General features: G+C 67.1%; 50 protein-coding genes and 6 pseudogenes (1 of these 56 only partly in view). 28 read left to right on the forward strand and 28 right to left on the reverse strand.

Translation table 11 applies throughout. The features are described 5' to 3' along the window. The first annotated feature begins 388 nt into the window (after positions 1-388). Positions 389-589 carry a hypothetical protein gene (locus OIE74_RS04215; protein ID WP_329378547.1) on the forward strand — a complete coding sequence of 67 codons (201 nt, stop codon included), beginning with the start codon at positions 389-391 and terminating at the stop codon, positions 587-589. 696 nt (positions 590-1,285) lie between these two features. Here OIE74_RS04215 and OIE74_RS04220 read toward each other — a convergent pair. From OIE74_RS04220 to OIE74_RS04245, 6 genes are all read right to left on the reverse strand, one after another. After that, positions 1,286-2,281, reverse strand: a complete 996-nt coding sequence (locus OIE74_RS04220) for a LacI family DNA-binding transcriptional regulator (RefSeq protein ID WP_329378549.1) — start codon at positions 2,279-2,281, stop codon at positions 1,286-1,288. 101 nt (positions 2,282-2,382) lie between these two features. Further along, positions 2,383-3,492: a glycoside hydrolase family 172 protein gene (locus OIE74_RS04225; protein WP_329378551.1), complete on the reverse strand. Its 1,110-nt coding sequence runs from the start codon at positions 3,490-3,492 to the stop codon at positions 2,383-2,385. A 51-nt stretch (positions 3,493-3,543) separates the two neighbouring features. Further along, positions 3,544-4,449, reverse strand: coding sequence for a carbohydrate ABC transporter permease (locus OIE74_RS04230; protein WP_329378553.1), 906 nt, complete (start codon positions 4,447-4,449; stop codon positions 3,544-3,546). Continuing rightward, entirely contained in the window at positions 4,446-5,396 is a 951-nt protein-coding gene (locus tag OIE74_RS04235; RefSeq protein WP_329378555.1) for a carbohydrate ABC transporter permease, read from the reverse strand. The genes OIE74_RS04230 and OIE74_RS04235 overlap by 4 nt, the downstream gene beginning before the upstream one ends. A gap of 8 nt (positions 5,397-5,404) precedes the next feature. Then, complete coding sequence (locus OIE74_RS04240) at positions 5,405-6,754, reverse strand: ABC transporter substrate-binding protein (protein ID WP_329378557.1); 1,350 nt, start codon at positions 6,752-6,754, stop codon at positions 5,405-5,407. Further along, positions 6,751-8,232 (reverse strand): GH32 C-terminal domain-containing protein, encoded by a 1,482-nt coding sequence (locus OIE74_RS04245; protein ID WP_329378559.1) that lies wholly within the window; start codon positions 8,230-8,232, stop codon positions 6,751-6,753. Before OIE74_RS04245 ends, OIE74_RS04240 begins: the two co-directional genes overlap by 4 nt. Positions 8,233-8,372: 140 nt before the next feature. Here OIE74_RS04245 and OIE74_RS04250 point away from each other — a divergent pair, with 140 nt between their 5' ends. The 7 genes from OIE74_RS04250 (at position 8,373) to OIE74_RS04280 (ending at position 17,868) form a co-directional block, all read left to right on the forward strand. Then, positions 8,373-9,404, forward strand: coding sequence for a carbohydrate kinase family protein (locus tag OIE74_RS04250; protein WP_329378561.1), 1,032 nt, complete (start codon positions 8,373-8,375; stop codon positions 9,402-9,404). A gap of 107 nt (positions 9,405-9,511) precedes the next feature. Next, a complete protein-coding gene (locus OIE74_RS04255; RefSeq protein ID WP_329378563.1) occupies positions 9,512-10,537 on the forward strand; it encodes a LacI family DNA-binding transcriptional regulator in 1,026 nt (341 codons plus the stop codon). Positions 10,538-10,631: 94 nt separating this feature from the next. Further along, positions 10,632-11,936, forward strand: a complete 1,305-nt coding sequence (locus OIE74_RS04260) for an ABC transporter substrate-binding protein (protein ID WP_329378566.1) — start codon at positions 10,632-10,634, stop codon at positions 11,934-11,936. After that, positions 11,933-12,883 (forward strand): carbohydrate ABC transporter permease, encoded by a 951-nt coding sequence (locus OIE74_RS04265; protein ID WP_329378568.1) that lies wholly within the window; start codon positions 11,933-11,935, stop codon positions 12,881-12,883. The genes OIE74_RS04260 and OIE74_RS04265 overlap by 4 nt, the downstream gene beginning before the upstream one ends. After that, positions 12,876-13,769 (forward strand): carbohydrate ABC transporter permease, encoded by an 894-nt coding sequence (locus tag OIE74_RS04270; protein ID WP_329378570.1) that lies wholly within the window; start codon positions 12,876-12,878, stop codon positions 13,767-13,769. The genes OIE74_RS04265 and OIE74_RS04270 overlap by 8 nt, the downstream gene beginning before the upstream one ends. A 95-nt stretch (positions 13,770-13,864) precedes the next feature. Then, the gene (locus tag OIE74_RS04275; protein WP_329378571.1) at positions 13,865-16,390 is read left to right on the forward strand and encodes a GH116 family glycosyl-hydrolase; all 2,526 of its coding nucleotides are present in this window, start codon (positions 13,865-13,867) and stop codon (positions 16,388-16,390) included. After that, on the forward strand, positions 16,387-17,868 hold the full coding sequence (locus OIE74_RS04280; RefSeq protein ID WP_329378573.1) for a glycoside hydrolase family 32 protein: 1,482 nt from the start codon (positions 16,387-16,389) through the stop codon (positions 17,866-17,868). The genes OIE74_RS04275 and OIE74_RS04280 overlap by 4 nt, the downstream gene beginning before the upstream one ends. 336 nt (positions 17,869-18,204) lie before the next feature. Here the strand turns inward: OIE74_RS04280 and OIE74_RS04285 are convergent, their stop codons facing one another. The 4 genes from OIE74_RS04285 to OIE74_RS04300 all read right to left on the reverse strand — a co-directional run bounded on the left by OIE74_RS04285 (position 18,205) and on the right by OIE74_RS04300 (position 20,853). Further along, entirely contained in the window at positions 18,205-18,648 is a 444-nt protein-coding gene (locus tag OIE74_RS04285; RefSeq protein ID WP_329378575.1) for an aminoglycoside phosphotransferase family protein, read from the reverse strand. Between the two features lie 160 nt (positions 18,649-18,808). Then, positions 18,809-19,036: a hypothetical protein gene (locus OIE74_RS04290; RefSeq protein WP_329378577.1), complete on the reverse strand. Its 228-nt coding sequence runs from the start codon at positions 19,034-19,036 to the stop codon at positions 18,809-18,811. A gap of 118 nt (positions 19,037-19,154) precedes the next feature. Beyond that, positions 19,155-19,718, reverse strand: coding sequence for a TIGR03086 family metal-binding protein (locus tag OIE74_RS04295; protein ID WP_329378579.1), 564 nt, complete (start codon positions 19,716-19,718; stop codon positions 19,155-19,157). A 286-nt stretch (positions 19,719-20,004) separates the two neighbouring features. Then, positions 20,005-20,853 carry a LysR family transcriptional regulator gene (locus tag OIE74_RS04300; RefSeq protein ID WP_329378581.1) on the reverse strand — a complete coding sequence of 283 codons (849 nt, stop codon included), beginning with the start codon at positions 20,851-20,853 and terminating at the stop codon, positions 20,005-20,007. Positions 20,854-20,959: 106 nt separating this feature from the next. Here OIE74_RS04300 and OIE74_RS04305 point away from each other — a divergent pair, with 106 nt between their 5' ends. From OIE74_RS04305 to OIE74_RS04315, 3 genes are all read left to right on the forward strand, one after another. After that, the gene (locus OIE74_RS04305; RefSeq protein WP_329378583.1) at positions 20,960-21,691 is read left to right on the forward strand and encodes an SDR family oxidoreductase; all 732 of its coding nucleotides are present in this window, start codon (positions 20,960-20,962) and stop codon (positions 21,689-21,691) included. A 171-nt stretch (positions 21,692-21,862) separates the two neighbouring features. Beyond that, positions 21,863-22,462, forward strand: coding sequence for an NADPH-dependent F420 reductase (locus OIE74_RS04310; RefSeq protein WP_329378585.1), 600 nt, complete (start codon positions 21,863-21,865; stop codon positions 22,460-22,462). Between the two features lie 410 nt (positions 22,463-22,872). Further along, positions 22,873-23,268 carry a hypothetical protein gene (locus OIE74_RS04315; protein ID WP_329378587.1) on the forward strand — a complete coding sequence of 132 codons (396 nt, stop codon included), beginning with the start codon at positions 22,873-22,875 and terminating at the stop codon, positions 23,266-23,268. 7 nt (positions 23,269-23,275) lie between these two features. On the opposite strand, the gene OIE74_RS04320 is transcribed toward OIE74_RS04315, so the two are convergent. The 3 genes and pseudogenes from OIE74_RS04320 to OIE74_RS04330 form a co-directional block, all read right to left on the reverse strand. Beyond that, positions 23,276-23,431, reverse strand: coding sequence for a hypothetical protein (locus OIE74_RS04320; protein ID WP_329378588.1), 156 nt, complete (start codon positions 23,429-23,431; stop codon positions 23,276-23,278). Between the two features lie 149 nt (positions 23,432-23,580). Continuing rightward, positions 23,581-24,317 (reverse strand): annotated as a pseudogene (locus OIE74_RS04325) (aldo/keto reductase); the annotation flags it as partial. A gap of 61 nt (positions 24,318-24,378) precedes the next feature. Then, positions 24,379-25,014, reverse strand: a complete 636-nt coding sequence (locus OIE74_RS04330; RefSeq protein WP_329378590.1) for a TetR/AcrR family transcriptional regulator — start codon at positions 25,012-25,014, stop codon at positions 24,379-24,381. 147 nt (positions 25,015-25,161) lie between these two features. On the opposite strand from OIE74_RS04330, the gene OIE74_RS04335 reads away from it, so the two are divergent. Beyond that, positions 25,162-26,133 (forward strand): alpha/beta hydrolase family protein, encoded by a 972-nt coding sequence (locus tag OIE74_RS04335; RefSeq protein ID WP_443076019.1) that lies wholly within the window; start codon positions 25,162-25,164, stop codon positions 26,131-26,133. A 228-nt stretch (positions 26,134-26,361) separates the two neighbouring features. Here OIE74_RS04335 and OIE74_RS04340 read toward each other — a convergent pair. From OIE74_RS04340 to OIE74_RS04350, 3 genes and pseudogenes are all read right to left on the reverse strand, one after another. Next, positions 26,362-26,650, reverse strand: a pseudogene (locus OIE74_RS04340) (RacP protein); the annotation flags it as partial. A gap of 2 nt (positions 26,651-26,652) precedes the next feature. Continuing rightward, positions 26,653-27,093, reverse strand: a pseudogene (locus OIE74_RS04345) (DUF6192 family protein); the annotation flags it as partial. 395 nt (positions 27,094-27,488) lie between these two features. Continuing rightward, positions 27,489-28,445, reverse strand: coding sequence for a MarR family transcriptional regulator (locus tag OIE74_RS04350; RefSeq protein WP_329378594.1), 957 nt, complete (start codon positions 28,443-28,445; stop codon positions 27,489-27,491). A 269-nt stretch (positions 28,446-28,714) separates the two neighbouring features. Here OIE74_RS04350 and OIE74_RS04355 point away from each other — a divergent pair, with 269 nt between their 5' ends. The 4 genes from OIE74_RS04355 to OIE74_RS04370 are packed head-to-tail and all read left to right on the forward strand — an operon-like array spanning position 28,715 to position 34,395. Further along, positions 28,715-29,710 (forward strand): sugar ABC transporter substrate-binding protein, encoded by a 996-nt coding sequence (locus tag OIE74_RS04355; protein ID WP_329378596.1) that lies wholly within the window; start codon positions 28,715-28,717, stop codon positions 29,708-29,710. A 31-nt stretch (positions 29,711-29,741) separates the two neighbouring features. Next, positions 29,742-31,220, forward strand: a complete 1,479-nt coding sequence (locus OIE74_RS04360; protein ID WP_329378598.1) for a sugar ABC transporter ATP-binding protein — start codon at positions 29,742-29,744, stop codon at positions 31,218-31,220. Between the two features lie 29 nt (positions 31,221-31,249). After that, positions 31,250-32,257: an ABC transporter permease gene (locus tag OIE74_RS04365; RefSeq protein WP_329378600.1), complete on the forward strand. Its 1,008-nt coding sequence runs from the start codon at positions 31,250-31,252 to the stop codon at positions 32,255-32,257. Positions 32,258-32,274: 17 nt separating this feature from the next. Further along, positions 32,275-34,395, forward strand: a complete 2,121-nt coding sequence (locus OIE74_RS04370) for a N,N-dimethylformamidase beta subunit family domain-containing protein (RefSeq protein WP_329378601.1) — start codon at positions 32,275-32,277, stop codon at positions 34,393-34,395. Here the strand turns inward: OIE74_RS04370 and OIE74_RS04375 are convergent. Further along, complete coding sequence (locus tag OIE74_RS04375) at positions 34,370-35,023, reverse strand: hypothetical protein (protein ID WP_329392585.1); 654 nt, start codon at positions 35,021-35,023, stop codon at positions 34,370-34,372. The genes OIE74_RS04370 and OIE74_RS04375 overlap by 26 nt on opposite strands. On the opposite strand from OIE74_RS04375, the pseudogene OIE74_RS04380 reads away from it, so the two are divergent. Then, a pseudogene (locus tag OIE74_RS04380) lies at positions 34,962-35,177 on the forward strand (tyrosine-type recombinase/integrase); the annotation flags it as partial. The gene OIE74_RS04375 and the pseudogene OIE74_RS04380 overlap by 62 nt on opposite strands. Positions 35,178-36,869: 1,692 nt before the next feature. On the opposite strand, the pseudogene OIE74_RS04385 reads toward OIE74_RS04380, so the two are convergent. Together OIE74_RS04385 and OIE74_RS04390 are read right to left on the reverse strand one after the other, a co-directional pair. After that, positions 36,870-37,114: pseudogene (locus tag OIE74_RS04385) on the reverse strand (IS481 family transposase); the annotation flags it as partial. A gap of 76 nt (positions 37,115-37,190) precedes the next feature. After that, entirely contained in the window at positions 37,191-37,598 is a 408-nt protein-coding gene (locus tag OIE74_RS04390; protein ID WP_329378604.1) for a winged helix-turn-helix transcriptional regulator, read from the reverse strand. 282 nt (positions 37,599-37,880) lie between these two features. Here OIE74_RS04390 and OIE74_RS04395 point away from each other — a divergent pair, with 282 nt between their 5' ends. Next, the gene (locus OIE74_RS04395) at positions 37,881-38,618 is read left to right on the forward strand and encodes an MBL fold metallo-hydrolase (RefSeq protein WP_329378606.1); all 738 of its coding nucleotides are present in this window, start codon (positions 37,881-37,883) and stop codon (positions 38,616-38,618) included. 50 nt (positions 38,619-38,668) lie between these two features. On the opposite strand, the gene OIE74_RS04400 is transcribed toward OIE74_RS04395, so the two are convergent. Then, a protein-coding gene (locus tag OIE74_RS04400; protein ID WP_443076338.1) for an IS5 family transposase occupies positions 38,669-39,543 on the reverse strand; the annotation gives its coding sequence in 2 pieces (ribosomal slippage) (positions 38,669-39,162 and positions 39,162-39,543; 876 coding nt in all). Positions 39,544-39,654: 111 nt separating this feature from the next. Between OIE74_RS04400 and OIE74_RS38550 the strand changes: the two genes are divergently transcribed. Beyond that, positions 39,655-40,674 carry a serine hydrolase gene (locus tag OIE74_RS38550; protein WP_443076020.1) on the forward strand — a complete coding sequence of 340 codons (1,020 nt, stop codon included), beginning with the start codon at positions 39,655-39,657 and terminating at the stop codon, positions 40,672-40,674. 37 nt (positions 40,675-40,711) lie between these two features. Here the strand turns inward: OIE74_RS38550 and OIE74_RS38555 are convergent, their stop codons facing one another. The 5 genes from OIE74_RS38555 to OIE74_RS04425 form a co-directional block, all read right to left on the reverse strand. Then, a complete protein-coding gene (locus OIE74_RS38555) occupies positions 40,712-40,966 on the reverse strand; it encodes an integrase core domain-containing protein (protein ID WP_443076021.1) in 255 nt (84 codons plus the stop codon). Further along, a complete protein-coding gene (locus tag OIE74_RS38560; RefSeq protein ID WP_443076022.1) occupies positions 40,848-41,108 on the reverse strand; it encodes a hypothetical protein in 261 nt (86 codons plus the stop codon). The genes OIE74_RS38555 and OIE74_RS38560 overlap by 119 nt, the downstream gene beginning before the upstream one ends. A 26-nt stretch (positions 41,109-41,134) precedes the next feature. Further along, positions 41,135-41,305: a hypothetical protein gene (locus OIE74_RS04415; RefSeq protein ID WP_329378608.1), complete on the reverse strand. Its 171-nt coding sequence runs from the start codon at positions 41,303-41,305 to the stop codon at positions 41,135-41,137. A 141-nt stretch (positions 41,306-41,446) separates the two neighbouring features. Then, entirely contained in the window at positions 41,447-41,614 is a 168-nt protein-coding gene (locus OIE74_RS04420) for a transposase (protein ID WP_329378610.1), read from the reverse strand. Positions 41,615-41,813: 199 nt separating this feature from the next. Beyond that, the gene (locus OIE74_RS04425; RefSeq protein ID WP_329378612.1) at positions 41,814-42,308 is read right to left on the reverse strand and encodes an Lrp/AsnC family transcriptional regulator; all 495 of its coding nucleotides are present in this window, start codon (positions 42,306-42,308) and stop codon (positions 41,814-41,816) included. Between the two features lie 168 nt (positions 42,309-42,476). On the opposite strand from OIE74_RS04425, the gene OIE74_RS04430 reads away from it, so the two are divergent. Further along, entirely contained in the window at positions 42,477-45,902 is a 3,426-nt protein-coding gene (locus tag OIE74_RS04430; RefSeq protein ID WP_329378614.1) for an indolepyruvate ferredoxin oxidoreductase family protein, read from the forward strand. A gap of 124 nt (positions 45,903-46,026) precedes the next feature. After that, entirely contained in the window at positions 46,027-46,647 is a 621-nt protein-coding gene (locus OIE74_RS04435; protein ID WP_329392160.1) for a cysteine hydrolase family protein, read from the forward strand. Here the strand turns inward: OIE74_RS04435 and OIE74_RS38565 are convergent. The 3 genes and pseudogenes from OIE74_RS38565 to OIE74_RS04445 form a co-directional block, all read right to left on the reverse strand. Further along, positions 46,634-47,047, reverse strand: a pseudogene (locus tag OIE74_RS38565) (ISAzo13 family transposase); the annotation flags it as partial. The gene OIE74_RS04435 and the pseudogene OIE74_RS38565 overlap by 14 nt on opposite strands. 10 nt (positions 47,048-47,057) lie before the next feature. Next, entirely contained in the window at positions 47,058-47,822 is a 765-nt protein-coding gene (locus tag OIE74_RS04440; RefSeq protein WP_329378616.1) for a GntR family transcriptional regulator, read from the reverse strand. A gap of 51 nt (positions 47,823-47,873) precedes the next feature. Further along, entirely contained in the window at positions 47,874-48,680 is an 807-nt protein-coding gene (locus tag OIE74_RS04445) for an alpha/beta fold hydrolase (RefSeq protein WP_329378618.1), read from the reverse strand. A 152-nt stretch (positions 48,681-48,832) separates the two neighbouring features. Between OIE74_RS04445 and OIE74_RS04450 the strand changes: the two genes are divergently transcribed. From OIE74_RS04450 to OIE74_RS04480, 7 genes are all read left to right on the forward strand, one after another. Then, positions 48,833-50,398 carry an ABC transporter substrate-binding protein gene (locus OIE74_RS04450; RefSeq protein WP_329378620.1) on the forward strand — a complete coding sequence of 522 codons (1,566 nt, stop codon included), beginning with the start codon at positions 48,833-48,835 and terminating at the stop codon, positions 50,396-50,398. Further along, positions 50,395-51,345 (forward strand): ABC transporter permease, encoded by a 951-nt coding sequence (locus OIE74_RS04455; protein WP_329378622.1) that lies wholly within the window; start codon positions 50,395-50,397, stop codon positions 51,343-51,345. Before OIE74_RS04450 ends, OIE74_RS04455 begins: the two co-directional genes overlap by 4 nt. A 248-nt stretch (positions 51,346-51,593) precedes the next feature. Then, positions 51,594-53,135 carry a dipeptide/oligopeptide/nickel ABC transporter permease/ATP-binding protein gene (locus tag OIE74_RS04460; protein ID WP_329378624.1) on the forward strand — a complete coding sequence of 514 codons (1,542 nt, stop codon included), beginning with the start codon at positions 51,594-51,596 and terminating at the stop codon, positions 53,133-53,135. Then, entirely contained in the window at positions 53,132-53,908 is a 777-nt protein-coding gene (locus OIE74_RS04465) for an ABC transporter ATP-binding protein (protein ID WP_329378625.1), read from the forward strand. The genes OIE74_RS04460 and OIE74_RS04465 overlap by 4 nt, the downstream gene beginning before the upstream one ends. Continuing rightward, on the forward strand, positions 53,905-55,044 hold the full coding sequence (locus OIE74_RS04470; protein WP_329378627.1) for a pyridoxal phosphate-dependent aminotransferase: 1,140 nt from the start codon (positions 53,905-53,907) through the stop codon (positions 55,042-55,044). The genes OIE74_RS04465 and OIE74_RS04470 overlap by 4 nt, the downstream gene beginning before the upstream one ends. 120 nt (positions 55,045-55,164) lie before the next feature. Continuing rightward, positions 55,165-57,291 carry a hydantoinase/oxoprolinase family protein gene (locus tag OIE74_RS04475; protein ID WP_329378628.1) on the forward strand — a complete coding sequence of 709 codons (2,127 nt, stop codon included), beginning with the start codon at positions 55,165-55,167 and terminating at the stop codon, positions 57,289-57,291. Further along, positions 57,288-57,671, forward strand: partial view of a hydantoinase B/oxoprolinase family protein gene (locus OIE74_RS04480; RefSeq protein WP_329378629.1) — the beginning only. 1,368 nt of this gene lie beyond the right edge of the window; 384 of the gene's 1,752 nt are visible here — the first part of the coding sequence; the start codon lies at positions 57,288-57,290; the stop codon falls past the right edge of the window. Before OIE74_RS04475 ends, OIE74_RS04480 begins: the two co-directional genes overlap by 4 nt.

The raw sequence follows: 57,671 nt of genomic DNA on the forward strand, positions 1-57,671 counted from the left end.
TCTGCCAGGCCAGCAGGCAGGTCTTCTCTCCGGGGGGCGGGCGATCCGGAACGCAGAACGGCCACGAACCCGGCACGGACGGCCTGTTCGGACCGGTTCTGCGGCGGGTTCGTGGCGATGGGCGGCGGCCCGGGTAGCAACGGCTGACGCTGCGGAAGGCCTTGAAGTCGGTGCCCCCGCCGCCGAGGAACGTGTCCAACCCGACTGGATGCCGGTGGCTGCGGTGACCGAACAGCCTCGCCCCGGCCTCTACAACAAGCCGCTCGAACTGATGCGGGCTGCGCACCTCGACGACTACACCGCCTTCGAGCAGAAAGTGACCGCCGACCCCGCCCTGTGACGGATCCCCGTCCGCGTCCCCCCATCAACGACGACTCAAGGACGCACGATGTCGGCCTTTCCCCCGCCCCTCCCCCAGCTCGGCGAGCTCCGCATCGACAGTGTCGAGGAGTTCTGCGCGCCCGTCCTGCCGGCCCACGACTTCCTGACCGACCTGCCCGCCGACGCGATCGACAGACAGCGCACGTGGCTCACTCCGCGGGTCTTCGACGACGACACGGGCCTCCTGGCCATGTCGGACCGCACCTGAGTCGTCCGGACCTCGCGCGCGACCATCTTTGTGGACAGCGTCCTGCCCTGCGTCGAGGCAGGTGTCGTCGGCTTGGTCGAGCCCGGGTGCACGATCGACGGTTGTCTGACCCTCGAAGCTGCACCAGGACACACCGCAGGGCAGATGGTCGTGCGAGCACATCCTCCGCTGGTCCACCTGGCGCCGAAGACAACAACACCAAGCCCACACCGGTCACTACAAACGACGAGGACACACTCCACCCGAAACCAACCAATCGTCAGCAAAAACATCTTTGCAGTACTGGCCCGACCATCGCTGCGACGACGTGGAGCGCGGTGTAGATCGGTTCCGTGAAGGTAGTGGAATGGTTCGCCCACCACTCAAGTGTGTGTGCCAAGCCCGCAGGAGAGCTACCTCGTTGGCGTTCGGACTGCCACCACACGGCTTTCGCGACAGGTCCGATCCACCACTATGACCTGCGCGGGAGCAACTTCCCACACGACCCGGTCAGGGCATACCGGTGAGGCCGGACAGACCCTAGGGCGTGTTTGAGAAGTCCCGTCTGGCCCACGACGCCTGGCACGCGCGCTCGCTGCGTTGTCGGAGTCATCCAAGTACGTCCAGTACGAGGCTGATCCTCCGCCTTGCGATCGCACGCACCAGACGCCGTGGGCCCCGCCCAATGGGCGGACGACGCTACTTCTCAAACACGCCCTAGGTGGAGAAGCGTTCGATGACAGGGCAGGCGACGCGTGTGCGGGTCGGGCTGGGGACCTCGCCAGCAGAACTGGATGCTTCGATCAGCCAGTTGAGGCTGCGGTGGCCGAGTTCGTAGTGGGGCAGGGCGACCGTGGTGAGGGCTGGGCGCAGGTGGGCCGCGATGACCTCCTGGTTGTCGAAGCCGACGACCGCCATGTCCCGTGGGATGTGCAGCCCATGGGCGCGCAGGGCGTCGTAAAGCCCCATCGCGACCCGGTCGTTGTAGCAGAACACCGCGGTCGGCCGGGGGTTGAGCTCCAGCAGCTGCATGCCCGCGTCGTAGCCGCCTTCTTGTTCTGGCGTCGTGGTGAGGACGAGGTTCTTGTCGAAGCGGATGCCCGCCGCGTGCAGGGCCTCGCGATAGCCGCGCAGCCGCCCGGTGGTGGCGGGTGCCGGCAGAGCGCTGTTGATGAAGGCGATACGGCGGTGGCCGCCGGCGATCAGTACGTCGGTCGCGGCCCTTCCGCCGCCCGCCTCGTCGGGTACGAAGGACTGGACGTGATCGCCGCGTGCGTAGCAGTTCGCGAGCACGACGGGCAGGCCGGACAGCTCGCCGGGCACCGAGACCTGGCGGTGGTACCAGGTGGAGTAGATGACGCCGTGCACTTGGTGGTCGAGCATCGTGCTGATGACGTCGCGGGACGCTTGGGGATCGGACTCGGTGTTGGCCATGAGCATCACGTAGCCGCGCGCGCGGGCCGCGTCCTGCACGCCGCGGATCATGTCTCCGGCGAAAGGGGTGGTGGCGACCGAGTCGGTGATCAGGCCGATGAAGGACGACCGGGCGCGGCTGAGGTTCTGGGCCATGGCGTTGGGCCGGTAGCCGAGTTCGTCCGCGACTTCCAGGACCCGGCGTCTGGTCTCGGCGGAGACCTTCGATGCTCCGTTGTCGTTGATGGCGAAGGAAGCCGTCGTCAGGGACACGCCCGCCCGGGTCGCGACGTCCTGCATCGTGATGCGGCCGGTCCTCTTCCGGGGAGCCCGTGCCACCACCCGTTACCTCCACCCCCCGCAGGGGTTCGTTCATGTCGCCCCAGCAGGCCTTCCGCGCGTCAGCGCGGACGGCGCGACACAGCGGCAGGGAGCGGATCGCGCGAGGCGAGTGGGACGTCCTGGTACCAGTACGCGACCGATGATACGTCGTCACGCCGCTCGAACAGGTCCCTCCCGTCGTGGCCGATCTGCTGCACGGTGACCTTGAGGTCCCGCTCGAAGTAGACCGGATCCTGCACGTGCCAGCGGTACAGGCCGTGCTGGGGCACAGCGGGGGTGGCGTACGGCGACCAGCCGGTCCGGTCTTCGGTCAGATACTGCGGATGACCCTGGTACGGGGAGTTGTACACCGCCACCTTGTGGTCCACGCCCGGCGCGAGCACGTCCTGGAAGGCCCAGGCGCCGCCGGCGTAGTCCTCCAGTCCGGTGCCGCAGATCGTCGGGCTGTCGGTGTCGCCGTCGAGGAAGAACTTCACCTCGCCCTCGCCCCACCAGAAGCGCTCCAGGGCCGCCACCGCGATGTGTGTGCCGACGTACGCCCCCCTGCCCTTCGCCCCGTCCAGGATCACATGGTCCCGGGCGGTCTCGGTCAGCGGTGTACGGCTCCACAGCGCGTGGAAGTAGGGGGCGGCGTCCAGCAGACGGGCGTCGTCGACCTGGACGTGGTCGATCTGGAAGAAGACCGCGTCGATCGGGCCGGGGTGTTCGCTGGAGAGCGTCAGCCGTGCGCGGCGGCGGAACGGCATCGGGAAGTAGCTGTTCATGCCGCCGGTGGGGAGCACCGCGATGGGCAGCGAGACGACTTCGGCGCGGGTGGCGAAGCCGTTGCAGAAGAAGTCCCCGAGCGGGACCTCGACCGACGGCTCCGAGGCCTCGTCCCAGTAGGCGCGCAGGACCAGGTCACGCAGGACGAAGGGGCCCGCCGACGTGCTGTCCGGGACCGTCAGCCATAGGTGGGTGATGATCCCCGGGCCCTCGATGTCGGCCAGGACGAGCGTCTCGCCGGGGCCGAGCGGGAGGCAGGGACGGCCTTTGCGGCCGGGGCCGAGAGGGGAGGCGGCGGTACCGCCGGCCCCTTTCGCTCCTGTGGGATTCTCCGCGGTCACCGAACGGCTGCGGACGGCGCCGCCGGTGTTCCAGGGCGTGAGTACCGGGATGAACGGGAACATGGTGATCCTCGGATGACGGGGCGGGGCAGGGCGGTTGTTCGTGAGCCGGGTTCAGGCCCGGCTGGTGCCGGACAGGCCGCGGACGACCACCTTGCTGAAGACCAGGAATGCCAGGACGAGCGGGGTGACGGTCACGGACACGGCCGCGAACGTGGCGGTCCAGTCGGTGGAACCCATCGACCCGAGGTAGCTCTGCAGGCCGAGCGGCACGGTCTTCTTCTCCGTGCTCAGGATGAAGGTGTTGGCGAAGATGAAGTCGTTCCAGATGAAGATCGTGTTGACGAACACCACCGTGGCCACCGTCCCCAGAGACATGGGCGTGGTGATCCACCAGAACAGCCGGTAGGGCCCGCAGCCGTCGAGCGCCGCGGCTTCGTACGTCTCCTTCGGCACGTAGGAGTAGAAGCTCATGAAGAGGAAGATCGACATGGGCAGCGCGAAGCCGACCTGCGGAAGGATCACCGAGGGATAGGTGTCCAGGAGTCCCACGTTCGTGTAGTTGATGAACAGCGGTACCAGCGCCACCTGTACGGGGACCACGATGCCCAGCAGGAAGAGGCCGAGCACCAGACGGCTGAAGCGGAACCCGAGTACCTGCAGCGCGTAGGCGCCCATCATGCCGAGGACCACGATGAGGATGTCCGCCACCACGGTGATCAGGGCGCTGTTGAGGAGGAACCGGGGGATGTCGCCGTTCTCGAAGGCGCGGGTGAGGTTGTCGAGCGTGGGGCTGGTCGTCACCGCCAGCGGATTGCCCGAGGCGAAGTCCTTCGCCGGGCGCAGGCTCGTGGTGACGAGCCAGAAGAACGGATACACCTGGAGCAACAGGACCAGCGTGATCAGGATCTTGGACAGGTGGGGCGCGGTGAACAGGCGCATGCGCCGGCTCTCTCGGTCCTGCGGGGCCGGAGCCGCCGGTCCGGCGGCGGAGCCTCGTATGTCGGTCGTCGTGCTCACAGCAGCGCCTCTCCTCTGCGTCGCAGCAGCGCGACGATGATGCCGACGGCCACCACGCACTCCGCGACGATGAACACCGAGATGGCGCTGGAATAGCCGTAGTCGGTGCTGGTGAACGCCGTCTTGTACATGTAGGTCGTCAGGAGTTCGGTCGACACACCGGGCCCTCCGTTGGTGAGCAGGTAGGGGACGTCGAAACCGCGCAGGCCGTACGTGGTCGCCATGACCAGCGTGGTGAGCCACACCGGACGCAGATGCGGCATCCGGATCTGGAAGAAGATCCGCGTCTCCGAGGCCCCGTCGAGCCGCGCCGCCTCCTCGACCTCACGCGGGACGGTGAGCAGCCCGGCCAGCAGGATCACGGTGTACAGGCCCATGAACCGCCAGCCCTCCGGAACCGAGACCGAGACGAGTGCGGTGTGGATGTCCGACAGCCACGGCCGGGCGAGCCCGTCCAGGCCCACGGCTCCGAGCATCTGGTTGATCAGGCCCTCGGGCTCGGAGGAGTAGATCCGTTGGAAGAGCAGCGCGATGGCCACCGTGGACAGCACCGCCGGCAGCAGGTAGAGCACTCTGAGTGTGTCGCGTCCACGCCGCAGGTAGGTGAGGGCGTTGGCGACGAGCAGTGCCCCGCCCAGCTGGATGACCAGATTGATCGCCAGGTAGATCACGGAGTGCAGGGCGGAGCTGCGGAACGTGGTGTCGGTGGTGAGCAGCGTCCGGTAGTTGTCCAGGCCGATGAACTTCATCGCGGTGATGCCGTCCCACCGGAAGAAGCTCAGGAAGAGCGACTCACCGATCGGGAAGGCCACGGTCGCCAGGTAGACCAGCAGGGGCGGCAGGAGGAACACGGCCACCGCGCGGCCGTTGCGTCCCGGCAGTACGCCGGAGCTGCCGCGGGAGCGCGTACCTGGCCCGCCGCTCCGTGACTTTCTTGTGCGGCTCATGACGGACCTCACTTGACGAAAAATCTCGGGGAATTGATGGTGACGGCCTCGTCGACGCTCTTCTCGAATTCCCGCGGGCTCATGTTTCCCTGTGCGAGCAGGACGAGATTCTGCTGTACGACGTTGTTGGTGGTCGGGTCGAGTTCGGTGTCCCACGGCTTGGCGGTCCTGGTGCCGAGCCGGTCGGCCTCCCGAAGCACCTGCCCGTACACCGGAGTCGCCCCGTCGGGAATCGCCGTCGGTGTGTCCGTCGTCGGCGAGAGCTGTCCCATTGCCGCGTATTTGGCCGGGTACCGCGCGACCAGGTATTCGAGGAAGTCCTTCACCAGTGGGTCGAAATTCTGGGCGTTGACGGCCATGCCGATCCCGGAACTGACCACGTAGTCGCCGGGGCCGGTGACGGCTCCCCGGGTCGTCGGCAGGGTGAAGTAACCGACGTCGTCACGCACCGACTTGGGCAACGTGTCGGTGGCCAGGAGCCCGAGGTCCCAGGTACCGTCGTTGATCATCGCCGCCCTGCCGGTGGTGAACAGGTCGGTGGCGTCGGTGTAGCCGGCCGAGGAGAAGCCGTCCGCGAAGCAGTCGGCCTTGCCCAGTCGCGAGACGAATTCCGCACCGGACTTCCCGGCGGGGTCGCTCATCTTCGCGTCGCCCTTCTTGAGCTTCTTCACGAAGTCGTTCCCCTGGAGGCGGAAGGGGTAGTACGCGAGATAGCGTTCCAGAGGCCAGCCGTCCTTTCCGTCAAGGGCGATGGGGATATACCCCTTGGCGCGCAGCGGTTCGCAACTGGCGATGAACTCGTCGAGGGTCTTCGGCGGGGCGATCCCGGCCTTCTGGAAGGTCTTCTTGTTGTACCAGAAGTACTCCATGGCGAATTCCAGCGGCAGCCCGTAGATACCGCCGTTGTCAAACTGCTGGTACTGGAGGGCGAGCGGTCTGAACCGGTCCTTCGCGCCGAACTCCTCCAGGAGATTGCCGACATCCACCAGCCTGTTCTGCTTGCGCAGTTTCTCGGCGAAGGGCGTGGCGTCCTCGTCGAAGAGTTCGGGCAGTTTCTTCGCGGCGGCCAGCATCTCGACCTTCTGCAGATAGGACGGCCGGTCCGGGGTGGAGATGATGTTGAGCTTGAAACCGGGGTGGTTCTTGCCGTACTCCGCCGCGACCTCGGTGACCGCCTTGATCACCGGACCGTCGCTGGGCCTGGAGTTGAGCCAGGTGATCGTGCGGGGTTCGACAGGTCCGGAGACGGACCCCCGTACCGCCTCCGGCGAACCCACCGTCGTACCGCAGCCGGTGGCCACGCCGAGGACGCACACCATCAGGCCCGCCAGTGACCACATCCCGCGCCGACTGTTCATCCGTCCTCACCTTCCGTACGTACGTGCACCGCGATGTCGGTGAACCGGGCCGACCCGTCACCGACGAAGAAGCCGAGGCCGCCGGTCCGGCGGTCGTACATCCGCCCCGACATCGCGATCTCTCCGTCCAGGTAGGCCACATAGGCCGAGTCGTCGATCAGGACCTCCAGCTGGTGGGGAATCCCGGGCTCAAGTGCCGCGGGCCGCTCCAGTTCCACCGCGTGGGGCACGTCGCCCGCCAGCTGCCACTGGTGCGGGCCCTGGTCGGCGCGCGGCCAGCGGTCGAAGACCATACGGTGCCGCGGCGGTTCGAGCCGCAGGAAGTAGCCCTCGTCGCAGTCGTCGCTGCCGCGCAGCACGAGGCCGCACTCCCGGGTGCCCGGCGTGAACGACACCGTGGTGGTCACCAGGCAGCGTACGGGCAGGTCCGCCGCCCACAAGGTGGCCAGCGACTCCGGCGCCGCGCACTCCACGGCGTCGGCGCCGACGGACCACGAGCCGTTCAGCGGCCGGGGCTCCGGCGTCTTGAGACCCGTACCGAACGACGCGCGCACCGCGCCGGGCATGGCCGCTGCCAGGCTGCCGTCGTCCCTGGCGGTGATCTCGTGGACGGCGAGGTCGCCCGCCCACTCCCAGGCCCCCGCGTCCCGCACACCCTGCCGGGTGGGAATCCAGCCGAAGGCGAACCGGCGACCGCCGTCGCCCGCGGTCTTCGCCGCGTAGAAGCCCCGGGCGTCGATCCCGTCGTCCGCCGGTGTCCGCCACGGTCCGTCCGGCGCGTCGGCCACGCGGTATCTGGTCGCGAAGCGCTCGGAGAACTCCGAGTACAGCAGATACCAGCGGCCGTCCAGTTCGAACACGTCGGGGCACTCGTGCGTGATGAATCGCGACGGCGCGGAGAACGGCTCGGTGACCGTCCACGTACTCAGGTCCCCGGAGACCGCGCGCGCCACGCAGCCGCGCCGCCGCCGTGGTCCCGTGGTGGTCCTGGCAGCGAGCAGCATCGTGAACTCGTCTGCGCCGGGGGCCCTGAAGACGAACGGATCACGCCAGTCCGCCGGGTCGTAGCGGTCCGCGGGGGCGTGGAAGGTGTCCTCGGGCAGCTTCGTCCAGGTCAGCAGGTCGTCGCTGACGGCGTGCATCACCGCCTGGAGCGGTACCCCGGTGGCGGGATCCCGGACGGCCGGGTTGTATCCGGTGTAGAACAGGTGGTGCGTGCCTTCGTGCTCGATCACGCTGCCGGTGTACGCGTGCAGATCCTGCTCCTGCGGACCGCCGTGCGGCAGCACCTCGCCGCGATAGTCGAAGTCCACGAAGTCGCGGGTGCACGCCAGGTGCCAGGAGGTCCCCGCGTCGACGACCCCGCTGCGGGTCTCGTGCAGATAGAACAGCCAGAACCGGTCGTCCCAGAAGTAGGGGATCACGTCCCCCACCCATCCACCCGGCGGCCGGAAGAAGATCGGTGCATCGCTCGGCACGTGTGAGACTCCTAAAGTAAAGCGCTTTACCTGCTCGATGGCGAGCACGTTACAACGTCGACACCGACAGGTAAAGCGCTTAGTCTCACCATGTTTTCCGCAGCCCGCGGATGACGGTCAGTCACTGGCGAAGGAGACCGATGACGCGAGAAGCGGCAACGTACGGGCAGACACGGGTGACCGTGGTGGGCGAGGTTCTGGTCGATCTGCTGTGGCGGGCGGGCGCCGACCTGATCGCGCCGGCGGCCGGCGGAAGCCCGGCCAACGTGGCGGTGGGACTGCGGCGCCTGGGCCGCCCGGCCACCCTGGTGACCACCTGGGGCGAGGACCTGCCGGGGACACGGATCGCCGCCCATCTGGACGCCAGCGGGCTGGACGTCATCCGCGTCCCGGGAGCGTCGGGACGGTCCACGGTCGCGCTGGCCTACCTGGACGACAACGGCTCGGCGACCTACGACTTCCTCGCCTCCTGGGACCCGGAGCGTCTGGAGATCCCCGACGGCACCGCCGTCCTGCACACCGGATCGCTGGCGGCGGTACTCGAACCCGGCGCGAGCGAGGTACTGCGGCTGTGCCGACGGGCGGGCGCGTCGGCAGGCTGCACCGTGGTGGTGGACCTCAACGTCCGCCCGGCCGTTCAGCCCGACCGGGACGCCTACCGCGCGGCCTGCCTGCGCCTGGCGGCGGTCGCCGACGTGGTGAAGGCGAGCGACGAGGATCTGGACTGGCTCTTCCCCGGGACGGCGCCCGACGCCGCCGCCCGTCTGCTGGCCGACCGCGGGCCGCGACTGGTCGTGGTGACGCTGGGAGGCGAGGGCGCGCTCGCCGTCACGGCGACGGAGGAGGTACGGGTCCCGGCCCGGAAGATCACCGTCGTCGACACCGTGGGGGCGGGGGACTCGTTCCAGGCCGCGCTCCTCGACGCGATCGCCGCCGGCTCAGGGCGGTCTGCGAGCGAAACGGGCGGGGCCGACGGGACGGGTGGTACGGGCCGCAGCACCCTTCCGGCCACGGCCGAGGAGATCCGGACCGTCCTGACACGATGCGTCGCCGCGGCGGCCATCACCTGCACACGCGCCGGGGCCAATCCCCCCACCGCCGCCGAACTCGATGCCGCCCTGATGCCGTCCTTGGGGGCTGACGACCGAAATTTCTTCGATCGACACCCTTGACCGGGGGCTGTCCGAGGCGCAAGCTCGTCGAAATCCACAGGTCATCGCGCTTTGACAGGGCGATGAAATGTAATGGATTACATGTAATGGATTGCAAGGAGCCGTTGATGGCAACGTACGAGGACATCGCGAAGGCCGCCGGAGTATCCACCGCGACGGTCTCCCGTGTGCTCTCCGGCAACGGCTCCACGGTCAGTGCCGCCCGGACGGAGAAGGTGCGCCGGGCGGCGGCGGCGCTGGGCTACCGGTCCAACCGGGCGGCGCGCACACTGCGCCGCCGGCAGGCCGACGCGGTGGGACTGGTCTTCTCCGACGTGGAGAACCCGTTCTTCGCGTCCATCGCCCGCGCGGTCGAGGATGTGGCCGCCCGCCGGGGCCACGCCGTACTGCTGTGCAACACCGACGAGGACCTGGAACGTGAGCGCTTCTACCTCGACCTCATGATGGAGGAACAGGTCGCGGGCGTGATCGTCGCCCCGTCCACCGAGGACCCGGACCGGCTCGCCCCTCTGGCGGACGCCGGGATTCCGACCGTGACGGTCGACCGCACCCTGCGGGGAAACCCCTTCGACAGTGTGCTGGTCGACAACCGGGCCGGCACCGAAGCTCTCGTACGTGACCTGCTGGACCACGGGCACCGCAGACTCGCGGCGATCGTCGGGACCACGGCCGCCACCCCCAGCCGCGAGCGGCTGGCCGCCTGCGAGGCCGCGGTCGCCTCGGTGCCCGGCGCGAGCCTGCTGGTCGGCGAGGGCAAACTCCGCGACGCGGTCGGCACCGCGCGGACCATGGCGCTGGCCGGCAGGCTCGCCCTGGAACTTCTGGAGTCGTCCGCCGAGCCCCCGACCGCGTTCTTCTGCGGCAACGCCGTCATCCTTCAGGGCGTGCTGGGAGCGCTGCACGGCGCCGGGCGCCGCGTCCCGGACGATGTCGCCCTCGTCGGCTTCGACGACCTGCCTCTGTTCACCCTGCTGGAGCGGCCACTGACCGTGGCGGCCCAGCCCACCGAGCAACTCGGCCGTACCGCCGCCGAATTGCTGTTCCAGCGCATGGACGAGCCGGCCGCCGCCGCCCGCGGTGTCCGGCTGCGTCCCGACGTCAGGCTCCGCCGCTCCTGCGGTGGCGGGCACTGACACCCGGCCGCCGTACGCCACGGGCGCGGGACACCGCCCATGACGTACGGGCCCTGAGCCGACATCGCTTCTCCTCTTGAGAGGACGCACGACCATGAACGAATCAGGTCCGCCGCGGGCGCCGCTGTCCGCGGCCCTGAGCAGACGGAGGCTGCTGCGCGTGGGCGCGGCGGGACTCGCGGCAGTGCCCGCGAGCGCGGCGCTGAGCGCCTGCGGCTGGAGCGGCTCGAACGCAGACCGGTCGTCGACACTGAAGGTGCAGAACTGGGGCAGCGCGGACGAGGCCAGGGTCTACGACGCCACGTTCGCGGCCTTCCGCAGGCAGCACCCCGGTCTGAAGGTCTCCAACAACGTGGTGCCGGTCACCCTGTGGGGTGACTATGTGAGCAAACTGGCCGTCCAGATGGCCTCCGGGCACTCGCCGGACCTGCTCAATCTGGGCATGGAGGGCGCCCGTCTTTCGGTGGAGCGCAGCATGCTCGCCCCACTGGACTCGCGGGTGAAGGACAGCCCGGCGGCCTTCCGCGAGCGCGTCGGCAAGCTGCCGAAGGCGCTGGTCGACGCCTACACCGTCGACGGTCGGCTCTACGCGGTTCCCAACGGCTGGCAGACCATGGCCGTCTACTGCAACCCCGAGATCTTCGCCGCCCGCGGTGTCGAACTGCCCGGACCTGACTGGACCTGGGAGGACTTCCTCGACACCGCCCGGCGGCTGACCGGGCGCGGTGTCATGGGCTTCGGACTGCCGTGGGGCTTCTTCCAGTGGCACCCGTGGTGGCTGACCAACGGCGGTTACCCGGTGACCGACGACTACCGGCGGCCGACGCTCTCGGATCCGAGAGTGGTCGAGGCGGTCGCCTTCGTCAGGGACCTGGTGCAGAAGTACAAGGTCTCCCCCGACCCGACCAGTGTGGATGTCTACTCGCAGTTCGCCGCGGGGAAGTTCGCGATGGTCGGCGCCGGGCGGTGGCCGCTGCCGGGGTGGTCGGCGGCCGGGTTCACCGACTACACCGCGCGTCCGTGGCCCGGGCGCGTCTCGCACACGACGGTGGTCGGCGGCAGCGGATGGGCGCTGAGTACCCGGGCGGTCAAGGCGGACATCGCCTGGGCCGCCATCGACGACCTGCTGCTTCCGTCGTCCGTGGCCCGGCTGACCGAGGTCGGGCAGGCGATGCCGGTCTATCCCGGCATCGGTGACGACACCGGGGACAAGGCGGCCGACGACGCCTTCGGCTTCCTCTTCCGACAGCTGGACGACAGCCGTCCGGTGGCCGCCCCCGCCTTCTACGACACCCTCGAATCCGTCGCGATGCGCTACCTCCAGCAGATCGTGTCCGGCCGGCTGGACCCCGCCAGGGGCCTGCGCGAGGCCGACGCCGAGATCAGGGAGGCGCTGTGACGGCGACGCGGGCGACCGCCCGCCCACCGCGGGGCCGTGACCACCCGCGGCGAACCGCCCCGACGCGTCACGGGCGCAGGATCAGTCAGTGGCCCGGAATCCTGTTCGTCACCCCGGCCACCGTCGGATTCGCTGTCTTCGTACTGCTGCCGCTGGTGCTGACGGTGTACTACAGCTTCACCAGTTACGACCTCTTCTCTCCGCCGCAGGGCAACGGTCTGACCAACTACCACCATCTCGCCGAGGACACCCGGCTGCGGCAGACGTACATCAACACGGCGATCTTCTGTGTGCTGGCCGTGCCGCTCAACGTCGGGCTCGCGCTGCTGCTGGCGGTGGGGCTGAACCGCAGGATGTCCGGGTGGCTGCGGGTGACGATCCGCTCGGCGTTCTTCTTCCCGTCGCTGGTCGGCCTGATCTTCGTGGCCATCGTGTGGCAGTTCTTCCTCCAGACCGACGACGGCATCTTCAACTACTACCTGGGGCTGGTCGGCATCGGTCCGGTGCACTGGCTGTCCAGTTCCACCTGGGCGCTGCCGTCGATCGTCATCCTCGACGTGTGGAAGAACGTCGGCCTGGCGATGCTCATCCTCCTGGCGGGTCTCCAGGGAATTCCCAAGGTCTATTACGAGGCCGCGAGTCTGGACGGCGCGTCCGCGTGGCGGCAGTTCCGCTCCGTCACCGTTCCGCTGCTTTCCCCGCAGATCTTCTTCGTGACCACGCTCTATCTCATCGGCGCCCTGAAGGTGTTCGACTCGATCGTCGTCCTCACCAACGGCGGGCCGGGAGATTCCAGCCGCAGCGTCGTCATGTACATCTACGAAAAGGCCTTCCAGTCCTTCGACTTCGGCTATGCGGCGGCTGTCTCCGTGTCCCTTCTCGTCGTCATCGGCATTGTCACCGCCCTGCAGTTCCGGGTGTCACGGAAGTGGGTCCACTATGAGTGAGACAAGCGGGACCAAGCCGGTACGACGCCTGCGAACGGCCGTGCGTCACTGGCGCCCGAGCGGTACGACGACGCTGCTCACGATCGGCGGGCTGGTGATGCTCGCTCCGTTCCTGTGGATGTTCTCCACCTCGCTGCGCTCGGCCGCCGCCTCGGTGACCGTCCCGCCGCAGTGGCTGCCCACCCAATGGCATCCGGACAACTACACCAGGCTCGCCTCCGACGACTACCCGGTGCTGCGATTCCTGCAGAATTCGGTGCTCGTGTCCCTGCTGGCCACGGCAGGAATCGTCATCACGAGCGCGCTGGCCGGCTATGCCTTCGCCAAGCTCGAATTCCGATTCAGGAACGCGCTGTTCGGCCTGCTCCTGGTGTCCCTGATGATTCCCATCCAGGTGACGATCGTGCCGCTGTACGTCATCATGGGCAAGCTCGGACTGATCGACAGCCCCTGGGCGCTGGTCGTCCCCGCGCTGCTGGGCGCTTTCGCCCCGGGAATTCCCGGGGCTTTCGGGATCTTCATGATGCGGCAGTTCTTCCGGAGCACTCCGGACGCGCTGATCGAGGCCGCGACGATCGACGGCGCGGGTCCGATCCGGATCTTCTTCCGTATCGCGCTGCCGCTGGCCAAACCCGCGCTGGCCTCGTTGACGGTCATCACCTTCATCCTGTCCTGGAACGACTACTTCTCCCCGCTGATCTTCCTGAACAGCACGGACATCATGACCCTCCCGGTCGGCATCCAGTCGCTGCGTCCGCCCTTCGGCCAGCAGAGCAGCCTGGTGATGGCCGCGGTCACCGTCGCGCTCATTCCGGTCCTGCTGGTCTTCGTCGCCGGCCAGCGCTGGATCGTCCAGGGATTCACCCGGTCCGGGCTCAACGAGTAGCCCTCTCGCCCCTCCCCCCGGCTCGTCCAGGTGCCGGCCCCTGCCCAAGCGCGGGCCGTCGCCCCGTCACACCCTCATGTACAAGGAGAAAGACTGTGCGCAAGCCGTCCGACGCCACCTTCATGCGAGACCGCGTACGGAGCTATCCGGAGTCCGCCACATCGGCGGCCTTCCTGCTCGGCGGGATCGGCACGGGCAACTTCTCGGTCGGATCGCGCGGCCAGTTCCGCGACTGGGAGATCTTCAACTGGCCGGGCAAGAACAACTATCTGCCGTTCTCCTTCTTCGCGATCCGCACCCGCTCAGCGGACGGCACGGTGCACACCGCCGCGCTGGAGGCCGAACTCCCGGGCCCGCACAACCGCTCGCACGGCTACTACAACGGTGAGCTGGCCGGGCTGCCGCGCTTCCGCCACTCCCGTATGTGGTCGGTGTACCCGTTCGTGTACGTCGAGTTGACCGACCCCGACCTGCCGGTCCGGGCGGTGCTCGAGGCCTTCACACCGTTCGTGCCGCTGGACGAGGTGGACTCCGGTATCCCCGGCGCGATTCTGCGCTATCACGTCACCAATCTCACCGGCGAACCTCTGGAGGTCTCTGTCGTCGGGTCCTTCGCCAACGCCATCGGCTTCGAGGGATACGACGTCTTCGGCAATCTGAAGCTGTCCGGCGAGGTGGCCAACGAACTGCGCGAAGGCGCCGCCGGCAAGGGCCTGTTCTACACCTCCGACGACGCGCCGGAGACCGAGGCGTACGGCAGCATGGCCTTCGTCACCACCGAGCCCGACGCGACCTTCCGGCCCGTCTGGCTCCAGGGCCAGTGGACCGACAACGCCCAGGATTTCTGGGACGACTTCACCGACGACGGCCGGCTCGACGAGTACCACGCCGTGGAGTCCACCGGCTCGGAACTCGACAACTTCTACGACTTCAGCTATCTGCGGCTGCGGGAGAAGATCGGCTCCATCGCCGTACCCAAGACGCTGCCCGCGCACGGGTCCCGGTCCTACGAGTTCGCCTTCGCCTGGCACATCCCGAACCGCCCCAAGGGCTGGGTGGAGGTGGACGACGACCTGGCGAGGCACGCCCGCGGTGAGTACCCGCTCATCCGCAACCACTACGCCACCGTCTACGACGACGCCTGGGCCGTGGTGCAGGACCTGGTGGGACGGCTCCCCGAACTGGAGGGCCGGTCACGGCGGTTCAGCCAGGCGCTGTACGACTCCTCGCTGCCCGAGCCGGTGATCGACGCCGTCGCGAGCAATCTGACCGTGATCCGCAGTTCGACCTGTTTCTGGACCGAGACCGGCGACTTCTACGGCTGGGAGGGCACCCGCGACCATGTCGGCTGCGGTCTGGGCAACGTCAACCACGTGTGGAACTACGCCCAGGGCGTCGCCTTCCTCTTCCCGCGTCTGGAGCGCTCGATGCGGCGGGCGGAGTTCCTGATCGAACTCGACGACGACGGCGCGCTGCCCTTCCGTTCGCGGCAGACTCTCGGCGAGCCGCGCTGGCAGATGGTCCCGGCCGCCGACGGCCATCTCGGCTCGATCGTGCGGGCCTGCCGTGAGTGGCGGATCAGCGGGGACGACGACTTCCTGCGGGAGATCTGGCCCGCCGTCAAGAAGGCCATGGCGTACGCGGTCGGCCACTGGGACACCGACGGCGACCTCGTCCCCGACAGCCAGCAGAGCAACACCTACGACATCGAGTTCTACGGTCCCAACGGCATGACCGGCACCTTCATGGTCGCCGCACTGCGCGCCGGCGAGGCCATGGCCACCGCCGTGGGAGAGGGCGAACTGGCCGCCGAATACGCCGCGCAGGCCGAGCAGTCGGCCGCCAATCTGGACCGCCTCTGCTGGAACGGCTCCTACTTCGAACAGCGGCTGGAGGACGTGGACGCCCACCGCTACCAGTTCGGACGCGGCTGCCACTCCGACCAGCTGCTCGGCCAGTTCGTGGCCACGGTGACAGGCCTCGGCCATCTGCTGCCCTCCGACCACATCCGGTCCGCGCTGATGTCGATCGTGGAGCACAACACCGTGCGGCGTATGCGCGAAGTGCCCACGGTGCAGCGCGTCTACGCCCTGGGCGACGAACCGGGGCTGGTGCTGTGCTCGTGGCCGAACGGAGGACGCCCGCGGTTCCCCTTCGGCTACAGCGACGAGGTATGGACCGGCGTGGAACACCAGGTCGCCTCCTCGCTCATCTACGAAGGCTTCGTCAAGGAGGGTGTGGCCATCGTGGAGCGGCTGCGCGCCCGGCAGGACGGCTATCTCCGCAACCCCTGGAGCGAGAACGAGGCGGGTCACCACTACACCCGGTCGCTCGCCAGCTACGCGCTGCTGACCGCGTTCTCCGGATTCAGTGTGGACCTCTCCCGGGGCCTGGTGCGCTTCGACCCCCGGGCCGCCGAGGACGGGGACTTCCGCTCCTTCTGGTGCCATGGCAAGGGCTGGGGCACCTACGAGCAGCACCGGGACGCCGACGGCGAACTCGTGGCGCGTATCGAGGTGATCGAAGGAGTACTGGGCACCGAGGAACCCGTCACCGCCGCCACCCGCGTGGAGATCGTCACCGCCCCTTCGGCCGCCGTCCCCTCGGGGGAGGCCCGATGACCGGCCCTCACCGTACGCGGTCCGCCCTGCCGTTGACCGCCTGGGAGCCCCGCTTCCACATCACCGCCGAACGCAACTGGCTCAACGACCCCAACGGGCCGATCCACCGGAACGGCCGCTACCACCTGTTCTTCCAGGAGAACCCGGCCGCACCCTTCTGGGGCCCACCGCACTGGGGCCACGTCAGCTCGACGGACCTGGTCACCTGGCGGCGCCACCCGCGAGCGCTGTCCCCCGACCCCCACGGACCGGACGCCGACGGCTGCTGGTCCGGCTGCGTACGTGACATCGACGGCGTACCCACCGCGTACTACACCGGGGTCACCGGCGACGGGGACGCACGGGTGGAGTCCGTCTGCCGCGCCACCGGCTCACCGGACCTGACCAACTGGACCAAGGACCCCGGCAATCCGCTGGTCCCCGGAGCACCCACCGCCAACGGCACCGGGTACCACCGGGACCCCTATCTGTGGCGGGACACCAAAGGCTGGCATATGCTGCTCGGCTCCGGCACACGCGGCGAAGAAGCGCACGGCACCGTCCTCGTCTACCACTCGCCCGACGCCACCCGGTGGACCTACGGCGGCGTCTTCTTCGCTCCCCCGGCCGGACTCGACGCTCCCGGCGGACTCGGGCAGCACTGGGAATGTCCTCAACTGCTGGAGTTCGACGGCACCTGGGCACTCGTCCTCAGCATCCAGAAACCCGGCACCGACCGCCCTCTCAGCCATGTCGTGTACGTCGTGGGTGACCTGGACCCGGACACGTACCGCTTCCACCCCCGGGCGACGGGACTTCTCGACTCCGGTGACGCCTTCTACGCGCCGGCCGTCACCACCGACCTGTCCGGGCGAACCCTCCTGTGGGGCTGGGCCCAAGAAGACCTTCCCCCGGAGCGGCAGCAACACCTGCACAAAGCCGGCGCGCTGACCCTGCCACGGCAGCTGACCCTGTCGGACGACAGGATCGAGTCACGACCGCCTCGCGAACTGAGCGGCCTGCGCGAACCGAACGTGACCGAACTGGCGGACAGGACATCAGTCCCCGACCCTAACCCGGCCCGTACCGTACCGGCCCACGCCGAAATATCGGCGACGGGCCTGGGAACCAGAGGGCCGGCGCGCCTTCACCTCACTCACACGGACAGTGTCACTTCTCTGACCCTGAGCGTGGACCCTGACCGCCGCTCCTTCCAACTGCGTACCCGGCAGGACTCCGGGACCCGGCAGTATGAGGCTCTCCTGCCCCACCGCGCAGACGGAGACCTTGTTCTTTACCTCGACGGCTCCTTGATCGAGGCGTACTACGGTGGAACGGCCATCACCACACGGTGCTATCCACAGACCACAGGTCCCTGGCGCACGTCGCATTCCGACCTGGACGCCGACGTATCCCGCGGACTCTTCATACGGCCGCTGCAAGACGCCGTCATCACCTCGCCGGATGAGCGCGAAGGCGAGGCTGCGGATGTGACGTGAAAGCATCCGTGACCAGTGGATGAGGACGGTGACCACTGCCCGGCAGACCAGGATCCGGATCATGACGCGTCGCAGCGCCAGGGTCGTCGGCCCCCTGGTTGTCTCCGAACGCATGGGAAAGGCCGACCAGTCCGACCTCCTCGCTGCCTTCTTGTGGATGCAGGAAGGGGTGATCGGCAGGGAAGCCCAATCCGAGTTGGAGAGCGCACGAGACACCCTGCTCGCCCCACCTCGAATCCCTCCAGGAGTACAAATCAGACCCCGAATTCCAGGGCTTGTCGTGGGAGTTCACACGAGCCGATCTCGACGCTGTGTTTGATGCCGCCACGGTCGTCACTAGCGAGAAAGCAACTCAGCTCGAAGAGATTCTGCAGGCTTCAGGTGCGGCTCTTGAGAAGTTGTTGCGCTTTCCTGACGAGGATCCGCCGGCGTTCCGGGCACGATCTCCTCCAGCACCATCGCGCCTGTCTCCTCGTCGACGGCCAGCACCGAGGGCACCCGGCCCGAAGCGGCGAACCACCCCAGCATTTCGACCTGTTCGACCATAAAGGCCCGCTCCGGACTGATCTTCAACACCGCGGGCGTGCCATCGGGAAAACGACACCGCAACGCGACCGACGAAGCACCGTCCGGGAGCGACTCACCGAGCGAAAGTCCCCACTGGGACGTCAGCCGCGCGATGAGATCCGGCGTGTCAGCGCACCATCCGGCAACCTGAGGACCGAATCGACGTACCAACCGCGCAGTGACGCTCTCCACATCCACCAGCAGTCGTTTCACACGGGTCAGTGTGCCGCTCGCGCGATCTTTGTCCACTGCTTTCCACCGCTCGCTGTGAGCGCGAGCCGACGAACAAATCGGACCAGAGCAGTCCCCCCAACCTTTGGTGAGAATCGCTCAGCCTTCACTGAGACAGGTCGGCGGACGTTGAACAACAAGCTCAGGTGTCGTACTCGCCGTTCCACGGAGCCGAGAAGCCCAACCGATCCGGATAGAGCTCAGCCCAGTCGTGCTCGCCGTCCTCGTCCTCGGCATGGCACTCGGTGATGAGGCCGAAGACCACACCATCAACGGTGAGCCGGAACGGCTGGATCGCGATGTCGCAGTACTCACGCTCGGGGAGGCTGACGAGGACGGCGGCCAGCCGGGCATCCCCTCGGGCAACCACGGAACGCTCGTCATGCGGACGCTTTGTCTGCTCTGCCCAAGTACCGGCGCGCATCCGCACGGGAGAAGAACTCGTACGCCGCCTGCACGATGACCCCGGACAGCTGGAACCCGATCCGTCAGACGGCGCGCCCCAGCAAGGAAAGAAGCTGGACGGCAGGATCGGTGCTGGCGGTGCGCACCGTAGCAGCGATGATTCCCAGTTCAGCCATCCTGTGGGCGTTGGTGCGCGCGTAAGCCAGACTGTGGTCGACTGCGGCCGGGTCGAGCCACTCGGGCTGGCCGCACCCGCGGGCCAGGTCCCACTCGTGGACGGTCAGGTCGACGAGTATCTGGTCCGCGTACACGGCCAACGGGGCCTCCCCGAACGAGAACCGGGCTGTCCCGGAAAGATCAGCTCCCTCCCACGCCGCGAGGGAGCGCTCCGCGGCCTCGTCCCACGCACGCACGGGATCTGCGCCGACCATGTCTCCGTCATAGCGGTCGCCCACCTCCTCCAGGGTCTCTCCCGCAAGCAGGTGCGGCACCCACAAGTGCTCGCCGACCAAGTGGTTGATGAGATCCCGAACGGTCCACTCGGTGCAAGGCGTCGAGTCGTTCCATTGGTGGCCGTCGACCGCGTGGACTCGTGCGCCGAAGCGGTTGATGGCATCGGGAATCAACCGCAGGGATGAATTCGTCATGGCGGCACGTTACGTCATGATCTTCCGCCTTTCCCGAACGAAAGTCGAACGACGGCGTCGCGACCGGACCGTCCCTGCTCGCTGCCCGCGACGACCTGCCCGGCTTCGTAGCCAGCGCAACGCGGTCGCTCTTCCCTGCCGAGTCGTGGCCCGACGTCCGTTGCGGGTGCCCAGGTGGAGACGATGCGGTCGCAGGAGGGCGGCAATGTATTGGACGGTTGCCCGGAAGGTGGGCAGCACGGCTGGTCGGGAACGCGCCGTGTCCCAGAGGTGGCGGAGGTCGAGCTTAGAGACAAAGGGAGGTCCGTACGAGGTCGGCGACGGCACGGATACGACTGTGCGGGGGCCAGGCGATCACCGTGGTGACCGCCGGTGCGTCCACAACCGGCACGGCGACCACGTCGTCACGCAGCTGCGATCGACAGGAATCCAGTGCCACCATCAACGTCCGACCGAGGGAGATGAGTTGCAGGAGCTGAGTGTGACTTTGCACTTCAGGGCCAGGCCCAGGCATGTAGGTTCCGTCAGGTCCGGGCCAGCGAGGCGCCGGTAGATCCGGCACGTCAGCCAGATCGTTGAGGTGCAGGTCCTTGCTGGTGGTGAGTACGTGCCCGGCCGGGAGGACCGCGAACTGCCCCTCGGTGAGGAGTTCTTCGGTGTCGAAACCAGCGGTGTCGTCGAAGGGCTGGTGGAGGATCGCTACGTCCACCCGGCCGTTGCGCAGTAGACGTTCCTGTTCGCCGGGACCGCAGAGCACGACGTCGACGCGGACGGAGCCTGGTTCGGCGGCGTAGGCGTGCAGGAGTTTCGCCAGCAGTTGGCTGGAGGCGCCGGCTTTGGTGGCCAAGACGATGCTGGGCTCACCGGCAGCGGCGAGAGCAGCGCGTCGGGCGCGGTGCTCCGCGGCCTCCACCGCATCCAGAGCTGCGCGCCCTTCGTGCAGCAGGACAGTGCCGGCTTCAGTCAAGGTCACCGAACGGCTGGTGCGCTGAAACAGCGCGGCGCCCAATCGGCGTTCGAGCTGGCTGATGGCGCGCGACAGCGGCGGCTGGGCGATGCCCAAGCGCTGCGCCGCCCGGCCGAAGTGAAGTTCTTCGGCGACGGCGACGAAGTAGCGCAACTCTCGGGTCTCCACCCGACCAGGCTACTCCCGAACCGTACTTCATCGATACTTCTGCGGTATCGCTCATGACCCAGGCGGTGTTGGACGCCACACCCGACTCGACCGCAGCATCGTTGATATGACTGCAAGCAAAACCGCTCTGGTGACCGGGGCGAACAAGGGCATCGGCTACGAGATCGCGGCCGGGCTGGGCGCGCTGCGCTACAGCGTCGGAGTCGGCGCCCGTGACCAGACGCGACGCGATGAGGCCGTCGCCGCACTGCGCGCGGCGGGCGTCGACGCCTTCGGCGTGCCGCTGGACGTCACCGACGACCGCAGCGTCGCCGAGGCGGCGGACCTGATCGCCGAACGTGTCGGGCACCTGGACGCCCTGGTCAACAACGCCGGCATCACCGGCGGGCACCCGCAGCAGCCGAGCACCGTCGACCCCGCCGTCATCCGCACGGTCGTGGAGACCAACGTCATCGGCGTCATCCGGGTCACCAACGCCATGCTGCCGTTGCTGCGCTGTGCACCGTCGCCGCGGATCGTGAACATGTCCAGCAGCGCCGGCTCTTTGACCCGCCAGTCCGGACCGGGTAGCGAGACCACCACCGGCCCCGTCGTCGTGGCCTACGCCCCCTCGAAGACCTTCCTGAACGCGGTCACCCTGCAGTACGTGCAGGAACTGGCCGAGACGAACATCCTTGTCAACTGCGCGTGCCCCGGATTCGTGGCCACCGACCTCAACGGCTTCCGCGGTGTGCGCAGCCCTCAGGAAGGTGCCGCGACCGCGATCCGCTTGGCGACCCTGCCCGACGGCGGTCCCACCGGCGGGTTCTTCGAGGACGCGGGCGTCATCCCTTGGTGACGACACCGGAAAACCAGACGGCGGGCCCTGGCTGAGCCCTGCGGATACCGCGGACGGCTGACTCCGACGTGAGGTTCACCCAGCACGACCCACTTGCAGAAGGACCTCATCGATCACCCGTCCCCGCGACACGTCGTCGCGCATCCCCAACACCTCCACAGGAAGAACTTCATGAACATCGCAGTCCTCGGCACCGGCAAGGTCGGCACGGCACTTGGCACCCGGCTGGCCTCCGCCGGTCATCAGGTCGTCTACGGATCGCGTACGCGTGCCGGTGAGAAAGGAACCCTCACCCACCATGAAGCCGTCGCCTCCGCCGACGTAGTCGTCACCGCCGTTCCCGGCACCGAAGTCGTCACCACTCTGGAGGAGATCGGAGAAGACGTCCTCGGCGAGAAGGTGGTGCTGGACCCATCGGCTGCGTTCACCCCGCAGATGACGATGGCCTACCCCGGTGACAGCGTGGCCCAGCAGGTGCAGAAGCGGTTCCCGCGGGCGCGGGTGGTGAAGACGCTCAACACGATGAACTTCACCATCATGGTCGACCCGCTGGCCTCCCTCTCGCAGGCGACCGCCTTCGTCAGCGGCGACGACGCCACGGCCAAGACCGTCGTCACCGACCTGCTCGCTGATCTGGGATGGCCCCGCGGTTCCATTCTCGACCTGGGCGGTGTCGAAACTGCTCTGGCCACCGAGCACGCCGCACCGTTGTTCTTCGCGACTATCCGGTCCCTGGGGACCGTGAAGTTCAACATCTGCATTTCCCGGTGATAAGTGAGCCACGACGTTGACCAACGAGCTGAGCGACCAACAGGGACCTCTGGAGTCCGGGTTCGACCCCACATCGGCGGTGTCTACCTCAAAGAAACGACGTGTCCGTGGTGAACGAAGAACCGCGACCGGTCACCGCCGACAGCATCCCGGCCGAGGTGGCCTCCCACGCCACCGATCCGGCAGCCGGCTCAGCGTCTGTGGGAACTGGGCGAAAACCTCCTCCGCTCCTGAGGAGCAGACCTTCCAGAGCCAGTCAGGACCACCATCATGAGCACTCCGTTCACCGAAACCGCCGGCCTGCCCGTCAACGCTGCCCAGCCCGTCGCACATGTTCCGGCGAACCTGTGCCAGGCAGCGCCGAAACTTCACAGGTTCCGGTGGCGCCTCGGATACTGCATGATCGAGCCGTGCTGATCGAACTGGTGAAGGTCGCGAGGTTTCCCGGAACCTCCTGGCTGGCCGATGTCCGAACCTCGTTCGGTCACACGGCAGTCCGGTGGTGCGGGGACCGGGCCGCAGAGCCTGGCCAGTACCACGTCGAGTGGACCATCGACGAGGACATCGTCTGGGGGCGGAACGCCAAGCCGGCTGCGGGTATCGGTCCTGGGCTCCGGACGGGCGGGCACTGCGTTGTGCTGCGGGGCCGGTTGAGCGTCACAGAGCACGGTGCCGCCCTGCTGGACCTGGACGGCAGCGCTATCTTGCTGGACCTTGCCGATCCTCTGCCCGAAGGTGTTGCCGGCACCTGGGTCGAGCTCTTCATCGAGCGCGAGAAGATCGCTCTCTACCCCTATGAACTCTGACCAGAGGTCAGTTCTTGGTCGTCTCCCACCCAGACAAGCGGGTCTCGACGACGCGGTCGGACAGATAAATCATGGTGGCTTCGGGATCCATGCCGAACGCGGCGGCGACGCGTTTGGGATCCATGGTGTTGACCAGGTCGAGCAGTCGAGTGCAGCGGATCATGCGGGGCGGGAAGCCGCAGGCGTCGAGGATGTGGCTGACATAGGCGGTGGATGCCGGTCCCCGGCCGGACTTCGTCTGGCGGGTGACCATGACGTGGGGATTGTCGGTCCGCTGGGCTTCGCGATGAGCCAGACAGCGTTCGCTGGGGGGACGATGGCGTCGATGGCGTCGAGGCGCCGCTCGTTGCTCATGTGCGCGAACCCATAGGTGTCGCGGTGGGTGTTGCTCTGCTGGTCCTTGCGGTATCGCCCGGTGAGCATGCCGCCGGCAAGCGGGCTCCAGACGAACACGCCCATCCCGTAGCGGCGGCAGGTGGGCAGTACCTCGCGCTCGATGCCGCGGTCGAGGATGGAGCAGGGAGACTGTTCGGTGCGGAAGCGGGCGAGCCCACGGCGTTCGGCGACCCATTGGGCCTCGACGATCTGGGAGGCGGGGAATGTGGAGGTTCCGATGGCTCGGACTTTGCCGCTGCGCAGCAGGTCGGTCATCGCCGAGAGGGTTTCCTCGACGTCGGGGTCGGGCGGTGGATCTGGTAGAGGTCGATGTGGTCGGTACCCAGACGCCGCAGCGAGTTCTCGACCTCAGTAATGATCCAGCGCCGCGAGTTGTCCCGCTGGTTTGGATCATCATCCATCGGGCCGTGCTCCTTCGTGGCCAGCACGGCGTCGTCGCGACGTTCTCTCAGTGCCTTGCCGACAATCTCCTCGGACTCGCCGCGCGAGTACATGTCGGCGGTGTCGATGACGTTGGTGCCGGCGGCAAGCGCCCGGTGGATGATGCGGATCGCGTCGTCGTGGTCGGGGTTGCCCATCGCCCCGAACATCATGGCGCCGAGCGAGTGGGAGCTTACTCGAATCCCGGTACGTCCGAGATTGCGGTATTCCAACGTCGCCCTTCAGGCAGTGCGGGTCGGAGCGAGGCCGGTCGCGGGTAGCGCGGCCCGCGTGTCAGCGGTCGAGCTTGAGTGCGCCGTGGCCGACGTGGGTCGTCCCGGCGACGCTGCGGATCAGATTCAGCAGGTCCTCGTGCAGACGGTCGGTCATGCGGCCCTCGGCGACACTGCGTTCGAAGGATCGGTTGACGCCTCTGATCGCCGCACGGCCGGCGGCTTCGAACGGGTCCTCCTGATCGGTACCGTCGAAGGGGAACTCGGTCCCGGCGATCCGGCGCGACACCTCGACCTCGGCCAAGGCCACGACGCCGGGATTGGCGAGCGTCATCGCGCGGGTCAGCGTCGCCTCCTCGTGGTCGAGGTGGTCACGCAGGTCGCGCCACCACTTGTCGACGAGCCCGACGAAGTCGACGGATGGATCGGCGTAGTAGAGCGCGATGAGTCGCTGCTCGCGTTCGGCCGGCCATTCGGTGATGAAGTCGAGCTTGGAGGGGAAATAGCCCGTCACCGTTCGAGGGGCCACGTCGGCGGCCCCGGCGATGTCGGCGATGGTCGTTCCCTCATAGCCATGTTCGACGAACAGCCGCAGGGCGGTGTGCAGGATGTGGCGCCGACGGCGCGCCTTGTTCCGCTCCCGCAGTCCGGGACCGTTCTCTGTCGTCACGGCGCCCTCCCTCTCGTCGTTCGTCACCGCGCGATTTTTGCTATCCACAGCGTACACGCCTCACGCGGCATAGATGCCTTCTTGTGCAAGATTGCTTTCCATGGCAAGATTTTCGTCGACGGCTTGAACTTGTGTCCGCACGGACGGCAACTACCTGCGGACCGCGTATAGGAGATGGTCTTGAACACTGCACACGCCGACGCACACGGTTTCCCGGTCGGTGATCCGACGTCGATCCTGAGCTGCAGCCCCGTCGTCCTCGACGTCCCGGACAGGCCCGTTCCGCTGGAGGCCAAGGTCACGGCGCCCGCGACGGGCACCGGGCTCCCGGTCATCGTGTTCTCCCACGGGCACGGTGCAGCGAACTTCCTGTCCTCGCTACGCGGCTATGGCCCGCTCGTAGACTTCTGGGCCGCCCACGGGTTCGTCGTCATCCAGCCGACACACCTCGACTCCACCGTGCTCGGACTGCGCGAGCAGGACCTGCCCGACGCGCCCCTCTTCTGGCGCGACCGCGCCCTCGACATGCACGCCGTCCTGGACCGCCTGCCGGAGATCCTCGGCGCCATCCCCGGCCTGCCGGAACGCGTCGACACCAGCAGGATCGCGGCAGTCGGTCACTCGCTGGGCGGCCACACGGTGTCGCTGCTGATGGGCATGCAAGTCCTGGAGCCGCAGGACCCTCGGGAGAAGGATCTGTCGGACCCACGGCTGAAGGCAGGTGTCGTCGTCGGGGCCCCTGGCATCGCCGACGAGCACTTCGGCCCGTGGGCCACTGAGCGCTACCCGTCGCTGCAGTACCCAGACTTCGCGACGATGACCGGCACCACGCTGGTCGTGGCCGGCGACGAGGACCTGAACCCGAACTTCTCCAGCCGCCTGAGCTACCGGTGGGACGCCTACACACACAGTCCGGGCGGTAACAAGACGCTGCTCATGATGTTGGGGGCCGGGCACCTGTTCGGCGGGATCTCCGGCTACGACGCGGCCGAGACCACGGACGAGAATCCAGCCCGCGTCGCCGCACTCCGCGCACTGGTCCTGGCCTACCTCCGTTCCCAACTCCTCGGCGACCAGTCCTGGGAAAAGGCGGTCGACCTGCTCCCGTCCCTGCCGATACCTGTCGCCACGGTAGAAACCAGGTGAGTACGCAACGTCGCCCTCACCGAGGGCCGAAGAGGAGCGATCTGTGAACATCGCCGTCCTCGGAACCGGCAAAGTCGGCTCGACGCCCGGCGCACGCCTGACATCACGAGGTCACCGTGTGCTTTACGGCTCCCGAACACCCACGGGACCCGACCGGCTCGACCACCGCAGCGCCGTCACCTCCTCTGACCTCGTCGTCACCGCCCTGCCCGGCAACGACGTACTCGGCGTCAGCTTCTCGTTGGCCATCTGCCGTTCGTAGGCTTCCAGCGCGGCCCGCTCCGCGCCGAGCTGGTAGCCGTCGGCGCGAGTCCAGATCAGCGGAGGCCGGCCTTTGGATGCGGCCTCGTCCTTGAGTGCGGCCATGCCGGAGCGGACCTGGCTCTGGGAGAGCGCGCCGGCGCGGACCAGTTGGTGGAGGGACCAGCCCGGCCGGTCGTGCTTCGAACAGCACGAAGTGGATGGTGTCGGCGTGCCGTCTGGCGGCGTCGCCCTTGCGCCGTGAGGCGCGCGGCACGGCTACTCGCCTCGCAGCATGCGGGCGAGTTCGTCGTCCATGTCGACCTTGCCGGTGTCGACCGCGGTCTCGATCCAGTCCAGCGTCGCTCGGACTTTCGCGACGTTCTGCTGCACGATCGCGGACTCGTCCTCGGACAGGGTCCGGTCGCGCAGGCCCGGAACGGTGCGGCCGGCCGCGGCGACGAACGAGTGGCAGGCGGTGACCAGGTCCAAGAACTCCACCGTCCGGTCGATGTTGCGGACGGCCGGGGCGACGGGGCTGGTGTCCTCGAAGTGCTCGCGGGCTTGCCGGCCCCCTTCGTTCTGGGCATGGTTGACCTGGAAACGGGCGTGGTCGTCGCTCATCGCCTTGAACGCGACGTCCGGCCGCAGCGGGTTCGTCTCCGCGGTAGTGGCCACCTGCTCGTCGCGGGTGAACTCCTCCACCACCCGGGCCTTGTCGACGGGCGGGGTGAGAATCGCGTCGAAGCGTTCCTCGTCGCTGTCGATGTAGGCGAGAACGCGGTGGACGGTCAACAAGCTCAAGGCCTGGCGAGGCATCGCCACCCGATACGTCAAGACCCCGGACAGCTACCTCGCCGGCCTCCACCTACGAGCCTCGATGATCTGGATCAAAGACCTCACCCGGACCGCCAATTGATCACGACTCAATACACGCCCTAGGGCGTGTTTTAGAAGTAGCGTCGTCCGCCCACTGGGCGGGGCCCACGGCGTCTGGTGCGTGCGATCGCAAGGCGGAGGATCAGCCTCGTACTGGACGTACTTGGATGACTCCGACAACGCAGCGAGCGCGCGTGCCAGGCGTCGTGGGCCAGACGGGACTTCTAAAACACGCCCTAGGCCAGGCGCGCTACCTTCCGCGTGAGGCGCAAGAACTCCGACCGCGCTTGCAGGGGAATCTGCGCTTGCAGCGTGCGTTCAGCGGCTGCGAGCCGCTGCCACAGGGTTGCGTGGAGTTCCTGCCCGAAATCGGTGAGCGTCAGCAGCGATCTCCTGCGGTCGGAGGTATCTCGTGTGTCGCGGACAATGCGCGTGCGGGCAAGGCGCATGACGATCCGCAGCGCGGTCGTCTCTTCGACCGACGCGACTCGCGCCGCCGTGCGGATGTCGATCTGGGGCGAGTCATGAATGACCGTCATGAGCGTGAACTGGGAGCTGCTGACGGAATCGGACACGACGTCGTGCCAGATTCTGCGGTACGCCCTTCGTGCCCGGCGCAGGTGGAACCACGGGCGTGTGTCGAGCGCGGAGACCTCGGTCGGTTCCGGATCGGATGCGCCGGACAGGCTCTCCGCAGGGGGGGACGCAGCGGCGACCAGTGACCAGCTCTGTACGACGGCGGCCGTCTCGGCGGTGCTCAACGGCGCCATGAGCTCGAAGTCGACGGTGTCCGCCCCTTCGGCCGTGGCGGCCAGCAGTTCGATCGCGCGGGGAAGCGCGGTGAGCACGGAACGGCGCGAATCACGCGGGTCCTTCTTGCGTTCGAGCATGCCCGCGTCGACGAGTTTCTTCACCAGTGGCCCGACAGTGGCCCGACCGATCGCGGCGAGTTCGGCCAACTCGTGGTGACCGAGCCCGGGGCGGGTGTGTGCGGCGACCAGAACGAGGAACTGTGGCTGTGTCAGCTCGCCCCCCAACACGCCCCGCCACAAAGCCGAACCGATCTGATCGGCTGCGCTGAGGCCGAAGCAGGCCGTCGCTTTGAGCGTATGAGTGTGACTCGACTCGTCCCGTTCACGTTGCCCGCTGACCGTTCCCTGCTCCCCCCGAGTCGGTTGCCGCTTGGTCGGCACCGTTGATTCCTGCCCCACGCGCCACCCTCCCGAACCCTTTCCTTTTCGCCGCTTGGACACGGGAGTGCTCCGATCTTCGGCTCGCGTTTCGCGTGCGTGCCTCCCGTGTTACGGCCCTGGCAATTCTGCATCCCGCTGAAGACGCGGCGCCAGATACCTGGTACACGTTCTATATCAGATGCCTGGTACGCGGTCTACATCGTAGCGGCGTCGCCCCAGGAGGGTCACCCTCGTCCGACCGGCACAGCAACGGAATTCGGAGTTCAGTCATGCGTAATCGATTCACCACCTTTCGTCGCCCCGCGGCGTTCGCGGCTGTCGTGGCGTTCGCGGCGACCGCTCTTTCTGCCTGCTCGTCCGGATCGGCAACCGGGTCCTCCGGCTGCGCGAAGCAGTACACGATCGGGTTCAGCCACCCCGTCGGCGAATCCGAGTTCGCCGCCGCCCTGAAGAAGCAGGTCACGGCAGCCGGCGTCAAGCAGGGCTGCGTCAAGGTGCTGCTTGACAACACGCAGGCCAGCAACCTCGAGTCGCAGCGAGCCACCATCGAGAGCTGGATGGCACAGAAGGCCGACGCCATCGTCGTACTGGCGGTGGACGCGACGGCCCTCGACGGTCTGCGCGAGCAGGCCCAGGCTCAGGGCACGAAGTGGCTCACCTACGCGGGCGGAACCAAGACCTCGGACGGCTCGGTGGGGTTCGACAACGTCCAAAGCGGTGACCTGGTGGCCAAGGACGCCATCGCGTGGTGGAAGAAGACCTATCCCCAGGGCGGGGTGACCGCCGAGGTGACGACCCTGACACCGTTGGTCGGGTTCAAGGGACGGTGGGAGGAGCCGCTCAAGCAGTTCTCAGCGGCCGGCCTCGATGTCGTCTCGAAGCAGGACTGCGCCGACCAGGAGTGCGGGCTGCAGATCACCGAGGACGCGCTGCGCCAGCACCCGAACCTGCGGGTGGTCGTCGGGATCAACGACGATGCCGCGATCGGAGCACTCAAGGCGTTCACGAACAAGGGCATCGACCCTTCGAAGGTGTACATCGCCGGTCAGGACGGCACTCGCGAGGGTCTTGAAGCGGTGAAGGCCGCAGGCGCCTACCGGTCCTCCGCCGCCATCCTCATCCCCGACCTGGCGAAGTCGATCATCGACAACTCGATAGCCGCCATCACCGGGAAGGGCAGCACCGACTACGAGACCCCCGTCGTCCTGGCGACGGCGCGGGACCCCAAGCAGCTCGACCAGCTGATCCAGCAATACGGAAAGTGAGAGAAGCGTGAGCGTGTCTTCCCTCTCGTCCATGGTTAAGGCCGACCTTGCGGTCCGCGGCCTGCGCAAGGTGTACGACGGAAACGAGGTTCTTCGGGGCGTGGACCTGACCTTCCGTCAGGGGCAGGTGCACGCCCTGCTCGGGCCGAACGGCGCAGGGAAGTCGACCCTCCTCGGCTGCCTCAGCGGAGCGGTGACCCCGGACGCCGGCGAGATCCGGATCGGTGAGAGGCGTTACGCCGGATTCTCGCCCTCCAGCGCCTTCAAAGCCGGGACCGCGACCATTTACCAGCATTTCCAGCTCATCGGTGCACTGAGCGTCGCCGACAACGTGTTCCTCGGGGCTGAGGAAATCGGGCCGCTCGGCACGCGGTTCGGCCACCAGAGGCGACGTACAGCCGAGATCCTGGAGTCGCTCGGTGCGGACATCGCCCCGGATCGCCTGGTCGAGACGCTCAGCGTGGGCGAACAGCAGATCGTCGAGATAGCCCGTGCGCTTCGCTCGGAGCCCTCCGTCCTCATCCTCGACGAACCGACGGCAGCGCTGAGCGAGAGCGAGGTCAGTTCGCTGCTCGACGTCGTGCGGCGCCTCGCCACCGAACACGGGCTCACCGTCATCTACGTCACACATCTGCTCCGCGAGGTGCTGGAAGTCGCCGACGCGGTAACGGTTCTCCGGGACGGCAGGGTCGAGTGGACCCGATCGGTCGACGCCCTCGTTCTCGCTGACCTGGTCCAGGCGATATCGCCGGGAGCGCGTGCCGTCGAGAAGGAGACGAAGAACGAACACGGCGATGTCGTCGTCGAGTTGAAGGGCTTCCGGTCGACCGGGACAGGACCCGTGGACCTGACCGTCCATGCCGGAGAGATCGTCGGAATCTTCGGGCTGCTGGGTTCCGGTCGCACCGACTTGATGGAGGGCCTCGCGGGCGTGCGGCGTACCAGCGGCTCCTATCGCGTGGCAGGCATGGGCATGCATCTTGGTTCACCCCTCGCGGCACGACGACGCGGCGTGGTGTTCGTGGCCTCCGACCGGAAGACCCAGTCGCTCTTCGGTGAGATGACCGCGCAGGAAAACCTGCTGTTGCCGCACTACAACGGGCTCTCACGTCCCTGGCGGAGTCTCCGCCGTGAACGCGCGGTGTTCGACAGGACGGCGGCAGCGACCGGTCTTACGCCCTCGAACCCGAGGCGCGAAGGGGATGCCTTCTCCGGTGGGAACGCGCAGAAGTTGATGGTGGGGCGCTGGATGACCGATATCGACGACAGCCGGCTTCTCGTGCTCGACGAGCCGACACAAGGAGTCGACATCGGTGCCCGGCGGGACCTCTACGCACTGCTCCGGTCCTACGCCCGAGGGCGTGAGCGCGCAGTCGTCTTCGCGACCAGCGACCCCGAGGAGATCGCCGCCCTTGCCGACCGGGTCGTCGTCCTCGTCAAGGGTGAGGTCGTCGACGTCCTCGACCCGAGTGTGGGTGAGGAAACCCTGCTCACCCTCGCTCACGGATAGCGCACCCCATCCATTCGAACGGAGACGTCATGTCCTCTTCTCTGTCCACCTCGCCGCCGCCCACGCGGCTGGCACCCACCGGCACGCCGCTCGTGCCGCAACGCGTCACGCTCGGTGTGATCGCCTGGATACTGCCCATCGCGACCGTTGCCCTGATGGTCTACTTCTCCGTCCGCACGCCGGTCTTCCTCACCGGCGACAACCTCCTGGCGGTCGCGACCCAGAACGCGCCGACGTTCATCGTCGCCATCGTCTTCTCCATGCTGCTGATGGCCGGATACGTGGACTTGTCCGTCGGTTCTCAGCTGGCCCTGGTGGGTGTCGCGTCGGGAGTCGCGCTCAACGAATGGGGGCTGGTTCCGGGCGTGCTGCTGGGGCTGGGGATCGGCGTCGCCTTCGGGGCGGTGAACGGGCTTCTGATCGGGTTCCTCGAATTCTCCCCGATCGTCGTCACGCTCGGCGGGCTTGCGGCAGGCCGGGGGCTGGCGCAGTACATGGGGGAAGGCTCGATATTCGGCTTCCCCGATCCCTTCGTGAACTTCGGTTCCGGATCGTTCCTCGGAGTGCCCTACCTCGTGATCGTCGCGGCGGTGGTGTGCTTCGTAGCCGTGATCGCGATGAGCCGCCTGCCGATCGGCCGGAAGATCATCGCGATCGGGGTCAACGCGAGAGCGGCGTTCCTCGTCGGCATCAGGGTGAAGCCCATTGTCTTCGCCCTCTACCTCACGACCGGTGTCGCGGTGGCGATCGCGGCCCTGCTGCAGATCGCCCGGCTCGACAGCGCGCCCTCGGGCACGTTGGGCTCAGGGTTCGAAGTCACCATCCTCACCGCTGTGCTTCTCGGTGGTGTCCCGTTCGACGGCGGCAGGGGGAGTCTGTGGCGGGTCATCGTCGGCGCATGGCTCATCGGTGTGCTGAAGAACGGCCTCACGCTTCTCAACATCGGCACTGAGCTGAGCGGGATCATCACCGGCGGTGTCCTCGTCATGGCAGCGGCCCTGGAGGCCCTCCGTCACCGCGTCCACCGAAACCAGTAGAACCAGTAGGGAGAGACATGCTTCTCACCGGTTATCTGTCCAAGCTCGGCTGCCGGGCCGGCGAAACCGTCGACGTCATGGTCAGCAGCACCGCCGCGGACGTCACCGTGGGCCTCGTCCGCCTTATCCACGGGGACGAGAACCCGAACGGACCTGGCTTTGTCCACGAGGAGGTCGATGCCGTGGCACCAAGGCTGATCCACGCTGAAGAGCAGGAAACGGCGATCGGCTCCTATGCCGTGGGCTCCGAGGTGATCGACCTTTCCGGCGACGCGCACGTCTCACTGGCCCTGTGGCCGACCACACCGGACAGCGACCGTGAACAGGGCCTGATGTCCCTTCCCGAGGCCGGCCTTTCCCTGGGAATCGTCGGCAGATGCGTCGTAGCCCGCGTGGGCGACGGACTCCTCACTTCCGCGCCGTGCCTCCAGGCGCGTGAGTGGTTTCGGGTCGATCTCACGGTCAGCCCGGCCAGCGCGCGGCTACGGGTGTGGGCACTGCCACACCCGCAGGGGGACGCCGTCCTCCTCGACGAGGCAGTGTCTCCTGGCGTAGCCCTCGGATCGGGCAGGCCGCTGCTCGCCGCCACCCGGCTGACCGAGAGGCAGGACCGGACTTTCCCCGAGGGTCTCTACAACGGCAAGTTGGCCGCCGTGAGCCTCGAAGCGAATGGCGCGACAGAAGGAGCCTGGGCGTTCGAACTCGACATGAGCTCGCAGCGTGCCGTCGATGTCAGTGGACACGAACGCCACCTCAACCTGGTCAACACCCCCACCCGCGCGATGACGGGCCCGACGTGGACCAACCGCTTTCACGCATGGGAGCAGGACCCGGCACAGTGGAACGCGATCCACTTCCATGACGACGATCTCGCCGATGCCGGCTGGCCGGTCTCGCTGGAACTGGAGATCCCGTCCGCGTTGCCCAGCGGCGTGTACGCGGTGCGGCTCCAGGCGAACGGCGCCGAAACGGACTACATCCCCCTGGCCGTACGCCCTCGTGAAGGCGCCCCGCACGCCAGGATCGCGTTCATGCTGGCCACGTTCACGTACCTGGCCTACGCGAACGAGCACCTCACCGAGGGCGACTTCGAGCAGGGAAGCGAGATCCCTGTTCGGACCGGGGAGTGGGAAGACCTGGTGGCCGCGCACCCGGAATGGGGTAAGAGCGTCTACGACCTGCACAACGACGGTTCGGGTGTGGCCCACTCCAGCGCCCTGCGACCGATCCCAAACATGCGTCCGACATACCGGTTCTGGGGATTCCATGCACCGAGGCGATTCCCGGCCGACCTCTACGTCGTCAACTTCCTGACGCAACTGGGTGAACCGTTCGACGTGATCACCGAGCACGATCTCCACTCCGAAGCCGATGCCTTGACGCACTATCAGACCGTGATCACGGGTTCGCACCCCGAGTACTACAGCGGAGACATGCTCGATGCCCTTGACCGGCACGTGGACAGCGGAGGTGGCCTGCTGTATCTGGGCGGTGACGGCTTCTACTGGGTTACCACCTCCGTCAGGGAGCACCCTCTGGTGATCGAAGTGAGGAAGTCTGAGGGGCTCCGCCACTGGGATGCCGAACCTGGCGAACGCCATCACGCGAGTACCGGCGAACTCGGCGGACTCTGGCGCTCCAGAGGGCGCAGCGCTCACCGCCTGTTCGGAGTGGGAATGGGCGCCCATGGCTGGGACAACAAGGCGCCGGGCTACCGCCGGACAGCGGAATCGTATCGGGACGACGTCCGCTGGGTGTTCGAAGGAATAGAGGATGAAGTGATCGGCGACTTCGGCCTGATCATGAATGGGACCAGCGGAGACGAGATCGACCGGATCGATCACCGCTACGGCACTCCACGCGACACCGTGGTCCTGGCTTCCTCGGAGCCGCACTCCCAGTGGTACGTCCCGGTTCCGGAAGATGTCACCACCGTCTCGAACCAGCTGAACGGCACGTTCAACCGTGACGTCAGGTCCGACATGGTGCTGGTCGAGCGAGAGGGCGGCGGCGCGGTGTTCTCCGTCGGCTCCATCATCTTCACCGGGGCCCTTCCCGTGAACGGCGGCGCGAACAATGCGGCCCTGCTCGTCGAGAACGTCATACGCAACTTCACATCCCGCCGGAAGCGGACCTGACTGGGAAAATCTGTTCGACCGCCGGGCACTTGTGGCGCAACCACCCATCGCCGGGCCCGTGCTGAAACAAGCTCAGAAGCTGACGCTGTCGGGGATCTTGGAATCCGAAGTACGCCCTCGGTAGGGAGCTGGAGGACCCCGGCTTCCACCACAGCGTCCTCACCGACGCCACCTGCCCGCCCTTCGCAACGGTGAGCAAGTCCAGGCCCTGCGCCAGATCTTCGTGCAGAACTACCACCTTGATGGTCAGGACCGTCCGAAGTGGCGCGAGAGCGCCCGCTACGCACGCCGCGGCGAGACCCGCGGGAAGGGCTTCCTCGCGCATGTCACCGAAACCTGCGATCCGGACACCCCCAGCGTGATCACCGACGTCAGCACCCCCAAGGCTCCCGTCCACGACACCAAGGCCCTCCCCGGCATCCTGGCCGACCTCTATGATCGGAACCCGCTGTCGAAGGAGCACTTCTTCAACGGCGGCTATCTCTCCGTCGCCATCAAGCAGCAGGTCGCCCGGGAGCACGGCGTCGGCCTGGTGGGACCGATCCGGGCCAGGAGCACCCGACAGTCGCGGCGGGCTCATCTCCACCGCCGTCCTGCGCGACGCCACCCACTGGGACGACGTGGTCACCAAGCTCGGCTACGAACACCTGCGCCGCCACGACCTCCGGCACACCGGACTGACCTGGTTCGCCGACGCCGGAGTCCAGGCACACGTCCTCCGCAGGATCGCCGGCCACGGATCACTGACAACCACCCAGCGCTACCTGTACCCGGACGTACACACCTGGTCCCCGACAACGATCAAGGGCCGGTCTCGGATCTCTCCGAAACCGGCCCCGATCTGCGACTCTCACGAGTCGGGACGACAGGATTTGAACCTGCGACCCCTTGACCCCCAGTCGCGGGCGTGGGTGACGTGGAGTGGCCGAAGGATCCCGGGGCCTACGAACAGGCCGTCGCCGTCCTACTCAGCTGCATGCACCCGCAGCTTGTGCGCGTTGATGGATCAGGCGGCGATGGCGGCAGAGACGCACAGCTCACGGCCCCCGACGGACTCCACGTCTTCGAGATGAAATCCTTCACCGGCCGGATGACAAAGGGGCGCCGGGACAAGGTCGAGAAGTCCTTGGGTCGGGCCGCGCTGCTGAACCCCGTCAGCTGGGACGTCATCGTGCCGATCGACCTCAACCCGACCGAGGAGAAGTGGTTCAGCGGCCTTCAGCAGAGGTTCTCGTTCCCCCTTTTGTGGCGCGGGGCCACCTGGATCAAGGCCCGACTGGCCGAGCACCCGGCTGTGCGCCGGTTCTATTTCGCCAACCATCACGCGGAGCTGGGGCACCTGCTTCAGGAGATCGCCCCCAGCAGGCAAACGTCTCGCCGTGCTCGGGCTGCACATGACGTCCATCCGTTCCGGCTCCCATGGAGGAACCCTCGTGGGAGCCGATCCCACAGGAGCGATCACCTGTCGGCTTCGCCTGGACCGCACGACGCGGGAGTCCTCGATCAAGATCGATGTGAACGTCCCCGAGGCGTTACGGCCTGGGCAATGGCTGGATGTTGTCCGGTTCGCTTCCTATGCGGAACCGGCAAGATACCTTCAGATGACCCTGGCGGGACACGCTGTGAACGACCCCGCGCCCTTCCGCCCCGCGCCATGACGGCGCGGGGCCGGTACTGCGGGTACTCGAACAGCTCGTCGCCATAGAGCAGCTGGCGGTGACCACTCTTATGGTCCCCAAAGGCCCGAGCCCCGAAGACCTTCGCGCCATACGCGAGGCCCACACACTGCTGACGGGTGGAGCGGTCGACGAAGTGGTCACTTCAGTGACCATGGAAGCCGATGACACCGAATCCATACGAGGGCTGTTCACAGCGCCACAGCCTGTTCGGCTCAGGCAGAACCACCCCGCCTACGAGATCAGGATCTTCGGCCAGAACGTCCCCGTCGGCCCGGTCCAGCGCACTCTGCCTCCGCTGTACGCCTCCGAACACCGCCGTACCGCGGATGGTTGGCACATCACGCTCACTGCCGGCACCGAGCCCGGAGCCAACGTGGCAAGCATCCGGCGCGCCGGATAACCAGCAGCTCAGCGGTCCTTGCCACCGCGCTCCGGCAGCAATGCATGTATTTACCACTGGTCCCCAGGCATGGTCCCCAACCCGAGCATGTCCGCCGATGCCATCACGCGGACGCGTCATAGACGGATGAACGTGCGTCCCGGGCGCGAACTGGACACGAGCTCGCCTACTTCTCCTTGCCGCGACCGCTTCACGACTGCAAGCACGGGAGTGGGCTGCTACACCGCACTACGCCAGCACCAAGCCATTGCTGACCCGGGGCCAACCAGACCCCCGGTAGGCGCCGTCGGCCGGGACGGGTACGCCGTGGCGCTCACAGGTATGGATGACGCGACGAGCACAGGACGCGGCCGGGTCGTAAGTGCGTCCCGGCAGCGCAGGTGAGTTCCACACCAGATTTCGCTGTAGGCCAGGCGGGAATGGTCGTCAACGGCCGTGTGCAGGTAGCTGTAACCGGCGTTCCGGCGGTTCTTGCGGCCCGCTTGCCGGCCCAGGACCTTGTGCCCGCACCGCCGTCGGGGATGTTGCCGAGCTTCTTGATGTCGACGTGGACCAACTCGCCGGGCCGGTCGCGTTCGTAGCGGCGGATGACACGGCCCGTGGCCCGGTCCAGATGGGCGAGGCGGGCCAGGCGCAGGCGGCCGGTCTCGGCCCTCCGTGGACAGAACACCTAGTCCGGGCGCCGATGGCGCGCCGGCAAGCAGTCCCGTGACACGCTACCGGGCCGGGGAATCAGCAGCGTCGTAGCGCTGCTGGGCGGCCTCCAGCGCCGGGGTGTTGGCGCTGAACCAGCTCAGCAGCGCGCACAGCTGCTGCGCCAGGCTCCGCCCGAGTGGCGTCAGGCTATAGGTGACCTGCGGCGGGACGGTCGGCTCCACCAGGCGTTCGACCAGCCCGTACCGCACCACCGACTTGAGGTACTGCGACAGCATCTTCTGGCTGATGCCGCCGATGTGCCGGTGAAGGCCGGAGAAGCGCATCGGTCCAGGAACCAGCGCAGCGATGATCAACGCGCCCCATCGGCCGGTCACTTGGGCCATCACCGGCCGCGTCGGGCAGTCCTTGTCGAAAGAGCCTGCCGGAAGCTGGGCGAAAACATCCTTGAACTGCTCACTCACCGCCATGCCACTAGCTTACAAAAAGGTACGTACTTACGAAAGGTCGCCGACGGTCCTAGAGTCGACCCACGGAACCGGCGGTCAAACAAGACGAATGGATTCAAAGTGTTCACAAGCCGTGTATCCCCGGCCTTCCTGGGCTGGGACCTCGGAGGCATCGTTGTGCGCCGAGTCGACGAAATCGACATGTCACCGGCAACCAGTCAATGGCTGCTGCCCGATGCCACACCGGAACACTTGCACCACCCCTGGCTGCAGCCCGACTTCACCGACGGCACAGCCTTTGCGATGCACGTTCACATCTTCGCGATCGAGGTGAACGGCAAGCGCATCCTGGTCGACACCGGCATCGGCAACGACAAGCCCCGGCAGATACCCGACGCCGACAACCTGCAGACCCCGCTGCTGCGGTGGCTGACCGCCGCGGGTTTCGCCCCGGACACCGTCGACCTGGTGATCACCACGCACATGCACGTCGACCACGTCGCCTGGAACACTCACCTGGTCGACAGCCGCTGGACACCGACCTTCCCGAACGCCCGCTACCTCACCGACCGCAGAGAATGGGACTACTGGACCGCCGCCGCCGAAAGCGACGAGGAAGTCGCCCAGGTGCACCGCGACTCCCTGCGGCCCATCCGTGACAACGGCCTGTACGACCTGCTCGACATCCCCGCCTCAGGCCTTGAGGTGGCCGACGGCGTCCGCCTGGTACCGACACGCGGCCACACGCCCGGCCACCTGTCGGTCAAGCTGACAGGCACCGGCCGCAATGCGCTGATCAGCGGCGACAGCCTGCATCACCCCGTGCAACTGGCGTACCCCGACATGGGTAGCGTCGGCGACGTCGATCCCGCCGAGGCACGAACCACCCGCCACCACCTGCTCACCGAGCTGGCCGGTACCGATGACCTGCTGCTGGGCACCCACTTCACGCATCCCACCAGCGGACGCGTCCAGCAGCGGGACAACCGATTCCAGCTGCTGGACGCGTCCCCTGCCCTTCTCCCGCCCGCCTCGTTCTAAAGATCCGCGGGCCGGTAACAGCGCCCAAGGGGGCGTTTCGAAGGTGTTGGTCACAGCCACTCGTCGATGGCCGCGACCAGCACGGTCGCCTCGTAGCGAACGGCGAGTTTGTCGTAGCGCGTGGCGACCGCGCGGTGGCGCTTGAGGCGATTGATTCCACACTCCACCGCATGGCGCTCCTTGCAGTCGGCCTTGTCGAACTTCGGTGGCCGACCACCGTGGGAACCGCGCTTCTTCCGGTTGGCAACCTGGTCGCGCTTCTCCGGGATCGTGCAGCGGATACCGCGCTTGCGCAGGTAGGCGCGGTTCGCGCGGGAGCCGTACGCCTTGTCGGCACGGACCTTGTCCGGCCGGGTGCGCGGGCGGCCCGCTCCGATCCTGGGCACCCGGATACGGCCCAGGACCACCTGGAACTGCGGAGAATCGCCGCGCTGTCCGGCCGTGATGACCAGCGGCATCGGCTTCTGGGCCTGCTCGACCGCCAGGTGGAGCTTGGTGGTGAGCCCGCCCCGGGAGCGTCCGAGCCCGTGATCGTCGGGCTCGGTGAACACACCACCCGGCGGCTCGATCTGCAGATCCCCCTTTTGCGGGCACCCGCCGCATGCTGGTGGGCGCGGGCGATAGTCGAATCCACCGAGACGTCCCAGGTGATCAGTCCTTCGGCGTCGGCCTGGGCCTGCAGCTGCTCGAAGATACGGTGCCAGGTGCCATCCCGCTGCCAACGCCGGAACAGGCCGTACACCGTCTCCCATGGGCCATACCGCTCGGGCACGTCCCGCCAGGGAGCACCAGCACGAGTGCGCCAGCGTATGCCGTCTATCAGCTGCCGCTTGCTGCGCACTGGTTGCCGTCCAGGCTGCCTTCCGACCGGGAGCAGCGGGGCCAGCTTCACCCACTGCACATCCGTCAGGTCATGCCTCCCCATGAAGTGGATCATGACACATCAAGATCCACTTTTTGAAACGCACCCTAGCGAGGCCATGTCCGGCCGACTGCGGCCCGGCAACTCCGAGCCAACACCGCCGCCGATCACATCGTGGTGCTGGACGACGCCCTCGCGCAGATCCCCGACGCTCACCGGCACGGCACCCTGGTCCGCGCCGACAGCGCCGGATCCGCGAAAGCCTTCCTCACCCACATCCGGACCTTGCGCGAGCACGGGTTGAACCTGCGGTTCTCGGTCGGATACGCGGTCACCGAGCCGGTCCGCCGTGCGATCCGCTCACTGCCCGAAGCTCTCTGGCATCCCGCCCTGGACCAGAACGGGACGCTGCGAAACGGTGCCGAAGCCGCCGATGTGACCGGCATGGTCGACCTTGCCGGCTACCCGGCCGGCACCCGCAACACCGTGCGGCGCGAACGACCGCACCCCGGCGCCCAACTGTCCCTGTTCGACCACGACGAGGGCCTGCGGCACCAGGTATTCCTTACCGATACCCCTCCTGGCTTCGCACATCTCTATTCGTGTGTCGGCTATGTCGCCCTCGGACGCCTACTCGAGGAGCTCGACGACCGGCCGCTGGACACGCTGATCCGAACCCGCGTCCTCGACCCGCTCGGCGCTGCCACCGCGACATTCCGACCGAGCACCATCTCGGCGACAGTGGCGACTGAGACGCAACTCCACAGGGGGCCAGTACGAGGTCAGGTACACGATGAACTCGCCCACGCGATCGGGCGGCCGGTCGGGAACGCCGGGATGTTCGCCACGGCCGAGGACGTCCTCGCCCTGGGCTCGATGGTGCTGAACGGCGGCGCCGGACGGGCTCGACGCGTGCTGTCGGCCGAGAGCGTGAAGCTGTTGAGCGAACCCTTCATCGACGCCGACAACTACCACCAGGCGATCGGATTCCGAGTCGGTGACGATCTCACGATGGGCCGGATCCAGGGAATCGGGCACACCGGGTTCACCGGGACGTCACTGGTCATCGCACCTCACTCCGGCGGTACAGCCGTCCTGCTGACCAACCGGGTACACCCCACCCGCTTCGATGCCGATATCACGGCGCTGAGGCGTTCGTTCGCCGAACGCCTTGAACAACCCGTAGCCGACTGAGCTGCCCCGAGTTTCGTAGCGGCCACTTTCTCTGGTTTCAGGCGGCGTTGAGGGCTGCCTGTGATCGGTGGTGCCGGGTCTCGAATTCCTCGGGTGGGAGGTAGTCGAGGGCGGAGTGCAGGCGCTCAGTGTTGTACCAGCCGACCCATTGGACGAGGGCACGTTCGACCTGGTCAGCGTCCCGCCAGGGCCCCTGATGCTCGATCAGCTCGGCCTTGAAGGGAGCCGTTGAGGGCTTCAGCCATCGCGTTGTCGTAGCTGTCCGCGACGGAGCCGACGGATGCGGTCGCACCGGCCTCAATCAGCCGTTCTCCGTGGCGAATTGGCACGTATTGCGACCCGCGACCGCTGTGATGAATCAGACCCGAGCCCTTCTTGGTTCCCCGCCGCCACAAAGCCATCTCGAGTGCGTCCAGCGGGAGATCGGTCCGCATGTGGGTGGCGAGCTGCCATCCGACGATCACTCGCCGGACGTGTCATGGATCCGGCGGATGTGCTCGATGAGCTGTTCGTCGCGCAGGCGCCGGGCGGACTTCGGGCGCCTGCGGCGGGCGTTGAATGCCGAGACCGAGAGGTCGAGTTCCCGGCATACGGGCCCGACCCCGAAGTCGTCGCGGAGGTGGTCGATCACCGCGTCAGCCTCGTGCGGGGCTGGTCGGGCTCCTTCGCGAAAAACACCGAGGCGGCCTTCAGGATCTCGTTCGCCCAACGCAACTCGGCTATCTTTTTGCGGAGTTGGGCCAGCTCGGTCCGTTCGGCGGTGGTCAGCAGATCAGGCCGGTCGGCCCTTGTCTGCTTCGGCCTGGCGGACCCAGCCGCGCAGGGCCTCCTTGTGGATGCCCAGGTCCTTCGCAACATGAGCGACCGGACGGCCGGAGGTCTGGACTTCGCGGACGGCCCGCTCACGCAGCTCGTCGGGGTACTTCCGTGGTGCAGGCATCGGACCTGTGTTCTCCCATCTGCCGAGGCGATCATGCCTGGCTTCAGGGCCGCTACAAAATCCGGTTCAGCTCAGTCGGGGCAAACTTGCGTGGAGCGCCAACGACCGGCTGCACGTCGGCACCGTGAACACGGCACCAACCGAAACGGCGAGGTGAAGGAAGCCGACCCAGCCTGTGGCCCGTCCGTGCAGACCCTGATCAGTCCCTCGGGAGCTGAGAATCCAGGAGGGCCAAGAGGGGGCCAACGCGTCGCGAGACCCTGCGCCGCAGCACAGTCTCAGTGCGACTGCGCATCACCCCGGGTATGGCGAGTATGCGCTGGATCACCTCCTCCAGATTCTCTGGACCGGTCGACACCACCTGGCAGAGGAGGTCGCTGTCGCCGGCGACCGAGTCGACCTCGATCACCTCGGGCACGCGCTCAAGCCCGGCGGTCACCTGGTCGAGGACGCCCTGCGCGAGATTCAGCCTGACGTAGGCGAGGCCGGTGAAACCGAGGCCGCGCGGGGAGACGGCGGGCTCGTGGCCCGTTATGACGTCAAGTCGCTCGAGTTTGTCGAGCCGGGCCTGAACCGTGCCACGGGCCACCCCGAGAAGACGTGCGTACTCCCGCGCCCCGGCACGGGGCTGCTTCTGCGTCAGTGTGAGGACCGATAGGTCGAGGCGGTCCAGCCGGTCGGCGCGTCTCGTCATGAGGACCTCTCGCAGGACTGGGCGCTCACTGCGCCAACTGCACAGAACTGGCAAGTTTCATGGGCAACAATAGGGCCATCGGATCAGTCTGGCGAGCATGAGTTGCGCCGAGTGCCCAGGGGGCCCTGAATAGCGCTGACCTTCTTGGCTTAAGGAGCTCGATGATCAGTGTCTGAGTCAGCCGATCTTTCACGCGACCGGTACACCGCTGAGCGAGGCAGGGTGCAGCTAACCGGTATCCAGGCCCTTGTCCGACTTCCGATCGCGCAGCACCGACACGACGTGGAGGCCGGGAAGACGGTTGGAACCCTGATCTCCGGCTACGAGGGCTCTCCCCTCGCCGGCTACGACCTCGAGCTCGGCCGACAGGGGTCACTGCTGAAACACAACGACGTGCATTTCGTGCCCGGCCTGAACGAGGAGTCCGCGGCGACCGCGGTGCAGGGCTCCCAGCTCGCCCCAGACCTTGACGGCGCCACCAGGGACGGGGTCTTGGGGATCTGGTACGGCAAGGCGCCCGGACTCGACCGGGCCACCGACGCGATCCGGCACGGGAATCTCATGGGCGCCCACCCTCAGGGCGGCGCGGTGCTGCTGGTCGGCGACGACCCCGCAGCCAAGTCTTCGAGCGTGCCGTGTTCGTCCGAGTTCGCCCTCCAGGACTTGATGGTCCCTTTCCTGCAGCCCGGCGACAGTTCCGAGGTCCTCGAACTGGGCTTGCACGCTGTGGCTCTGTCACGGTCATGCGGCCTGTGGACCGCGCTGCGCGTGGTCACCGCGGTGGCCGACGGGTCGTCAACGGTTGACCTCGACCCAGCCCGCCCAGGCCCGTGCCAGCCGCACGGCGCGGGCCGGCACGTACCCACCGCTCGACTGCTCCAGCCCACGTTGGGACCGCTCGAGCGCGACATGGTCACTACCCGCCTTCGTCTGGCGCGTGAGTACTCCCGACTGAACGGGTTGAACCGGGTGATCGGCAGCGGCACAGCGGATCGGGTGGGAATCGTTGCGAGCGGTCGCACATGGCACGAGTTGCGAGCGGTCCTCGCGCGCTTCGGCTACGACGACGCGGCACTCGAAGCCAGCCCATTGCGTCTGCTCAAGGTGGGGATGCCCTACCCGCTGGAGTCCGAGACGGTTCGGGAGTTCGCTGAAGGCCTCGAAGCCGTGGTCGTCGTCGAGGAGAAACGCGCGTTCCTCGAAATCGCGCTCCGTGACCTGCTTTACGGCTCGCAGCAGGCACCACAGGTCCTGGGCAAGAACGATGCCACGGGCGCTGAGCTGTTTCCCGCTTTTGGCGAACTGGACGCCGACCTGATCGCGGGGCGTCTGCACCGGGCCCTCGACGTGTGGGGCATCGACTGCGGCCCCAACCCGGACCAGCGGCCCCAGAGCACCGCCGGCCGCACACAACTGCCGCTGGCCACTCGAGCGCCGTACTTCTGCTCCGGTTGTCCACACAACAGCTCGACCAAGCCGGTCGCCGGATCACTGACCGGAGCCGGAATCGGCTGCCACGCGATGGTCCTTCTCATGCACGAGTCCCAGGTGGGCGAGGTGACCGGACTCAGCCAGATGGGCGGCGAGGGCCTCCAGTGGATCGGAATGGCGCCTTTCGTCGACCGGCGCCACTACGTGCAGAACCTTGGAGACGGCACCTTCGACCACTCCGGCTCACTGGCCATCCGAGCGGCCGTTGCGGCCGGAGTGAACGTCACCTACAAGCTGCTCTTCAACTCAGCGGTCGCCATGACTGGCGGCCAGCGAGCTGTGGGGGCCATGGACGTGCCGCGCATCGTCGACGTCCTGCTAGCCGAGCGGGTCGCCCGAGTGCTGGTCACGACCGAAGACCTCAAACGCTACCGACGAGTCCGGTTGCCCCGGGGCGTGGAGGTCTGGGACCGATCCCGGCTCGATGAGGCTCAGAAGCTGCTCGCTTCCGTCCCCGGTGTGACGGTACTCATTCACGACCAGGAGTGCGCCGCGGAGAAGCGGCGCCGCCGCCGCAGGAAGGACGCGCCGCCGCAGACCCGCGTCTTCATCAACGAGCGCGTGTGCGAGGGGTGCGGTGACTGTGGAGGGAAGTCCAACTGCCTCTCCGTGCAGCCCGTGGCCACGACGTTCGGGCGCAAGACCCGGATCCACCAAGGATCGTGCAACACCGATCTGACCTGCTTGGAGGGCGACTGCCCCGCGTTCATGACTGTCTCGGTGCCCCGCGCGGGCACAGTCGGGATACCCGAGGTTCTCGCGGGGGGTTCGCTCCCGGCGCCGCCGCCGGAGGAGTCGAGGGACGGGATCGGGATCCGGCTCACGGGCATCGGGGGAACCGGTGTAGTGACCGTCTCGCAGATCTTGGCCACGGCCGGGCGGTTGGCCGGATACACGGTGCGCTCCCTCGACCAGACCGGGTTGGCCCAGAAGGGCGGCGCGGTCGTATCCGATGTACGCCTCAGCCGAGGTGCGGGAACCAGCAACAAACTCGGGGCCGGCGAGTGCGACCTGTACCTCGGGTGTGATCTGCTGGTCGCCGCCGATCCAGCCAACCTCCGCGTCGTCTCGCCCGGACGCACCACCACCGTTGTGTCCACTAGTGAAGTGCCCACCGGAATCATGGTGAGTGACCCCTCGGTGTCGTTCCCGGACGTTGGGGCGCTGGTCGCCGGGATCGAGTCGGAGGTTCACGCGATTCGGACCCTGGACGCGCGGGCGCTCGCCCGTGGACTGTTCGGAGACGACCAGTACGCCAACATCTTCATGGTCGGCGTCAGCTACCAGGCTGGGGCGCTCCCGCTGCCGAGTGAGGCGATCGAGCAGGCCATCGAACTCAACAGGGTGGCGGTGGAGACAAACCTTCAGGCCTTTCGCTGGGGAAGGCGGTTCGTGATCGAGCCCAGGGCGGTGAAGGCCGCTGCCGGCCGGCGGACTGCGGCCGCCCCGTCGACGCCGGAGAGTGTGGGCGCCGCTGCGGTGCCGCCGGTACTGGCCGAGGAACTGGTCGCGTACCAGAACCGCGCCTATGCGAGCCGCTTCACCCGGACCGTGGAAGCAGTATCCCGACGCGAGGAGCAAGTGGCTCCTGGTTCTCGTCTGCTCACCGACACCGTCGCTCGCAACCTGTTCAAACTGATGGCCTACAAGGACGAGTACGAGGTGGCCCGCCTCTGCTCGCGCCCCGGCCTGGCCGACGAACTCGCCGCCGAGTTCGGCCCTGGGTCCCGTGCCGTATGGCGGCTCCACCCGCCCATGCTCCGAGCGCTGGGCGTCGAACGCAAGATCTCTCTCGGGCCTTGGTTCCGGCCCGTCTTCCGTGCGCTGTACGCGGCCCGAGTGCTCCGCGGCACACCATTCGATCCGTTCGGCCGCGCCCGCGTGCGCAGGGTCGAGCGCGCCCTGCTCACCGAGTACGAGGCGCTCGTGCTGAAACTCGTAGGTGGACTCAGGAACGAGAACGTGGAACTGGCGGCGGAGGTTGCCGCACTCCCGGACTTGGTCCGGGGCTACGAAGAGGTCAAACTGACCAACGTGGAGAGCTACCGAGCTGCCCTCGAAACAGGTCTGGCCAAGTTCGAGATGTCCGTACGTACCTTGTGAGGCCGGCACCGTGGTGGCCCTGGCCGGGCAGAGCGCACAATGTCGCCGTGGCCCGTTCTTGATTGTCCGGACAACTGATTAGGCGGTTCCTCATGAGCACACCCCTCAACAGGGCGTGGATCTGATGGCGGGGCGCCAGGCCCTGCTGGTCGGCGATTACCAGACAGGGATCACGGGTGCGTTCGACTTCTGCGCACCTGTTCTGCCGACGGTCACCCGACTGGTCGAAGGCGCGCGAGAGAAGGACATCCTCCTGGTATTTTGTGTGGCTGCCCTTCGAGAATCGGGCGTCGACCTGTCGCCGCGGAACCGCGTCATGAACCAGTTCTTCCCGCTCGGTCAGGTCTTCCATGAAGGGGGCCCTGGCCCGCAAGTCGATCCAAGGCTGTCTCCGCAGCGAGACGAGCCGATCATCACCAAGCGCAGGGCAAGTGCGTTTCACGGAAGCGAGCTCGACCTGGTACTGCGGTCGAACAATGTCACCCATCTTGCTATCGGCGGGGTCGCGACGAGCGCGATGGTCCTGGCCACGACGCTGGCGGCCCTGGACCTCGACTACGACGTCACCGTGCTCGGAGACTGCTGCGTCGACCCGGAACCCGCCGTGCACGACTTCCTGCTGCAGCGTGTTCTCCCGGCTCGCGGCGCCGTCGTTGTGGACTCTGACGATTGGCTGGCGCTGCTGCCGTGGAGTGGTGCGGGCGGTGGACGCCAAGGGCCCGCAGAGCATCGCACGTCGTCTTGATCCTGCTGTCGGAGTCGCCGCTCCGGGCGCGAACGCGAGCCCCGAGGGCCCCGGGCGGGGGCGACAGCGGGCGGGCACGATGGCGTGCGCTTCGAGCAGTCGCCTGATCCTCGGCGGGGTGCGGTGCGTGGCGGTCCTGCTGCTGAAAGCACGGCGAGGGGTTCGGCAACCAGGTGGACGCGCAGGTGGAACACGGCCGCGAGGGTCGTCTCGGAAGGTCGAGCCGAGGTGAGCGTCCGCGCCTGACGACGCCGTCCGAGGACAAGGTCCCGGGTTGCCACCGGCGTCGGGACGGCCGCGCATGGTCTGGGGCGCAGGGCGTGGTTCCCGTCGTCCGGAAGAAGTGGCGGGTCAGTGGCAGAGCCGCCGTCTCCGCGCCGGCGACGGCGACTCCGGTCGGGCGGCCGAGCTCAGCGCTTCACGACGGTGGCGTCGATAACCGACGGGATCTCCATCAAGGCGGCGATGATCTCTTCTCCCCCTTCGGTGGTGCGCCGCAGCATGTGCTGGTAGGCCGCGTCGGGATCGCCTTCGCGGATCGCGCGTGCGATCGCCGAGCGTTGGTCGACCCGATCGCGCGACCAGCTGATCTCTCCGAGACAGAGCCGCAGCACATGTTCGAGACCGTCCAACAGTTCAACGATCGCTTGGGCCAGTCGGTCGTTACCGCACGCGTTCGCAATGATCAACTGGAACTCGAAGTGGCCGCGAAGGTACCGATCCACACCTTCTTTGTCGCTCGCGTAGGGGCGCGCCAGCTCGATGTCGGACAGTTCGGTCAGTCGCCGGGCGAGGCCGTCACTCACGCGCCTCCGGGCAGCCAGCTCGGCGGCTTTCGGCTCCAGAATGGACCGGAGCTGGCAGAGGTCCCGCGTCGACCTCAAGGTGACGGGTGTGACCACGTACCCGGCCCGAGGCGCCGGTGCGACCAATCCGTCGTGATGAAGGCGAACAAGGGCTTCGCGCACAGGAGTCTTGCTCACGCCGAACTCGGCAGCGAGCATGGACTCTGTGAAGCGGTCACCGGGGCGCAGTTCGAGTTCCAGGATCCGCCGCCGAAGGGTGCGATAGGAGGACTCGGTCTGGTTGGCTGTCGGCGACGCGGGCTTGAGGAGCGCCGGCAGGTGCCGAAGTGTTCCGACGTCGAAAGGGGAGGGGTCGTGGTCTGCTCTCACTCGTGCCGTCCTGGTTCGGGGTGTGGCTGCTTCCGGCAGGCGCCGGGCCACTCAGCGGGAGAGGAACGCGTCGAGCACTGAGTTGTATTTCTCCGGGTTCTCCCAGTACATCGCGTGGGAGCCGCCTTCGTCGGCTTCAAAGATTGCAATCTCCGACCCGGGGATGGCCTCGTGGAAGCGCTGCATGTTCTGCCAGGGATTCTTGCTGATCCGCCCGGCGATCGTCAGAGTCGGGACGTCCACCAACTTCACCGCGTCCCACCAGTCTCCGAAGAGTGCCCATCGGATCAGTTTGGCGTGCGCCCACCGCGGCATCTTCAACATCTCATCGTAGAACAGATGTCGGGCGAACTCGTCCATGCTGTCCGTGACGAACATGTCTGAGAATCGGCGAGTGTATGCGACAGCGTCCGGTCCGGACAGGGCTGCGAGTGTCTGCTCGGCTTCGCTGAACGTGAAGGCTCCATCTCCGATGCAGCACGGGGCGTCGTCGGAGAAGACGACGTGTGACAAGCGCGAGGTCCCGTAGATCTCGCAGTACGTCAGGATGATCTTGCACCCGGCGGAGTGGCCGAGAACGGCAATGCTGTCCAAGCCGAGATGGTTGAGGAATTCGTGAAGGTCGCGCGCCAGCCCGTGGTACGTGTAGCCCGTCTCCGGTGCATCTGATTCGCCGTGACCACGCGGATCGAGCGCGAGCACGCGGTAGCGGTCCCGGAGCCCTGACACCTGCTTCGAGAACTTGGCCACCGAACTTGAGAGTCCAGGCAAGATCACGAAGGGGGGCCCGCTTCCTTCGTCGACGTACCGGAGCGTCGCTCCGTCGTAGGTCCTGAACCCTTGGCGCGACGTGGTCATGTCGGCGTCCTTTCGGGGGGGTAGGTGACGGCGTTCCCGCCACCGAAGCAAAGATATCTTAGATCACCTCTATACATATCTCAATTCCGTGTTCTAGTGTCTGGCGCCAAGGAGCCGCCCCCCTTGAGCTTCGCTGGCTAACGGAGATGCAGATGCGCGTGCGAACCGTGACGGGAATGATCATTCTGGCGTTGGTCGCGACCAGCGCCTGCAGCGCCGGCGCCGGCGCCGGCGCCGGCGCGGACGGCGACGCCGTCGTCATCCAGGTTCCCGCAGATCCGGGAAGCCTCGACCCCCTCCTCAGCTCCACCGGATGGGGTCGCGCCATGATGCGCATGTCCTACGACACGCTCGTGGCCAGGAACGCGGACGGCAAGATCGTGAGCCAGTTGGCGGAGAGCTGGAAGGTGACGGCCGGCGAGGCGAAGTTCAAGATCCGGGACGGTGTGAAGTGTTCCGACGGGGAGAATCTGACCGCCGCGGTGGTCGCGAAGAACTTCGAGAAGCTCAAGGACCCCGCGGCCAAGGCTCCCTTCACCGGCTCGTTCCTCGGGTCCACCGACTACTCGGTCACCGCGGACGAAGCCAGCAACACCCTGACACTGAAGTTGCCGAAACCTTTCAGCCCGCTGCTCTCGAACTTGACCACCTATCCCGGGATCTTGTGCCAATCCGGACTTGACGACCCGGCCGGCCTGGGCCGGAAGTCGGCCGGTAGCGGCCCCTACATCCTCACCTCCGCTGCACCCGGCCGCTCCTACGCGTTCAAAGCCAACCCCCACTACGCGTGGGGACCAGGCGGGGCGACCTCCGCCGACCTGCCCAAGCAGGTCAAGATCGACGTAGTCGAGAACGAGACCACGGCGGCGAACCTGATGTTGGCAGGCGATCTGAGTCTCGGAGTCTTCCGAGAAGAGGGCGCCTTCGACAGGCTCCATGCCTCTCGGTTCACCACTGCTCTGGTTCCCTCGTCCGCGACCTTCGTCCACTTCAACTTCCTCAAGGACTCAAGCCCGGTCCAGGACATCCGGGTGCGGCGCGCCATCGCCGGGGTTCTGGACCGGGCGGCCATGAGTTCGGTGGTCACTGGATCGGCTGACCAGGTGACCAACAGTGTGGCTCTGCCCCAGTCGACCTGTCAGTCCGACGTGACGGATGAGGGTCTGGTTCAGTTCGACGTTCCGGCGGCGGAGCGGAGCCTCACCGAAGCCGGCTGGGCCAAGAAGGGCGACAAGTGGGTCAAGAACGGCCGGCCGCTCACAGTGGACGTGATCGTGTCCGGTCCGGCCGCACCTGCCCCGCCGGTCGCCGACTACGCGCTCGATGCCTGGACCAAGGCGGGCATCAAGGTCAACCTGCAGAACGTCGACCAGGCCACCGGGGCGGAACGACGCGCTGAGGGTGACTACGACGTGTGGGTCGGAGCTTGGACAGGCGTGCTCGACCCCGCAATCATCTCGCCCTTCCTGACCTCGCCCGAATCGCCCACCCACTCCTATGTGGCGAACGACAAGTACGCTCGCCTCGCCAAGCAGGCATACGCGCAGGATCCCGGGAGCACCTGCCCGATCTGGGCCGAGGCGCAGCAGGCGCTCAATGAGCAGGTGTCTCTCGTGCCGATGTTCTACGACGCGACACACCTCGTCACCGCCAAGGGCATCGCCGTCCGGCCGTACGCCTCGTTCATCGACCCCAGCAGCTTGCGGAGGTCCAAATGAGGGCACGTACACGTTCGTTCGCGGTCTTCACCGCCGGACTTCTCGCCAGGCTGGCCGGCAGCGTCTGGCTCCTCGCAACGGCATCGTTCCTGCTGGTCCAACTCATGCCGGGCGATCCAGTCGCTCGTCTCCTGGGGCCGACGGCCACGGCCGATGACCGGGCTCGCATGCGAGTCGTTCTCGGGCTGGACGAACCCCTCCCGGAGCGGTACCTCACCTTCTTGCACGACTTGGTCACCTTCACGTTCGGATCGTCCTTCGGAGGCCAGTCGGTGACCGACATCTTGTCCGAACGCGCCATGCCCACGATGGAACTGGCCCTGGCCAGCATCGTGGTCACGGGGTTGCTGAGCGTGGTCCTCGGCCTCGGGATGGCTGCGGCCACGGAGGGCGAGAAGCGGCCCTTCGTCTCGAACTCGTTCACCGCGGCAATGGGAGTCATAGCGTCCGTACCGGCCTACGTGTTGGGGGTCGGGCTCGTGGCCGCTTTCGCGGTGATGTGGAGCATCTTTCCCGTCGCCGGTTATGACGGGGTCAGCTCGCTCGTCCTCCCGGTACTGGCGCTCTCACTGCCGGCGACCGCCGTGCTGGCGAGGATCGTTCGCGTCGAGGCACTGGGAGCGCTGCAGAGCGACTACGCCAGGACAGTCAGGAGTAAACAGTTGCCTGCTCACCGACTTTATCTGTTCCACGTGCTGCCGAATGTCGTCGCCGGCGCGCTGACGATCGCTGGGGTCATGTTCGGGTACCTGCTGGGCGGCAGTGTCATCGTCGAGAACGTGTTCCAGTGGCCCGGATTGGGCACCACACTCGTCGCAGCGGTGGACTCCCGCGACTACCCGGTCCTCCAGATCGCGATCATCCTCATCGGAATCAGCGTCCTGCTCGTCAACTCGCTGGTCGACCTGGCGCTGTACGCGGTGGACCCGCGGGTTCGGACCGTATGATGCGCTCTCACCTCAAGAAGCGCGGAGTTCTCCGGTCCATGCTGTCCACGTGGTCGGGTCGTGCCGCTGTGGTGCTGGTGGCGCTGCTCGCGCTCGTCTGTGTCTTCGGTCCGCTCGTCACCGACCAGGCCGCCGGCAGTACGGCGCCCGCGATGGCGCGGGAACCCGCGAGCTGGTCGCATCTCTTCGGCACCGACGCTCTGGGGAGAGATGTCGCCTCCCGAGTCGTCTACGCGGCGAGGACGACGGTGCTGTTGTCCTTCTCCGCCGTCGCGCTGGCGGCGATTCTGGGCTACCTGATCGGACTGCTCGCCTCGCTCACCAAGGGCGGGCTGCGTCGCGGCATCCTGCTCGGCCTGAACATATGGCTGGCCTTTCCCCCGATCGTCGTGGCTCTGTTCGTGACGACCGCGCTGAGTCAGACCACGGCAAGTGCCGTCTTCGCTGTCGGACTCGCCTACGTCCCGCTGTTCGCCCGCACCATGTTGAACCTCGCCAACGGCGTCGTGCAGCTCGAGTACATCCATGCCGCCAGGCTTCTCGGTGTGGGTCGGAGGCGGACGCTGCGACGGCACATCGCCCCCAACGTGGCTGCCCCCCTGTGGATCCAGGTGACCACGTCGGTCGGTGAAGCCATGGTCGCACTCTCTGCTCTGAGCTTCCTGGGCCTCGGAGTTCAGGCACCGTCGTACGACTGGGGCAGCTTGCTCGGGGCCAACCTGGACCGCATCTTCACCTCCCCGATGGTCGTGCTCGGTCCGGGCGCTGCGATCACCTTTGTCGGGCTGCTGCTGGCCTTCGTGGGAGAGGCCGGCGCACGGGCCATGGACCCACGTCGCTGGTCCGGCGCCCATGCGGACGTCAGCGAGACGATCCCTCGCGAGAACGGCCCCGTGGATCCGCTCCCGGCCACGGCGATCCGGTCGACTGAGCGCGCCGTCCTGAACGTCGAGGGGCTGCATGTGTCCTTCGGCTCCGGAGGGCCGCGGGCGGACGTCGTCTCGGACGTCGTCTCGGATGTCTCCTTCGTTGTACACCCGGGCGAGACAGTAGGGATCGTCGGAGAGTCGGGCAGCGGCAAGAGCGTCACCGCCGCTGCCATCACCGGACTTGTTCCGCCGTCCGGGAAGGTCCGGGCGGAACGTCTGGAGCTGGACGGACAAGACTTGCGCGGACACGGCGACGTCGCTCTGCGTCGGTTGCTGGGCACAAGGCTGACCACGGTGTTCCAGAACCCCATGTCCGCGCTGACTCCGACGATGCGAATCGGCCGTCAGATGGTTGAGGCTGTCCGACACCACGGTGGCCTCTCAGCCGCCGAGGCCACCCAGCGGGCGATCGCCTCCTTGACCGAGGTCGGCATCCCGGACGCCGAGCGAGTCCTGCGGATGCACCCGCATGAGCTGTCGGGGGGCATGCGGCAACGGGTGATGATCGCGATGGCGCTGATGGCAGAACCCTCTCTGCTCATCGCTGACGAACCCACCACCGCCCTGGACGTGACGATTCAACAGCAGATCCTGGACCTGCTCAAGTCCGCTCAGCGCAGGCACAAGCTGGCGATTCTCTTCATCTCGCACGACTTCGGGGTCGTCCGTGAGGTGTGCGATCGCGTCCTGGTCATGTATCGAGGCCAGATCGTCGAGCAGCTGGCAGTCGCCGAACTCGACGCGGCCCGTCATCCGTATACGCAGAAGCTGCTTGCAGCCGTGCCCGACATCACCAGACCCAATCCGCGCGCCATCGCGTCGAAGGGGCCTGCCCGCCGATTCTCGAGGACTCCAGGATGAGCGTAGTGACCGTCGCAGAGCTCGCCGTCGACTACGGCTCCGGGCGGCGAGCCCGCCGTGTGGTCGAAGACGTGCACCTTGCGATCGATGCCGGTAGCACCTTGGGGCTGGTCGGTGAGTCCGGCTCCGGCAAGTCGACAGTGGCAAGGGCGATCGCCGGCCTGGTGCGTCCCGCCGCGGGGACCATCACACGTCCAACGGGCCGTCGGTCACTGCAGATGGTCTTCCAAGACCCTACGTCGTCGCTCAACCCACGCATGGTCGTCGGTCAAGTCTTCGCCGAGGCACTGAGGGTCGGGGGAAACGAGGCCACGCCCGAGGCGCTCGCCGAGACCGTCCACCTGGAGCCACGACATCTGGAGAAGTATCCGCACGAACTCTCGGGAGGACAGCGGCAGCGCGTGGCGATCGGCCGTGCACTCGCGGTGCGGCCGAGCGTGCTGATCTTCGATGAAGTCACCTCCGCGCTGGACGTCTCGATTCAGAAGTCCATCCTCGACATGCTGCTGGAGCTCCAGGACCGCGCGGGGTTCGGTGCGCTGTTCATCTCTCACGACCTGGCCGTGGTTCGTCAGATGTGCGACGAGACCGCAGTCATGTGTCAAGGACGCATCATCGAGCACGCCTTGACGGAGGACCTCTTCTCGGCTCCCCGGGAGCCATACACACAGAAGTTGCTGGCCGCTGTCCCCGGCTCTCCGTACTCCGCGCCCGAGTCGGACGAACAGCTCGGGCCAGAGGGCGGCACTCAATCCGAGGAGGGCAAGCAGTGAACGCGCTCACCGATCTGGGTCGCCTGCCGGCGCTCGAGCTGGCCGACTGGGCTTTCCGGCACAACCCGGCGCTCATCCCGGTCGCGGGTGCTCCAGTCCTGGAGATGCCAGAGCATGTGGTCGACGCGGTGCGCGTCAGCGCCTCACGCACCCACCCTCGTGAGACACAGGGCGCGTTGTCGCTGCGGCACGCGATCGCCGCCATGGTGCGCGAGCGAGACGGCGTCTGCGTCGATCCCGAGCACGAGCTGCTGGTAGCGCACGGCGCTACACATGCCTTGAGCGTCTGCCTCGGTTCCGTGTGCTCGCCGGGCGACGAGATCATCGTCCCGGCGCCCAGCTACTTCTTCGACGGACCCATTGCGAGGGCCGGGGCTGTTCCTCGTCACGTCGCGGGTACCCCGGGTGAAGCCTGGGCACTCGACATCGCGGGGATCGAAGCCGCCGTCACCGCGCGGACGCGTGCCATCTTGTTGTGCAACCCCGTCAACCCCACGGGGCGGGTCCTCACCTCGGCCGAACTGCGTGCGGTGATCCGGATCGCCGGCCGCCACGGGGCACTGGTGATTGTCGACGAGTCGTTCAGCCACTTCGTCTACGACGGAGCCTTCGTCCCGATCAGCGGATTCCGCGAGGAGTACCCGGAGCTGGTGAGCGTGCAGAGTCTCACCAAGAACTACGCGTTTGCTTCCTGGCGGGTCGGCTACCTGGTCGCTTCGGCTGAGCGGATCCGTACCGCCACCCGGTGCCTGGAGTGGGAAGCCATCCACGTCGGTGCGGTGCCGCAGGCGGCCGCCGAAGCGGCCCTGACCGGACCGCGCGACTGGATCGACCAAGCGATCGGGCAGTATCCCGCGAAGCGGTCGATGATGGTCGGGATCCTGCGCGACGCCGGTTTCCCGGTCGTGACTCCAGCGGGTGGGGTGGCTGCTTTCGCCGACTTCTCCGTCACCGGCCTGAGAGGTCGTGAACTGGAGCGTCACCTGGTGGACCTCGGGATTCTCGCGTTGGCGGGAGACAGGTTCCACGGGCCGGCGAATCATGCCCGGATGTTGTTCGGGGGCGACTTTCCGGCAATCGAGTCAACCGGGCACGCTCTCATGGCGAGCCGGACGGGCCTGCGTACCGGCCACTGAGCACGCCACCTGGTGGCAGTGCGGTGCGAGCCCGCCACCTGCGTGATATCTCAGATGGAGTAATTGGCATATGTTGCCGGCTGTGAAAGCACCGTGTGACAGGAGCAATGAGAGGGACATATGAGCGACGACGAGATGGCCACCGACACACGTGCGGGCGTCACCTGGCTTGTAGCGGCGGACATCGGCGGAACCTTCACCGATCTCATCGCCCTGAGCTCGCGCGGTGAGGTAGTGCCCATGAAAGTACTCTCGACTCCTCCCGACTTCGAGTCGGGGGTGCTCGACGGACTGGGTCTGACGATGACCGCAGGGTCGATCGCGCCTGACGCGGTGTCGGGAATCCTGCACGCGACCACCGTCGCGACAAACACGATCCTGGAAGGTCGCGGGTCACGAACGGCTCTGATCACCACATCGGGCTTCCGGGACGTGCTCGAACTCGGGCGCCTACGCCGACCGTTGCTCTACGACCTGTCCTGGCGCAAGCCGGTGCCGCTCGCGCGACGACGTCATCGCTACGAGGTGCGGCAGCGTATCGCGGCCGACGGGTCGATCCTGCGGGAGGTCGCCGTCGACGAGGTCGGCGAGCTGGCCGACCAGCTCCGTCGTGACGGCGTCGAGGCCGTCGCGGTCTGCCTCATCAACTCCCATGTCCGACCTGATCAGGAACGGCTGGTCACGGAACTGCTGAGGTCGCACCTCCCGGACGTCTACGCCACCGCGTCTGTGGACTTGTCGCCAGAGGCCGGGGAGTTCGAGCGGAGCAGCACGGCCGTCGTCAACTCCTACGTCGGCCCGGTCGTCCGGGACTACGTTCGCGCCCTGGTCTCGGGCCTGCGCTCTCGAGGGGTGGGTGCGCGCTTGGCGATCATGCAGTCTTCCGGCGGACTCCTGGATGCCCAGACCGTCGTGGAGCGGCCGGCTCAAATCATCGAGTCGGGGCCGGCTGCCGGCGTGATCGCCGTCCAGAAGCTGGCCAGGCTCCTGGAGCTGCAGAACGTGGTGGCCTTCGACATGGGAGGCACGACCGCCAAGGCTTCCCTCATCGAGAACGGTCAGCCGTTCGTCGCGACCGACTATGAGGTCGGCGGCGGGATGAACATCACCCGCAGCATGGGCAAGGGTGCCGGTTACGCACTCCGGGTCCCGTCCATCGACATCGCGGAGGTTGGCGCCGGCGGCGGCAGCATCATCGGCGTCGACGCGGCCGGGGTGATGCATGTCGGGCCTGAGAGTGCGGGGTCGCGGCCGGGACCGGCCTGCTACGGACAGGGTGGCACGCAGCCGACACTGACCGATGCGAACGTCGTACTCGGATACATCAATCCGGGGTCCATCGCCGGTGGACGCGTGGAGATCTCGCCCGCACTCGCCCGGCAGTCCGTCGAGCCCGCCGCGGAGACCATCGGGGTCACCGTCGAGGAGGCAGCGCAGGGCGCATACGCAGTGGCGGTGTCGAACATGGTCAAGGCGGTCAAGGCCGTGACCAGTGAGCGCGGGCGGGACCCCCGGGCCGCGACGATGGTGGCCTTCGGGGGCGCGGGACCGCTCTACGGCGCGGCCATCGCGCGAGAGCTCGGTATCGAGAAGGTGGTCGTCCCCGTCCACACAGGTTTGTTCAGCAGTATCGGCCTGCTCGTCGCTGACACCGAATTGGAGATGACTCGTCCGTTCCACTCGGAGATGTCCGATCCGGCCGTTCTGGGCAAGGAGTTCGACGAACTCAGCGATGGCGTCGTCGAGGCCCTCAGGCTCGCGGGGGCCAAGTCCGGGATCGAGACCGAACGTATTCTCGACATGCGCTACCGGGGCCAGCGCTTCGAGCTCCGGGTGCCGCTCGTCGATCGCGAGGTCGACGACGCGCTCCTCAAGAACGCTCGAGCCGACTTCCACGCCGAGCACCTGAGGACCTACGGGCGCGAAGGAACTGACGATCTCGTCGAAATCGTCAACTTGAGGGTCAAGGGGTTCGTCCCGAACCCCATCAGCATCGACGAAGCCCTGCGCCTGCCCAGCGAAGGCGCGGCGACGTCGGCCAGGAACACGCGTCCGTGCTACTTCAACTCGCTGATGCCGACGCCCGTCGTGGAGCGGGCGCACCTGAGCGGTGTCCCGGAGCCCGGGCCGCTGATCATCGAGGACATGGACTCAACCACGGTCGTGCCACCAGGAGCCTCTGCCCGGCTCGACTCCCACAACAACGTGATCATCACGTGGACGAAGGACGAGGACGCAAGCCGATGAGTACATTCACCATTCGGGACGGCGCCGGCTTCGAGGTGTTCCGCAACGCCATCACGGGCCTCGCCGACGAGATGGCGATCACGATCCTCAGGACCGCCCACTCGCAGATCGTCGCCTCGAGCATGGACTTCTCCTCGGCGTTGTGCGACGCCAGAGGCCAGATCGTCGCCCAGGCCAACACCTGTCCGGTGCACCTCGGCTCGATTCCCGATGCGATGGAGGCCGTACTCGACCAGTTCGGTGCCGACCTGTCGGACGGCGATGTCTTCATCCTGAACGATCCCGACCGGGGAGGTATGCACCTGCCGGACATCTTCACCGTCTCGCCGGTGTTCCTGGACGAGCGGCTCCTGGGATTTTCGGTCACCGTCGTCAACCAC

It is taken from the genome of Streptomyces sp. NBC_01716, assembly GCF_036248275.1.
GTDB lineage: Bacteria > Actinomycetota > Actinomycetes > Streptomycetales > Streptomycetaceae > Streptomyces.

Excerpts from the sequence above, each read along its gene's own strand:
- OIE74_RS04215 (WP_329378547.1), top strand. The coding sequence starts at position 389 with ATGTCGGCCTTTCCCCCGCCCCTCCCCCAGCTCGGCGAGCTCCGCATC.
- OIE74_RS04220 (WP_329378549.1), bottom strand. The coding sequence starts at position 2,281 with ATGCAGGACGTCGCGACCCGGGCGGGCGTGTCCCTGACGACGGCTTCC.
- OIE74_RS04225 (WP_329378551.1), bottom strand. The coding sequence starts at position 3,492 with ATGTTCCCGTTCATCCCGGTACTCACGCCCTGGAACACCGGCGGCGCC.
- OIE74_RS04235 (WP_329378555.1), bottom strand. The coding sequence starts at position 5,396 with ATGAGCCGCACAAGAAAGTCACGGAGCGGCGGGCCAGGTACGCGCTCC.
- OIE74_RS04240 (WP_329378557.1), bottom strand. The coding sequence starts at position 6,754 with ATGAACAGTCGGCGCGGGATGTGGTCACTGGCGGGCCTGATGGTGTGC.
- OIE74_RS04250 (WP_329378561.1), top strand. The coding sequence starts at position 8,373 with ATGACGCGAGAAGCGGCAACGTACGGGCAGACACGGGTGACCGTGGTG.
- OIE74_RS04255 (WP_329378563.1), top strand. The coding sequence starts at position 9,512 with ATGGCAACGTACGAGGACATCGCGAAGGCCGCCGGAGTATCCACCGCG.
- OIE74_RS04260 (WP_329378566.1), top strand. The coding sequence starts at position 10,632 with ATGAACGAATCAGGTCCGCCGCGGGCGCCGCTGTCCGCGGCCCTGAGC.
- OIE74_RS04270 (WP_329378570.1), top strand. The coding sequence starts at position 12,876 with ATGAGTGAGACAAGCGGGACCAAGCCGGTACGACGCCTGCGAACGGCC.
- OIE74_RS04280 (WP_329378573.1), top strand. The coding sequence starts at position 16,387 with ATGACCGGCCCTCACCGTACGCGGTCCGCCCTGCCGTTGACCGCCTGG.
- OIE74_RS04295 (WP_329378579.1), bottom strand. The coding sequence starts at position 19,718 with ATGACGAATTCATCCCTGCGGTTGATTCCCGATGCCATCAACCGCTTC.
- OIE74_RS04305 (WP_329378583.1), top strand. The coding sequence starts at position 20,960 with ATGACTGCAAGCAAAACCGCTCTGGTGACCGGGGCGAACAAGGGCATC.
- OIE74_RS04310 (WP_329378585.1), top strand. The coding sequence starts at position 21,863 with ATGAACATCGCAGTCCTCGGCACCGGCAAGGTCGGCACGGCACTTGGC.
- OIE74_RS04320 (WP_329378588.1), bottom strand. The coding sequence starts at position 23,431 with ATGATCCGCTGCACTCGACTGCTCGACCTGGTCAACACCATGGATCCC.
- OIE74_RS04335 (WP_443076019.1), top strand. The coding sequence starts at position 25,162 with ATGGTCTTGAACACTGCACACGCCGACGCACACGGTTTCCCGGTCGGT.
- OIE74_RS04355 (WP_329378596.1), top strand. The coding sequence starts at position 28,715 with ATGCGTAATCGATTCACCACCTTTCGTCGCCCCGCGGCGTTCGCGGCT.
- OIE74_RS04360 (WP_329378598.1), top strand. The coding sequence starts at position 29,742 with ATGGTTAAGGCCGACCTTGCGGTCCGCGGCCTGCGCAAGGTGTACGAC.
- OIE74_RS04365 (WP_329378600.1), top strand. The coding sequence starts at position 31,250 with ATGTCCTCTTCTCTGTCCACCTCGCCGCCGCCCACGCGGCTGGCACCC.
- OIE74_RS04370 (WP_329378601.1), top strand. The coding sequence starts at position 32,275 with ATGCTTCTCACCGGTTATCTGTCCAAGCTCGGCTGCCGGGCCGGCGAA.
- OIE74_RS04390 (WP_329378604.1), bottom strand. The coding sequence starts at position 37,598 with ATGGCGGTGAGTGAGCAGTTCAAGGATGTTTTCGCCCAGCTTCCGGCA.
- OIE74_RS04395 (WP_329378606.1), top strand. The coding sequence starts at position 37,881 with ATGCACGTTCACATCTTCGCGATCGAGGTGAACGGCAAGCGCATCCTG.
- OIE74_RS38560 (WP_443076022.1), bottom strand. The coding sequence starts at position 41,108 with ATGCGGACCGATCTCCCGCTGGACGCACTCGAGATGGCTTTGTGGCGG.
- OIE74_RS04420 (WP_329378610.1), bottom strand. The coding sequence starts at position 41,614 with ATGCCTGCACCACGGAAGTACCCCGACGAGCTGCGTGAGCGGGCCGTC.
- OIE74_RS04425 (WP_329378612.1), bottom strand. The coding sequence starts at position 42,308 with ATGACGAGACGCGCCGACCGGCTGGACCGCCTCGACCTATCGGTCCTC.
- OIE74_RS04435 (WP_329392160.1), top strand. The coding sequence starts at position 46,027 with ATGGCGGGGCGCCAGGCCCTGCTGGTCGGCGATTACCAGACAGGGATC.
- OIE74_RS04445 (WP_329378618.1), bottom strand. The coding sequence starts at position 48,680 with ATGACCACGTCGCGCCAAGGGTTCAGGACCTACGACGGAGCGACGCTC.
- OIE74_RS04450 (WP_329378620.1), top strand. The coding sequence starts at position 48,833 with ATGCGCGTGCGAACCGTGACGGGAATGATCATTCTGGCGTTGGTCGCG.
- OIE74_RS04455 (WP_329378622.1), top strand. The coding sequence starts at position 50,395 with ATGAGGGCACGTACACGTTCGTTCGCGGTCTTCACCGCCGGACTTCTC.
- OIE74_RS04465 (WP_329378625.1), top strand. The coding sequence starts at position 53,132 with ATGAGCGTAGTGACCGTCGCAGAGCTCGCCGTCGACTACGGCTCCGGG.
- OIE74_RS04475 (WP_329378628.1), top strand. The coding sequence starts at position 55,165 with ATGAGCGACGACGAGATGGCCACCGACACACGTGCGGGCGTCACCTGG.